The 55965-nt window shown below is 56.3% G+C and carries 54 protein-coding genes and 4 pseudogenes (2 of these 58 cut by a window edge); 25 read left to right on the forward strand and 33 right to left on the reverse strand.

The window, feature by feature from the left end; translation table 11 throughout:
- From ACOKCT_RS17120 to ACOKCT_RS17130, 3 genes are all read right to left on the reverse strand, one after another.
- Positions 1–912, reverse strand: partial view of an acyl-CoA dehydrogenase family protein gene (locus tag ACOKCT_RS17120; RefSeq protein WP_420193698.1) — the 5' portion only. The gene continues 216 nt to the left of window position 1, outside the view; 912 of the gene's 1128 nt are visible here — the first part of the coding sequence; its start codon is at positions 910–912; the stop codon falls past the left edge of the window.
- A gap of 102 nt (positions 913–1014) precedes the next feature.
- Positions 1015–2139, reverse strand: coding sequence for an amidase (locus tag ACOKCT_RS17125; RefSeq protein ID WP_156654691.1), 1125 nt, complete (start codon positions 2137–2139; stop codon positions 1015–1017).
- 335 nt (positions 2140–2474) lie between these two features.
- Positions 2475–2939, reverse strand: a complete 465-nt coding sequence (locus ACOKCT_RS17130) for a MarR family winged helix-turn-helix transcriptional regulator (RefSeq protein ID WP_103179987.1) — start codon at positions 2937–2939, stop codon at positions 2475–2477.
- 388 nt (positions 2940–3327) lie between these two features.
- Between ACOKCT_RS17130 and hpaX the strand changes: the two genes are divergently transcribed.
- The 3 genes and pseudogenes from hpaX to ACOKCT_RS17145 form a co-directional block, all read left to right on the forward strand.
- Entirely contained in the window at positions 3328–4695 is a 1368-nt protein-coding gene (hpaX, locus tag ACOKCT_RS17135; RefSeq protein WP_371816556.1) for a 4-hydroxyphenylacetate permease, read from the forward strand.
- 329 nt (positions 4696–5024) lie between these two features.
- Positions 5025–5825 carry a Zygote formation protein zyg1 gene (locus tag ACOKCT_RS17140; protein WP_420193699.1) on the forward strand — a complete coding sequence of 267 codons (801 nt, stop codon included), beginning with the start codon at positions 5025–5027 and terminating at the stop codon, positions 5823–5825.
- Between the two features lie 163 nt (positions 5826–5988).
- A pseudogene (locus ACOKCT_RS17145) lies at positions 5989–6090 on the forward strand (AraC family transcriptional regulator); the annotation flags it as partial.
- 22 nt (positions 6091–6112) lie between these two features.
- Here ACOKCT_RS17145 and ACOKCT_RS17150 read toward each other — a convergent pair.
- The 5 genes from ACOKCT_RS17150 to ACOKCT_RS17170 all read right to left on the reverse strand — a co-directional run bounded on the left by ACOKCT_RS17150 (position 6113) and on the right by ACOKCT_RS17170 (position 11470).
- Positions 6113–6862, reverse strand: coding sequence for a phage antirepressor KilAC domain-containing protein (locus tag ACOKCT_RS17150; RefSeq protein ID WP_103822326.1), 750 nt, complete (start codon positions 6860–6862; stop codon positions 6113–6115).
- 128 nt (positions 6863–6990) lie between these two features.
- Positions 6991–7827 (reverse strand): MBL fold metallo-hydrolase, encoded by an 837-nt coding sequence (locus ACOKCT_RS17155; protein WP_159339498.1) that lies wholly within the window; start codon positions 7825–7827, stop codon positions 6991–6993.
- A gap of 12 nt (positions 7828–7839) precedes the next feature.
- Positions 7840–8637 (reverse strand): OBAP family protein, encoded by a 798-nt coding sequence (locus ACOKCT_RS17160; RefSeq protein ID WP_420193700.1) that lies wholly within the window; start codon positions 8635–8637, stop codon positions 7840–7842.
- 89 nt (positions 8638–8726) lie between these two features.
- A complete protein-coding gene (locus ACOKCT_RS17165; protein ID WP_336997114.1) occupies positions 8727–10070 on the reverse strand; it encodes a carbohydrate porin in 1344 nt (447 codons plus the stop codon).
- Positions 10071–10111: 41 nt separating this feature from the next.
- On the reverse strand, positions 10112–11470 hold the full coding sequence (locus tag ACOKCT_RS17170; RefSeq protein ID WP_156654695.1) for a glycoside-pentoside-hexuronide (GPH):cation symporter: 1359 nt from the start codon (positions 11468–11470) through the stop codon (positions 10112–10114).
- A gap of 332 nt (positions 11471–11802) precedes the next feature.
- Between ACOKCT_RS17170 and ACOKCT_RS17175 the strand changes: the two genes are divergently transcribed.
- Positions 11803–13647: an alpha,alpha-trehalase gene (locus ACOKCT_RS17175; protein WP_214422117.1), complete on the forward strand. Its 1845-nt coding sequence runs from the start codon at positions 11803–11805 to the stop codon at positions 13645–13647.
- 94 nt (positions 13648–13741) lie between these two features.
- Here ACOKCT_RS17175 and ACOKCT_RS17180 read toward each other — a convergent pair whose 3' ends face one another.
- Entirely contained in the window at positions 13742–13996 is a 255-nt protein-coding gene (locus tag ACOKCT_RS17180; protein WP_103179996.1) for a GlsB/YeaQ/YmgE family stress response membrane protein, read from the reverse strand.
- Between the two features lie 207 nt (positions 13997–14203).
- On the opposite strand from ACOKCT_RS17180, the gene ycgR reads away from it, so the two are divergent.
- Positions 14204–14935: a flagellar brake protein YcgR gene (ycgR, locus tag ACOKCT_RS17185; protein ID WP_103179997.1), complete on the forward strand. Its 732-nt coding sequence runs from the start codon at positions 14204–14206 to the stop codon at positions 14933–14935.
- A gap of 36 nt (positions 14936–14971) precedes the next feature.
- Here ycgR and emtA read toward each other — a convergent pair whose 3' ends face one another.
- Complete coding sequence (gene emtA / locus ACOKCT_RS17190; RefSeq protein ID WP_420193701.1) at positions 14972–15583, reverse strand: membrane-bound lytic murein transglycosylase EmtA; 612 nt, start codon at positions 15581–15583, stop codon at positions 14972–14974.
- 113 nt (positions 15584–15696) lie between these two features.
- On the opposite strand from emtA, the gene ldcA reads away from it, so the two are divergent.
- Both ldcA and ACOKCT_RS17200 read left to right on the forward strand, forming a co-directional pair.
- A complete protein-coding gene (ldcA, locus tag ACOKCT_RS17195) occupies positions 15697–16611 on the forward strand; it encodes a muramoyltetrapeptide carboxypeptidase (RefSeq protein ID WP_159339502.1) in 915 nt (304 codons plus the stop codon).
- A 98-nt stretch (positions 16612–16709) separates the two neighbouring features.
- Positions 16710–18377: pseudogene (locus ACOKCT_RS17200) on the forward strand (potassium/proton antiporter); the annotation flags it as partial.
- Here ACOKCT_RS17200 and ACOKCT_RS17205 read toward each other — a convergent pair.
- The 3 genes and pseudogenes from ACOKCT_RS17205 to ACOKCT_RS17215 all read right to left on the reverse strand — a co-directional run.
- A pseudogene (locus ACOKCT_RS17205) lies at positions 18375–18431 on the reverse strand (hypothetical protein); the annotation flags it as partial. The pseudogenes ACOKCT_RS17200 and ACOKCT_RS17205 overlap by 3 nt on opposite strands.
- 93 nt (positions 18432–18524) lie before the next feature.
- Entirely contained in the window at positions 18525–19595 is a 1071-nt protein-coding gene (gene dadX, locus ACOKCT_RS17210) for a catabolic alanine racemase DadX (RefSeq protein ID WP_103180001.1), read from the reverse strand.
- 12 nt (positions 19596–19607) lie between these two features.
- Positions 19608–20906: a D-amino acid dehydrogenase gene (locus ACOKCT_RS17215; RefSeq protein ID WP_420193702.1), complete on the reverse strand. Its 1299-nt coding sequence runs from the start codon at positions 20904–20906 to the stop codon at positions 19608–19610.
- A 323-nt stretch (positions 20907–21229) separates the two neighbouring features.
- On the opposite strand from ACOKCT_RS17215, the gene ACOKCT_RS17220 reads away from it, so the two are divergent.
- The gene (locus tag ACOKCT_RS17220) at positions 21230–22762 is read left to right on the forward strand and encodes a SpoVR family protein (RefSeq protein ID WP_103180003.1); all 1533 of its coding nucleotides are present in this window, start codon (positions 21230–21232) and stop codon (positions 22760–22762) included.
- Between the two features lie 126 nt (positions 22763–22888).
- Here the strand turns inward: ACOKCT_RS17220 and fadR are convergent, their stop codons facing one another.
- The gene (gene fadR, locus ACOKCT_RS17225) at positions 22889–23608 is read right to left on the reverse strand and encodes a fatty acid metabolism transcriptional regulator FadR (RefSeq protein WP_103180004.1); all 720 of its coding nucleotides are present in this window, start codon (positions 23606–23608) and stop codon (positions 22889–22891) included.
- Positions 23609–23808: 200 nt separating this feature from the next.
- Between fadR and nhaB the strand changes: the two genes are divergently transcribed.
- Together nhaB and dsbB are read left to right on the forward strand one after the other, a co-directional pair.
- Positions 23809–25347: a sodium/proton antiporter NhaB gene (gene nhaB / locus ACOKCT_RS17230; protein WP_103180005.1), complete on the forward strand. Its 1539-nt coding sequence runs from the start codon at positions 23809–23811 to the stop codon at positions 25345–25347.
- Between the two features lie 141 nt (positions 25348–25488).
- On the forward strand, positions 25489–26019 hold the full coding sequence (dsbB, locus tag ACOKCT_RS17235; protein ID WP_103180006.1) for a disulfide bond formation protein DsbB: 531 nt from the start codon (positions 25489–25491) through the stop codon (positions 26017–26019).
- A gap of 101 nt (positions 26020–26120) precedes the next feature.
- Here dsbB and ACOKCT_RS17240 read toward each other — a convergent pair whose 3' ends face one another.
- From ACOKCT_RS17240 to ACOKCT_RS17250, 3 genes are all read right to left on the reverse strand, one after another.
- Positions 26121–26561 carry a YcgN family cysteine cluster protein gene (locus tag ACOKCT_RS17240; RefSeq protein ID WP_103180007.1) on the reverse strand — a complete coding sequence of 147 codons (441 nt, stop codon included), beginning with the start codon at positions 26559–26561 and terminating at the stop codon, positions 26121–26123.
- A gap of 93 nt (positions 26562–26654) precedes the next feature.
- Positions 26655–27314 carry a fumarylacetoacetate hydrolase family protein gene (locus ACOKCT_RS17245; RefSeq protein WP_420193703.1) on the reverse strand — a complete coding sequence of 220 codons (660 nt, stop codon included), beginning with the start codon at positions 27312–27314 and terminating at the stop codon, positions 26655–26657.
- A 46-nt stretch (positions 27315–27360) separates the two neighbouring features.
- Positions 27361–27636: a YcgL domain-containing protein gene (locus ACOKCT_RS17250; RefSeq protein WP_103180009.1), complete on the reverse strand. Its 276-nt coding sequence runs from the start codon at positions 27634–27636 to the stop codon at positions 27361–27363.
- A 126-nt stretch (positions 27637–27762) separates the two neighbouring features.
- On the opposite strand from ACOKCT_RS17250, the gene minC reads away from it, so the two are divergent.
- Genes minC through minE form a run of 3 tightly spaced genes read left to right on the forward strand, consistent with a single transcriptional unit; the run spans position 27763 to position 29564 of the window.
- Positions 27763–28455, forward strand: a complete 693-nt coding sequence (gene minC, locus ACOKCT_RS17255) for a septum site-determining protein MinC (RefSeq protein WP_103180010.1) — start codon at positions 27763–27765, stop codon at positions 28453–28455.
- A 23-nt stretch (positions 28456–28478) separates the two neighbouring features.
- On the forward strand, positions 28479–29291 hold the full coding sequence (gene minD, locus ACOKCT_RS17260; RefSeq protein ID WP_103180011.1) for a septum site-determining protein MinD: 813 nt from the start codon (positions 28479–28481) through the stop codon (positions 29289–29291).
- Between the two features lie 3 nt (positions 29292–29294).
- Positions 29295–29564, forward strand: a complete 270-nt coding sequence (gene minE / locus ACOKCT_RS17265; RefSeq protein ID WP_103180012.1) for a cell division topological specificity factor MinE — start codon at positions 29295–29297, stop codon at positions 29562–29564.
- 98 nt (positions 29565–29662) lie between these two features.
- Here minE and rnd read toward each other — a convergent pair whose 3' ends face one another.
- From rnd to ACOKCT_RS17290, 5 genes are all read right to left on the reverse strand, one after another.
- Positions 29663–30790 carry a ribonuclease D gene (rnd, locus tag ACOKCT_RS17270; protein ID WP_420193737.1) on the reverse strand — a complete coding sequence of 376 codons (1128 nt, stop codon included), beginning with the start codon at positions 30788–30790 and terminating at the stop codon, positions 29663–29665.
- Positions 30791–30864: 74 nt separating this feature from the next.
- Entirely contained in the window at positions 30865–32550 is a 1686-nt protein-coding gene (gene fadD, locus ACOKCT_RS17275; protein WP_139156349.1) for a long-chain-fatty-acid--CoA ligase FadD, read from the reverse strand.
- Between the two features lie 204 nt (positions 32551–32754).
- The gene (locus tag ACOKCT_RS17280; protein ID WP_156654701.1) at positions 32755–33342 is read right to left on the reverse strand and encodes a Slp family lipoprotein; all 588 of its coding nucleotides are present in this window, start codon (positions 33340–33342) and stop codon (positions 32755–32757) included.
- A gap of 37 nt (positions 33343–33379) precedes the next feature.
- Positions 33380–34075 (reverse strand): tRNA (adenosine(37)-N6)-threonylcarbamoyltransferase complex dimerization subunit type 1 TsaB, encoded by a 696-nt coding sequence (gene tsaB / locus ACOKCT_RS17285; RefSeq protein WP_156654702.1) that lies wholly within the window; start codon positions 34073–34075, stop codon positions 33380–33382.
- Positions 34076–34141: 66 nt separating this feature from the next.
- Positions 34142–36052, reverse strand: a complete 1911-nt coding sequence (locus ACOKCT_RS17290; protein ID WP_420193704.1) for an ATP-dependent DNA helicase — start codon at positions 36050–36052, stop codon at positions 34142–34144.
- Between the two features lie 126 nt (positions 36053–36178).
- On the opposite strand from ACOKCT_RS17290, the gene ACOKCT_RS17295 reads away from it, so the two are divergent.
- A complete protein-coding gene (locus ACOKCT_RS17295; protein ID WP_103180017.1) occupies positions 36179–36523 on the forward strand; it encodes a RidA family protein in 345 nt (114 codons plus the stop codon).
- A gap of 5 nt (positions 36524–36528) precedes the next feature.
- On the opposite strand, the gene ACOKCT_RS17300 is transcribed toward ACOKCT_RS17295, so the two are convergent.
- Positions 36529–36711: a YoaH family protein gene (locus ACOKCT_RS17300; protein ID WP_039030781.1), complete on the reverse strand. Its 183-nt coding sequence runs from the start codon at positions 36709–36711 to the stop codon at positions 36529–36531.
- Between the two features lie 61 nt (positions 36712–36772).
- Between ACOKCT_RS17300 and pabB the strand changes: the two genes are divergently transcribed.
- From pabB to ACOKCT_RS17320, 4 genes are all read left to right on the forward strand, one after another.
- A complete protein-coding gene (gene pabB / locus ACOKCT_RS17305) occupies positions 36773–38125 on the forward strand; it encodes an aminodeoxychorismate synthase component 1 (protein ID WP_159339504.1) in 1353 nt (450 codons plus the stop codon).
- Between the two features lie 3 nt (positions 38126–38128).
- Positions 38129–38707, forward strand: coding sequence for a CoA pyrophosphatase (locus tag ACOKCT_RS17310; protein WP_103822349.1), 579 nt, complete (start codon positions 38129–38131; stop codon positions 38705–38707).
- Between the two features lie 183 nt (positions 38708–38890).
- Positions 38891–40255, forward strand: coding sequence for an L-serine ammonia-lyase (gene sdaA, locus ACOKCT_RS17315; protein WP_103180021.1), 1365 nt, complete (start codon positions 38891–38893; stop codon positions 40253–40255).
- Positions 40256–40419: 164 nt separating this feature from the next.
- Positions 40420–42012, forward strand: a complete 1593-nt coding sequence (locus ACOKCT_RS17320; protein ID WP_159339506.1) for an EAL domain-containing protein — start codon at positions 40420–40422, stop codon at positions 42010–42012.
- Here the strand turns inward: ACOKCT_RS17320 and yoaE are convergent, their stop codons facing one another.
- Positions 42013–43572 (reverse strand): CNNM family cation transport protein YoaE, encoded by a 1560-nt coding sequence (yoaE, locus tag ACOKCT_RS17325; protein ID WP_103180023.1) that lies wholly within the window; start codon positions 43570–43572, stop codon positions 42013–42015.
- Positions 43560–43718, reverse strand: coding sequence for a protein YoaL (locus tag ACOKCT_RS17330; RefSeq protein ID WP_371413849.1), 159 nt, complete (start codon positions 43716–43718; stop codon positions 43560–43562). Before ACOKCT_RS17330 ends, yoaE begins: the two co-directional genes overlap by 13 nt.
- Positions 43719–44035: 317 nt before the next feature.
- Between ACOKCT_RS17330 and manX the strand changes: the two genes are divergently transcribed.
- From manX to mntP, 5 genes are all read left to right on the forward strand, one after another.
- The gene (gene manX, locus ACOKCT_RS17335) at positions 44036–45013 is read left to right on the forward strand and encodes a PTS mannose transporter subunit IIAB (protein WP_114314650.1); all 978 of its coding nucleotides are present in this window, start codon (positions 44036–44038) and stop codon (positions 45011–45013) included.
- Between the two features lie 58 nt (positions 45014–45071).
- On the forward strand, positions 45072–45869 hold the full coding sequence (locus tag ACOKCT_RS17340) for a PTS mannose/fructose/sorbose transporter subunit IIC (RefSeq protein WP_103180025.1): 798 nt from the start codon (positions 45072–45074) through the stop codon (positions 45867–45869).
- A gap of 12 nt (positions 45870–45881) precedes the next feature.
- Positions 45882–46733, forward strand: a complete 852-nt coding sequence (locus ACOKCT_RS17345) for a PTS mannose transporter subunit IID (protein WP_168192027.1) — start codon at positions 45882–45884, stop codon at positions 46731–46733.
- A 57-nt stretch (positions 46734–46790) separates the two neighbouring features.
- On the forward strand, positions 46791–47249 hold the full coding sequence (locus ACOKCT_RS17350; protein ID WP_103180027.1) for a DUF986 family protein: 459 nt from the start codon (positions 46791–46793) through the stop codon (positions 47247–47249).
- A 387-nt stretch (positions 47250–47636) separates the two neighbouring features.
- A complete protein-coding gene (gene mntP, locus ACOKCT_RS17355; RefSeq protein WP_139156373.1) occupies positions 47637–48200 on the forward strand; it encodes a manganese efflux pump MntP in 564 nt (187 codons plus the stop codon).
- Here mntP and rlmA read toward each other — a convergent pair.
- From rlmA to mgrB, 7 genes and pseudogenes are all read right to left on the reverse strand, one after another.
- Positions 48197–49012, reverse strand: a complete 816-nt coding sequence (rlmA, locus tag ACOKCT_RS17360; RefSeq protein WP_325940950.1) for a 23S rRNA (guanine(745)-N(1))-methyltransferase — start codon at positions 49010–49012, stop codon at positions 48197–48199. The genes mntP and rlmA overlap by 4 nt on opposite strands.
- A 63-nt stretch (positions 49013–49075) precedes the next feature.
- The gene (gene ftsI / locus ACOKCT_RS17365; protein WP_159339508.1) at positions 49076–50794 is read right to left on the reverse strand and encodes a peptidoglycan glycosyltransferase FtsI; all 1719 of its coding nucleotides are present in this window, start codon (positions 50792–50794) and stop codon (positions 49076–49078) included.
- A gap of 219 nt (positions 50795–51013) precedes the next feature.
- A complete protein-coding gene (gene cspE / locus ACOKCT_RS17370; protein WP_001062678.1) occupies positions 51014–51223 on the reverse strand; it encodes a transcription antiterminator/RNA stability regulator CspE in 210 nt (69 codons plus the stop codon).
- Positions 51224–51235: 12 nt separating this feature from the next.
- A pseudogene (locus tag ACOKCT_RS17375) lies at positions 51236–51380 on the reverse strand (DUF2627 domain-containing protein).
- A gap of 525 nt (positions 51381–51905) precedes the next feature.
- Complete coding sequence (locus ACOKCT_RS17380; protein ID WP_420193705.1) at positions 51906–52895, reverse strand: MBL fold metallo-hydrolase; 990 nt, start codon at positions 52893–52895, stop codon at positions 51906–51908.
- Between the two features lie 19 nt (positions 52896–52914).
- Positions 52915–53205, reverse strand: a complete 291-nt coding sequence (locus ACOKCT_RS17385) for a YebO family protein (protein ID WP_156654706.1) — start codon at positions 53203–53205, stop codon at positions 52915–52917.
- A gap of 73 nt (positions 53206–53278) precedes the next feature.
- Entirely contained in the window at positions 53279–53422 is a 144-nt protein-coding gene (gene mgrB / locus ACOKCT_RS17390; protein WP_103180034.1) for a PhoP/PhoQ regulator MgrB, read from the reverse strand.
- Positions 53423–53580: 158 nt separating this feature from the next.
- Between mgrB and ACOKCT_RS17395 the strand changes: the two genes are divergently transcribed.
- A complete protein-coding gene (locus ACOKCT_RS17395) occupies positions 53581–53820 on the forward strand; it encodes a YobH family protein (RefSeq protein ID WP_103180035.1) in 240 nt (79 codons plus the stop codon).
- A gap of 55 nt (positions 53821–53875) precedes the next feature.
- Here ACOKCT_RS17395 and kdgR read toward each other — a convergent pair whose 3' ends face one another.
- On the reverse strand, positions 53876–54667 hold the full coding sequence (gene kdgR, locus ACOKCT_RS17400; RefSeq protein ID WP_039030796.1) for a DNA-binding transcriptional regulator KdgR: 792 nt from the start codon (positions 54665–54667) through the stop codon (positions 53876–53878).
- 178 nt (positions 54668–54845) lie between these two features.
- Here kdgR and ACOKCT_RS17405 point away from each other — a divergent pair, with 178 nt between their 5' ends.
- A protein-coding gene (locus ACOKCT_RS17405) for an MFS transporter (protein WP_103180036.1) crosses the window boundary here: on the forward strand, positions 54846–55965 show its 5' portion. Its footprint extends 254 nt past the window's final position; 1120 of the gene's 1374 nt are visible here — the first part of the coding sequence; it begins with the start codon at positions 54846–54848; its stop codon lies off the right edge, out of view.

Genomic DNA, 55965 nt, shown 5'->3' on the forward strand with positions numbered 1-55965 from the left:
CAGGGCGTTGATCTGCGCGCAGGCAGGGTCATCCCCGGCGAGGATGCACTGCCACACCTCGTCGATGGCCTCATAGAACCAGGCCCGGGCGGAGCGCAGTTCCGCTTCGCAGCGGGCTATCTGCATCTGCGCCTGCGGCCGTTCCGCGAGGCGCGGCGCGCCGGTCACCGACTGCTGACGATGGGCAATGGCATAGATTTCATGGAGGGCCGCGCGGGCGACGCCGAGCGCCACCACCGAGAGCACCTGGGTGGCCAGGGAGAGCACCGGATAGCGATAGAGCGCCCCCTCCAGGTTAAGGGCGCCGCCGCGTACAAAGGTCCACTCCTGCGGCACAAACGCATCGTTAACCACCAGATCGTGGCTGCCGGTTCCGGCCAGGCCGACGGTGTTCCACACCGGGTCAATCTGCACGCTGTCGCGGGGTAGTACCGCCATGCGCGGCAGCGGTTCGCCGCTCTCCGGCAGGATGCCGACGCCAAAGACCGAGGCCCCCATGCTGCCGCTGGCAAAGCCCCAGCGGCCAGAGACGCGGTAGCCGCCATCCGCCAGCACCGCTTTCTGCGGCGGGAAAATACCGCCGGCGAAGACCACGTCCGGGCCGTCACGGTAGAGTTCTTTCAGGGTGTCCGGCGGCAGCGCCCCAAGGTAGAAGGGGCTCATGCCGAAGCTGGCGACCCAGCCTGCGGAGCCATCGGCGGTGGCAATCTGCTCGATCAGCTCACAGAACTGTGCCGGGGTACACTCCTCGCCGCCGTAGATTTTGGGGACTAACGCGCGGTAGACGCCCACCTGCTTAAAGCGGGCGATGATGTCGTCCGAGATATGACGCTGTTGCTCAAAATCGGCGCTGCGGGTGGCGACTTCATTCAGCAGTGGAACGAGTTCCTCACGAACATGAACGGCAGACATAGCTTCCTCCCAAAAGAGTGTGCGGCCCGCAGAGAGACGAGTGCTGCCGCAATGAGTGGTACTCACTGAGTTAGTGTTGAAACTGTCGGTAAAGCGGGATGGTTAGCGGCGTCGTCGCTCAGAGAGCCATTCAGCCGCCTGCACCAGCAGCCCCTCCTGCCCTTTGCCGGCAACGAGCTGTAGCGCCACCGGACGGCCATCAAGCGTACCCGCAGGCAGGGTCAGCGCCGGGTGGCCGCTGAGGTTGAACGGGCGCACCAGCCGGGTGAGATTGACGACGCTCAGCGGATCCTTCGCCTCTTCCAGCGTGGGCGGCAGTTCCGGCAGGGTTGCCAGGGCCAGCAACGGGGTTTTCGCCAGTTGGTCATCCACCTGGGCGGTAAATGTGCGGCGGATAGCCTCTGCGGCCTCAAGGGCATGGGCATCGATCCCGGCCCCGGCACGGATGCGGGTGCCGACGTCGGCAGAGACCCTGTCGTCACGCAGTAGCGTTTTAAAAGCCTGCCAGTTTTCATGGCTGATGAGGGTCAACCCGGCGCGATGGGCATCCCCCAGCAGCGGCAATTCAGCCTGACGCGGTTGCAGGTCGGCCTGGGCGAGGAAGTTCAACAGCAGGGAATCGATGCTGATGAGCGCCGACGGGATAAAGCCGATGGCGGGCATCCTGTGCAGCGGCGCGTCAACCGGCAGCCCCAGTCGGGTCAGTACGTCACGCAGGACGCCCGGCTCTCGGGCGAAGATCCCCACGCAGTCCAGCGAGCTTTGCGCGGGCATCACCCCTGCCCGGCTCACGGCGCCGTAAGTCGGTTTTAAGCCGAGGATCCCGCAGCAGGCGGCAGGCATGCGCACCGAGCCACCGGTATCGGTGCCGAGCGCAAAATCCACCTCACCAGCAGCCACCACTGCGGCAGAGCCGCTGGAGGAGCCGCCGGGGATCAGGTCAGGAAACAGCGGGTTAACCGGCGTGCCGGCCCAGGGGTTGATTCCGGTGACACCAAACGCCAGCTCGTGCAGGGTGGTTTTTCCGGTCAGGATGCACTTCTGCCCGAGAAGGGTTGCGACCACGTCGGCATGTTGTTCCGCCGCCGGGTTTGCGGCCAGTGCCGGGCAGCCTGCACGGGTGGGAAAGCCTGCGATGTCGAGGGTGTCTTTTACCGCGAAGCGGAGATCGCCCTCGCCGAGGGTACATCGGGTGACAAAACCATTGCTCTCAGTAACAGGTTGCATAATTTGCACCTTAACCAGAAAAAACGAATCACATTTGGGTGACGCACTCTTCGCTGCGGTTCGACCCACGTTTGTTCTGGTCAATCATGGAAGATTTAGATGAATATTCAAGTAATATTTCACGTTAATTTTACGAAAAAATAACACTGAAACATTTTTCTAACAATCCATGAAGAGAGGCTTAGGATGATGATAAATAACAATAAACGCGGCGCGGAAATGAAAAAAGAGCCGCTCTGGTCATCAGAGCGGCTCTTTTATAATATTATACTTTACAGTGACTTATCTTGAATTTTTAAGGCTGTCACAAATCCGCAATTCTCTGCGGGAACGCTTCAGAGCGCGTTGAGGTTGTCGAGTACCTTCGACAGTGAGAGGTTCATTTTTTCCCGCTGGGCCGCGGTCATGCCCTTAAAACCCTTCTCGAAAACCTTGCGGGTAAGGCGGTGTGCCTCGGCCACTTTTTCGCGTCCGGCATCGGTGAGCATCACTTCGGTCACTCTGGCATCCTGCACGCTGCTGGCGGTGGTCACCAGGCCATCGTCGCGCAGGCGACCAACGATTTTGGTGACGGTGGGCATTTTGGCCATCGCGAATTCGGCGATCTGCGAAATGCTGGCCTTACCGTACTGCTCGGTAATCATCAGCACCCGAAAGCGGGACACATCAAGCTGCACCTTTTTCAGTGTGATTTCCATCACTTGCGTATAACGTGCGTAGACGTTAACTATCCAGTAGAACGGGAACTCTTCGCGGTGAAAAGTGGGGCCGCTGTCTGACGATGTGTTCGTATGACTCATGAAATGACGTTCCAGAAGTAATGCATTGACCGCAATTATACCCGCTATTTATCCCCCGCTATAGCCCGATCGCACCCTGCCCCCTGCGGTTAACCACTCGCTGCGCCGCAAAAGCCGATCGATATCGCATTATGATTCAAAAACGCTACGAGATTAACAATTACGTATCATTTTTTAAACAGAACATTGACGTCCATGCTCGCGATTTCCTATACGTTAGCGCACGTGTTTGCATCGCGTGCACCGGGTAGCTCCCCTTACCCGCTAGTTATCGGCTTTTATTAAAATTTACCTGCTTATCAACACATTATAAAAACACCCCGCGTCAAACGGGGCTAACACTACCTCTAACCGTTATGTGGAGCATTTCATGAATGAGAGCCCATCGATGGAGCAAACACGCGCTAGCGTGCTGGCTCCGCCTGCGTCTGCTGACGACACGCTCGATCCGCGTCAACAGCGGGTGATCAAAAAGTTATTCCGGCGATTGATCACCTTTTTGTTCATTCTGTTCGTCTTTTCGTATCTGGATCGCATCAACATCGGCTTTGCCGGTCTGACGATGGGCAAAGATCTGGGCCTCACCAGCACCATGTTCGGACTGGCAACCACGCTGTTTTACGTGATGTATGTCATCTGCGGGATCCCCAGCAACGTGATGCTGAGCAGAGTGGGCGCGCGCCGCTGGATTGCGATTCTGATGGTGGTGTGGGGGATCGCCTCCACCGCCACGATGTTCGCTACCGGCCCTAACAGCCTGTACGTGCTGCGTATGCTGGTGGGGATTGCCGAAGCGGGCTTCCTGCCGGGGCTGTTACTCTATTTAACGTTCTGGTTCCCGGCGCACTACCGCGCCCGCGCTAACGCCCTGTTTATGATTGCCATGCCGGTGACCATGGCGCTGGGTTCGCTGGCCTCCGGCTATATTCTCAACCTAGATGGGGTGATGAACCTGAAGGGCTGGCAGTGGCTGTTCCTGCTCGAAGGCTTCCCGTCGGTCATTCTGGGCTTTGTGGTCTGGTTCTGGCTGGACGACAGCCCGGATAAAGCGCGCTGGCTGACCCAGGATGATAAAGCCTGCCTGAAGGAGATGCTGGAAGCGGATCGCCTGAACGCCGAGAGTAAGCAGCTGCGGGAGCAGGCCGCCCTGGCGCCGCAGCAGCGTAGCCTGATGCGCGAGCTGTTCACGCCCACTATCATGCTTTACACCCTCGCCTACTTCTGCCTGACCAACACCCTGAGCGCCCTGAGCGTCTGGACGCCGCTGATCCTGCGCAGCATCAGCGAGGAGAGCAGTAACGTGACTATCGGTATCCTGAGCGCCATTCCACAGGTCTGTACCATTGTGGCAATGGTCTGGTGGAGTAAACGTTCCGACAAGCGCAACGAGCGTAAAGTCCACACCCTGCTGCCGTACCTCTTTGCCGCCGCAGGCTGGATCCTCACCGCCACCAGCACCGATCCGATGCTGCAGTTCACTGGCATCGTGATGGCCTCGGCCGGGGCCTTTGCCGCCATGGTGATCTTCTGGACCACCCCGGATCGTTCCATCTCTCTGCGTGCCCGCGCCTTAGGTATTGCAGTGATCAACGCCACCGGGATGACCGGCGCCGCGCTGGGCCCACTGCTGATGGGGATGATGAAAGATCTCACCGGGAACTTTAACGCCGGTATTTTTATGGTGGCCGGTTTCCTGGTGCTGGGTGCGGTAGTGATTGCATTGATTCCGATGAAACAGGCGGAACCGCAGCGATAGCCCTTCCTCTAAAAAGCCCGGAACAGCAGCCCTGTTCCGGGCTTTTTCCTCTCTGTCTCCGGCCTTGCCTCGTCCCAGCCCGCGCGGAAAAGATCATTTTGCGTGATACATCGTTCTATTAATATAGATAAAAGATATTAACAATATAAAATTGATCACTTTTAATTATATAAACCCAGGAATGACGACATTCATCACATTTTCCTTATTTTATTCAGCGCATATTTAACAGCATAGGATTTTACTCAAAAAATATAATGCACATCATAGGTGGATATCATTTTCGCATATTTTATTTTTGTACTTAATAAGTGAAAGAGGGTTATTTTATGAATTTTGAACCAATTATCGATACCGAACTGGAGACATGGATTGACGCCGGAAAAGCGCCCCTGGATCACTATCTCTTTGTATCGCCGGAGCTGGAAGAAAAGCATCAGGGTCTGATGCTAATGGACAGTGCCAGCGATACTGAAAAATATGCAATGTTGCGAATCAATCAGACAGGAAATATTCTCTTCGTCTTAACTTCTTCTAAATTAACCATACGCACCAAAAAATTATTTGCCAGCGTGGCGGCGTTATTTGCAGCCATGTCCAGCGCGATGAATCAATCGGGTAGATCACTTTTTGACTATCAGGCATGGCGCTCACTGGTGGGCAAGTCTGGATTTTTTGTTGAAGTGCAGAAGAACAGGAACCTACTCACGATCAAAAACAGTGGGGTTAACGTTGATACACAAATCATACAGCAGCTTATCCCCGGCCTGAGCAGTGGCAGCGCAATGGCGATCGCCCACGGGGTATTGAGTGCGGTAAAGGGAGACTTTCAGGAAGCTGAGCGCGATGAAAACGCGAAACGGGGTCACCTTCTTTTTATCTGTGAAGAGCTTTTTGGGGCACCGAGCGTAACGGTTCGTCTGTTCTACGCCTCAAAAAAATCGCACCGTGCCCTCTCCCAGCCCGGGTACGATAAGTCGGTTAACGCCACGTTTGAGCAATTACAGGAAGCCCATACCTTCCTGTTTGTTTCACCTGATACGATTGCGGAATATGACACTATTTTTACAGCGCAACCCGCCAGATATAAAAATCTTATTGAACGTTTTAAAAAATTGGTTAAAGAATAATACTCCACCCTTTATACAAAATTAAGCCAGTCATTTTTTATATTATTGTACGCTTGCACAACGTCGGCGTGGCGATAATGAAGCTGAAGTGTGCCAGTAATATTAATCTGGCTAACCTAAAGCCTCTGTGGTTAGCCAGTTTACGTCTTCGTTATGCGTCGGCGGCTACCGTACGCTGGCGGCATTCAGCCCCGCGTTTAAGCGGGTTGTCGGTAAGTCGCCGGGGGCATTGCGTGAAGCCAGTCAGACCCCAGAGGAGATCTGACCGGTTCGCTTTACAGGAGAGATTAAAGCCAGCTCTGCTGGACAGGGGCGCCTTCGGTGCGCTCCGTGCGAGGCATTTCAATTGCCAGCGTTGACAGGTGTTTAGCCCACAGGTCAGCCACCCATTTCACGCCGCGGGCGGTAAAGCGTGCCTGAGACCAGGTGCGCTCGTTTTCGCCCACGCCGCTGTGCAGGGTAAAATAGCCCGCATCGATGTGGTGCTGCGGCGGAACCAGGTTACCGCCGACGCGCTGCATGATATTCCGCTCAAGCAGGAACTCCCGGAACTGGGGCTCTTTCGCTTTGAGGATCTTACAGAGCTGACGGAAGCCCAGCGACTCTTTGACCTGAACAAACTGATCAAAGAACGCCGCCTTTGGTGCCCAGAGGGCTAGCTGCTCCTCAGCACGCTGGCGTTTTTCATACTGCTCGGCCCAGGCGCGCGCCGCCGCCGCCGGGTTGGTGAAGTCCGGAATATTGACGTTTCTCTCCTGCTCCTGCCAGCGATCGAGCATGGCGGCAGTAAAGCCCGGGGAGATACGCGAAACCGTCAGCAGGGAGTCCCGTTTGTTCAGCAAAAACTCCTGCCGCATTTCACCTTCGCGCTCATACAGGCTGGCCGTTACCGGCTGCGAAAGACGCTGCGCCGTTTCCAGGCTTTTTACCATGCGCTTCACCTCGGTATGAGCAATACCGGTCAGCTTCGCGATTTCGCGACTGCTGATGGTGGCAAGCTGGCCACTGGACTGGAAAGTTTCAACAGGAATTACCATAGGTTTCACCCCTCACTCATACATTACTCGGGTAATTTGCTCTAATAGTATACAAATACCTGTTCAAATATCCAGTATAATTTTTAAACGATCTTCTGCCAGAGCAGGCCACGCCTAAGTTGCGGTAATTAGAGCTGTTTTGCCTGTGTCATCAGGCTCTCCAGTTCCCGTGCGTCATGGCTACAGAAAAAAGTGATGTCGTGGGCATGCGCGCAGGAGAGCTCCCGCAGCCGCTGCTGGTTGTGCCGCCGGGTACCGTTGTCCATCGCCATCATCCACTGGTAAAACCGCAGCCCCGGCGTGCAATGGCGCTGCGGCTGGCGCATCTCATCCCGATAGAACCAGGCGTCGCCACCGTGCAGCAACCACCCGGACGGCTGGCTGATGGCGATCCCTGCATGCCCCGGCGTGTGCCCGGCCAGCGGCACCAGCAAAATTTCCGGAGGCAAGCCGCGTAACGCCGTCACCGCGTCGAAGCCAAACCAGCGTTCGCCCTGCACCTGGTATCCCTCCCAGCCAGAGATACCGCTCCACTGCCCGGGACGATAGCGCTCCCGTTGCAGCCAGCTATGGCGCCGTTGCGCCGTGTCGATCTCCTGCTGCATTAAATGGATGCGCGCGTGAGGGAAATCGCTCAGCCCACCCGCGTGGTCGAAATCGAGGTGCGTAAGCACAATATGGCGGACATCCGCCACGCTAAAGCCCAGCGCCTCGACGCGGGCGCGCGCCGTAAGGGACTCCCGACGCTGGATATTGTTTAGCGCCCGGAAAAAGCCCGACAGCCGGGAGGGATCGCGTACATCCCCTTGCCCAAAACCGGTATCCACCAGCACCAGTCCGTCACGGTCGGTTTCGATAAGCAGGCAGTGGCAGACCAGGTGCGCATGTAGACCCTTGCTGAAACCGTCGAACAACGCGCCGCCCAGCGGGCACATACAACCACAGTTAAGATGATGAATCTTCATATCGCCTCCTCATCAGGGTAGGTGTTTCTGCTGACTCTGCTCGGACGTGCCGAAATGGGTAGTGTCCCCATGCCCGTGTTCGCCGCTGCCCTGCACGCGTTTAAGCTGAATGACCTCGCCGCGCTGCCAGGCATTGGCCCCTTCCGCTACCGGATGGGCCACGATGTCGGCACGCTGGGCTTTGATCTGCTGCGTATCGATCTCCAGACGACGATCGCGATCCGCCAGCAGCCGGGGATCGAGCTGTCCCTCGCCGGTAAAGCCCATCATCAGCGCAGGTATGCCGAGCGGCAGGGTCTTATCCCTGTCGGTGTGCCAGGTATGCCAGGTTTTGCCGTAGGTGTTGACGATTTTATTCATCAGCGCCTTGTCAGCGACCGCAGGCAGGCCAGGCGCCACCAGGCTGCCCGATTTCACTTCATACTGGTGGCTGTGCCAGAGCTTTTTCTCCTCCGGCGGCAGGCTGTTAAAGAGGCGTTCGCTGATGATGTACTCTACCCCCATCAGCCGGGCATCCTTTGTATTGCCGTCATAGATGACCGCCTGCATGACCTCTTCATTGAGTACCGTCACGTAGTGATGCGCCTCCATCTGCCCGTTTTTATCCCCGTTGTAAAAATGAAAACCGTCAAGATAGGCACTGATAGCCTCCACCGGCGGTCGGGACTGGATCACCTGGGCACCCGTCTCCAGGGTACTGAGGGTAGTGGAGGTGGTTTTACCGGGAACAGGCACCTGCGGCGGGGTATTATTCGCTCCGCAGCCGACAAGCAGCAGAATGGCTGGAAGGATCTGAGGTAATGATTTCATTGGCACTCCCTTTCATTTGAACTCGTTATGAAGGTAGTGCAGATGTGGCAAGCCAGCCAGACCGTGCCGGAGGTCTGGCTGGGAGACGATCAGAAGTAATATTTAAAACGGAGGCGGCCACCGTAGCGGGCGTCGGTGTCGCCGTTACCCTCTTTCGGGTGAGCATCGATCCACGAGGCATAGGCTCCGAGATAAACATTGAAGTTTTTCATTTTCATTACGTCAGGGAACAGATACGACGCGTGAAGCGTATGGATATCGTAATCGCCCGGATGGGTGATCCAGCAGTCGCCATCGCAGTCGTCATTCAGCCCGGCAGCGCTGAATCTGTCGATCTCGTTATGGGCGTAGATATAGCCCAGCTCAATGTTCTTCCACAGACCATTCACCCCGGCGGTGAAATCAGTTTCGTCGCTGGCATCCATGTACGCGGTGTTGAGGTTGACCACCACGCCGTTATCCGGGTCGGTTTTTTGCCCGTTCCAGTTCATCGTCAGGCCATAACCGGTGCGATCGGACTGATCGATCCAGTGGCCTTCTGCATCCCGATAACCGTAAGCGTTGTTCACCAGGTTGCTCTCCATAGCCAGCGCCGTGGTGAAGCGCCCCTCTGACCAGGCGATAACCGGGCGCACGTAGGCCACGTTTTTATCGTTATCCAGGTCCATGCCATGGTACTGCTTATCGACAAACAGCGAGCTGCCGTTTTCCAGCAGGGTGTTGACCTCAAAATACCAATTACCGAGGTTTTTACTCAGCAGGAAGTTACCGCCGCTGTCGCTGCGCCCGCGCCCCTCTTTCATCATGTAGATGTAGCCATAACCGTCACTGTAGAGATCGTTCGCCGTGTTGCCGGAGTATTCGATAAAGGTGTCCTGGTTGAGGGGAAACATGTCGTAGGCTTCGAAACGCCCGACTTTGATTTTCCAGTCGTTCTCCTGGCCGAAGAAGAAAACCGCGTCATCCAGATTCATCTTGCCGGTAAGATCCGCCAGCGGCTGCGCCGAGAAACCGGCAAACTGGCCGTTGTCCATTCGCCGATAGCCGTCAAACCCCAGCAGGAGACGGCCATTGATATCCCAGCGCTCGTTGTTTGATGGGGCCCAGTCCTTATTGGCGCTGGTGCGCATGGATGTCAGGCTGCCGCTGCGGCTGGCGGCGTCCATATTGAACTCCACATCGCCATAGAAGCGCAGATCGCCATAGCCTGACAGGGTTAACGTCGGCGCTGGCGACGTCGGGGGTTCAGCTGAGACCACATTCACCGCCGGAGTCTGTTGCGCCTGCGCTAAGCGCGCAATCTGGGCTTCGGCTTTTGCCAGACTGGCTTCCAGCCGGGCGATTTTCGCCTCCATGCTGTCCGTTTGGGTGGCCGCCAGCGTGGTCGCCGGAATAGAGGCGCTGATCAGCAGCGCAATATAATGAATACGCATAGATTCCATCCTGTGAGTTTATTGTTGATTCCACTGGTACATTAGGGCTTTGCAAATTTTCCGTTATTTAAATCCGTCACCACGGTATTCATTACCTGTTCATCGAGGCGGTAGAATTTAATTGCCAGCGCGGTCAACAGATAAAAGAGCGAGGGGATAAGGGTAAATAACCAGACAACCCCCTGCACCGCCTGAGGGGATTGCACCGCTGCGCTGGCTTGATATTCAAACCCGGCCAGAACCCAGCCCAGAATAGCGCCGCCGACAGCCACGCCTAATTTAATGACAAAAATATTGGCCGCGACATTCATGCCGGTAATTCGCCGCTGGGTTTTCCACTCGCCGTAATTATTGGCGTCGGTGATCATCGACCACTGCAGCGCGCCGTTTCCGCCCTGCACCGTCTGGATAAGAAAATGGGCCACCAGCGGAATTAGCCAGTATTGCACCGGCAACCAGAAGCAGACGATGCCCAGTCCGGCGTTGAGCAGGTTTATCCAGAATGAAAGTTTGATTTTGCAGAACCGGGAACCCAGCGGCTGCGCCAGCGCCGAGCCCAGCATTGAGGCGATCATTCCGCCCAGCATAAACAGCGAGATGATAGTGGAGCCCTGACGCAGCACGGTATTGACGTAATAGACCACCGCGCCGCCGCGGATCACCACCGCCACCAGCATCATAAAGTTGTAGATCGACAGAATGCGCCACTGCTCATTGCGAAACAGAATTTTGACGTCACGGACGACATTGAGGTTTTCTTCTTTGATGGGCTGAACGCGCTCTTTGGTGGTGGCGAAACAGATGATAAACATCAGGCAGCCAATCACCCCGAAAATGGCCATCGCCATCTGAATGCCGCTCGCGCGATCCTGAGGATAGAGATAATCCGCCAGCGGCAGAATGCAGGCGGTGCCCAGGGCGCCGCCCAATGGGGTGATGGCAAAACGCCAGGATTGCAAAGAGAGGTTTTCCCGCGGATCGGAAGTAAGTGCCGCGCCCAGCGAGCAGTAAGGAATATTGATGGCGGTATACATCAGGGTCATAAAGATATAGGCCGCCACGGCATAGACCACTTTACCGCTGTCAGAAAAGGATGGGATGGTATAGACCAGTACGCAGCTGACCGCGAACGGGGCGCAGATCGCCAGCAGCCACGGACGAAAGCGTCCCCAGCGTGAGGAGGTGGCATCTGCAATCGCCCCCATTATCGGGTCGGTGATGGCATCCAGCAGCCTGACCAGTAAAAACATTGTGCCCATCACTGCGGGCGGCAGCCCGTAGATATCTGTATAGAAATAGGCGAGGATCGCCACTGAGGAGTCAAAGACGATATGGCTGGCCGCATCGCCGAGGCTGTAGCCTATTTTTTCTTTTACCGTTAATTTTTCCGTTGCCGACATTTCAGGTCTCTCCCTGTATTTTTCAGTCCTTTCGTTGTAGCTGCCGACATAATTTCCATATCCCTTCCAGAGCAATCTATTATGTTTTCTCGCTAAGAAGTTATGATTTTCCCTTTATGTGATCTGCGTGATTAGTGGTTATTTATGCGATAAATAAATCGCGCCACTACTATATTTATGACGGTGATTCAGGGGGCTAAATACGCAACGGTAAATAGTCTGGTTTTGTGCAAAGTGTTACCTCCGACACGCGAAGTGACAAATATTCGTCTAAGGTTTTCAGGTGATTGATGGTAGCGGTCGCGCTGCCCAGAGAACCCAGGAGAACAACCATGATGAGACCTCAGCAGCAAACAGCATTGCGGCTGGCGATTGGCGGCATCCTGCTTGGGATAACTGCCTTTAGCTATGCGGAAGAACCGTCCGGCGCCCGGAAACAAGCCCCCGATATTCTGTTTGGCCCGCTGTTTAACGATGTGCAAACCGCCAAACTCTTCCCGGATCAAAAAACCTTCGCCGATGCGGTACCGAAAAACGATCCCCAGACGATCCTTGCCGACTACCACATGCAGCGGAAACAGTCCGGCTTTGACCTGCGCCACTTTGTAGAGGTGAACTTCACCCTGCCGACCGAGAAGGAAAAATATGTGCCGCCTGCCGGGCAGAGCCTGCGGGCGCACATTGATGGTCTGTGGCCGGTGCTGACGCGCACTACCTCCAGCGCCGGAAAGTGGGATTCCCTGCTGCCGCTGCCGAAGCCTTACGTAGTGCCGGGCGGACGTTTTCGCGAGATCTACTACTGGGACAGCTACTTCACCATGCTGGGGCTGGCCGAGAGCGGCCACTGGGACAAGGTCGCCAGTATGGTGGACAACTTCGCGTACGAACTGGACAGCTGGGGTCATATCCCTAACGGTAACCGCAGCTACTATCTGAGCCGCTCCCAGCCGCCCTTCTTTGCCCTGATGGTGGAGCTGCTGGCGACGCACGATAAAGAGGCGCTGAAAAAATACCGTCCACAGATGGAAAAAGAGTACGCCTACTGGATGGAGGGGGTAGATGCCCTTCAGCCGGGCCAGGCCAGCCAGCGGGTGGTGAAGCTCGACGATGGCGCCGTGCTTAACCGTTACTGGGACGATCGCGATACGCCGCGCCCGGAATCGTGGCTGGATGATATCAACACCGCGAAAAAATACCCCAGCCGTCCGGCAACCGAGATCTACCGGGATCTGCGCTCCGCCGCCGCCTCCGGCTGGGACTTCAGCTCACGCTGGATGGACGATCCGCAGCAGCTGGGAACGATCCGCACCACCAGTATCGTGCCGGTGGATCTGAACGCCCTGATGTTCAAGATGGAGAAACTGCTGGCGAAGGCCAGCCAGGAGGGCGGTGACAGCGCCGCAGCCAGCCGTTACGAGGGCCTGGCCTCCGATCGTCAGAAAGCGATGGAGCGCTATCTGTGGAACGAGAAAGAGGGCTGGTACGCCGATTACGATTTGAAAACCAAACAGGTCCGTAATCAGCTGACCGCCGCGGCGCTCTTCCCGCTCTACGTCAAGGCCGCCTCGCAGGAACGCGCGGACAAAACCGCCTCTGCTGCCGAAGCCCAGTTGCTGAAAGCGGGGGGCATTTCGACCACCACCGTTAACAGCGGCCAACAGTGGGATGCCCCTAACGGCTGGGCGCCGTTGCAGTGGGTCGCCACCGAAGGATTGCAGAATTACGGGCAGGATAAAGTGGCGATGGATGTGACGTGGCGCTTCCTCACCAACGTGCAGCACACCTACGATCGCGAGCAGAAGCTGGTAGAGAAATATGATGTTTCCACCACCGGCACTGGCGGCGGCGGCGGTGAATATCCGCTGCAGGATGGCTTCGGCTGGACTAACGGCGTGACGCTGAAAATGTTGGATCTGGTCTGTCCGCAGGCGAACCCGTGCGACAAAGTGCCCGCCACGCGACCCGCGGCCAATGAGGGTTCGGTAACTACCACCCCATCGACTACCGGCGCACAACCTGCGGCGAATGGCACATCCACCACCGGCGACCAGCCAGCGGCGACAAGCACCCCGTCGACAACTAACCCGTCAACGACCACCACAACGCCACCGGCTACCACCGACCAGCCAGCGGCTAACGATGAAACAGAAACGCAGAAAAGTGTCGGACAGCAGTAACCTCCAGGCCGGGTAAGGCGTATCCGCCACCCGGCATGCCGTCCAGGCTCTGCCCATAAAAAAACGGCTCTTAACAAGAGCCGTTTTATCGGTTTCAGGCGCGTCGTACCATCCTGTAGATAAGCAGTACCAGAATGGCACCCACCACAGCCACCAGAAAACTTTGCAGGTTAAATCCGGATACACTGCCACCGATGCCAAACATCGTCGCCAGCCAGCCGCCGACAACCGCACCGATGATCCCAAGGATACAGGTCACGATAAAGCCGCCGCCATCACGTCCCGGCATGATGAACTTTGCGATAACGCCAGCAATCAGACCAAATACAATCCAGGCGATGATACCCATAGTGTTGCCCTCTTGGAGAGTTAAGCTTGCGCAGGACACCCCCAGCGCAGGTAATAGTAAGTATAGGCAATCGCCGGAAAACCAGTTTTACTACACCGACTTAATTGCGGCTCAGGCGAAAAAAATAATTGCCGGTTTGTATTAAGTTCCGCGGCCCGCTGCCGATAACGCATCCACAGACTGTCATCTAACGAGGAGCCCCGGGGCGTGAGTAATTACAGTGAGCAGTTCCTGAAAACTAATCCGCTGGCTGTATTGGGTGTAGTACGCGATCTGCAAAAAAATGACGTTCCCGTACGTATCAGCTGGGGGAACAACCAGTTCATCAGCAAAATCCTGGATGCTACCCCGGAACGACTGATCATGGATTTGGGCAGTCAGGAGTTTGAAAACCGCTCGGTGTTACGTGCGGAGAATATCACCGTGGCCGCCGATACCCAGGGGGCCAAAGTCGAGTTCGACCTGCCGAAGGTGGAACAGGGTGACTACCAGGCGCTGCCTGCTTTTATCTCGCCGCTGCCGACCTCCGTATGGTGCATTCAGCGCCGGGAGTACTTCCGCATCAATGCCCCGCTGCATCCGGCCTACTTCTGCAAAGCCCGAATGCCTGATAAGAGCATCATTCGTTTCCGCCTGCACGATCTGTCGCTGGGCGGCATGGGCGCGCTGATGGATACCGCGAAACCCGAAGGCCTGGTCGAGGGAATGCGTTTTTCGCAGATCGAGCTGGATATGGGGGGCTGGGGCCGCTTCTTTTTCGATGCGCAGCTGATTACCGTCAGCGAACGTAAAGTGGTGGACAGCAAAAACGAGACCATCACCACGCCGCGTCTGAGTTTCCGGTTTCTTAACGTCGGGCCGGGTCCTGAGCGAGAACTGCAGAAAATCATCTACTCGCTGGAGCGTGAAGCGCGGGAACGTGCCAATAAAGTGCGTTAATCGCCACCGGGCAGCGCGTGGCTGCCCGGCAACAGATTACATAGCGTCCATCGCTTTCTGCACTTTCCAGATATAGCGTGGGGCCTGCGGGGCGGGATGGTTATTGACGACATGATCAAAGAACTCGTCTTTATCCATGTCATTGATTTCGGCGATCGCCTTTTTACGATCCGACGAGAAGGTACGCAACAGCGCGCCCGCGCCGTTCACGTAGGAGACCACCAGCGCATACTGCATCACTTCCGGGTCCTCAATACCGTTCAGGATCCCGTGCTCCAGAATGCTCAGGTAGGCGGTACCCATAGAGATATTGCGTTCCGGGTTCTTCAGCTCGCTGGTGGAGGGTTGCCCGCTCCAGCCCATGTGCCGGTAGACCTCACGCCCGGCGGTGGAGGCTTTCAGCTGCATCAGACCCACCGCGTTTGATTTACTCACCAGGTTCGGGTTCCCACCCGACTCCACCGCAATGATGGCGGTGATCAGCCGTGGGCTGACTCCCCACGCCTTACCGGCTTTTTCACTGATCGGCATCCACTGCATCGCCCGTTTAACCGGGACTTCCGGGTTCCATTCCGGCTTCTGGTAATCCTGCTTTGAACTACAGCCTGCAAGTAGCACAATCAAAAAAGCAAACCATCTTAATTTCACGTCATCTGTCCTTATGGTCATTCATCGCTGTTACCCTATCCTCCGCTTGATGAAGGACGCGCTCAGGCGGCATGATATATACATTCAGCTTTATAAGTCAGCAAGGAAATGCCATGTCTCAGTTTCATCTCATTGCACCATCAGGGTACTGCATTAATCAGGAGGCGGCGCAGCGGGGCGTGGCGCGATTACTGGACGAGGGTCACCAGGTACAAAATCAGACGATTATACCCCGCCGCCAGCAGCGATTTGCTGGTACCGAGGCGGAGCGGCTGAATGATATCAACGCCCTCGCCCGTCTGCCGGGCGCCGACCAGATAGTGCTGCCGGTGCGCGGTGGATACGGCGCCAGCCGCCTGCTGGAACAGATTGACTGGGAGGGCCTGGCGAAACGCCAGCAGCAGGATCCCTTGCTGATCTGCGGCCACAGTGATTTCACCGTGATCCAGCTCGGCCTGCTGGCGCTGCACAACGTCATCACCTTCAGCGGCCCGATGCTGGCGGGCAATTTTGGCGCCCCGGAGCTGAACGCCTTCACGGTAGACCATTTCTGGCGGGCGCTCAGCAACAGTACCTACTTCGTTGAGTGGCCGGGGGATGGCCCGTCGTGCGTGTGCGAAGGCCAGCTGTGGGGCGGCAATCTGGCGATGGTCGTGTCACTTATCGGCACCCGCTGGCTGCCCGCCATTGAGAACGGCATCCTGGTGCTGGAGGATATTAATGAGCATCCGTTCCGCGTAGAACGGATGCTGCTCCAGCTGCATCACGCGGGTATTCTCAACCGTCAGCAGGCGATTGTGCTCGGCAGCTTCAGCGGCGCGACCCCTAACGATTACGATGCCGGATACGATCTGGCAACCATGGTCGATTACCTGCGTTCCCGGATATCGGTGCCGGTTATCAGCGGACTCGACTTCGGCCACGAGCAACGGACCGTTACCCTGCCGCTCGGTGCGCAGGCAACGCTGGTTCACACCCCCGGCAACAGTCGTTTAACCCTGAGCGGGCATCCGGTGCTCCGGGCATAAAAAAAGCCCCTTAAGCGGCGGATTAACGCCCTGTAAGGGGCGTTAATATGATAGGGTTTTACTACTAGTCATCGCGTCAGGCAGGGAGTACGCACACATTGGATGCCGCAGCAATAATCAGTCTTTTTATCCTGGGTTCAGTTCTTGTAACCTGTAGTATTTTATTGAGTTCGTTTTCTTCGCGTCTCGGCATCCCCATTCTGGTTATTTTCCTCGCCATCGGCATGCTGGCGGGGGTTGATGGCATCGGGGGCATCCCCTTCGACAACTACCCGTTTGCGTACATGATCAGTAACCTCGCCCTGGCGGTGATCCTGCTGGATGGCGGGATGCGCACCCAGGCCAGTTCGTTTCGCGTGGCGCTGGGCCCGGCCCTGTCGCTGGCAACGGTCGGGGTGCTAATCACCTCCGGCCTCACCGGGATGATGGCGGCGTGGCTGTTCCACCTTGACCTGATGGAAGGGTTACTGATTGGCGCGATTGTCGGCTCTACCGATGCCGCGGCGGTCTTCTCCCTGCTGGGTGGCAAAGGGCTGAACGAACGTGTCGGCTCGACGCTGGAGATTGAATCCGGCAGTAACGATCCGATGGCGGTGTTTCTCACCATCACCCTGATTGAGATGATCCAGCAGCATGAAACCGGCCTGAGCTGGATGTTCGCCTGGCACATCATTCAACAGTTTGGTCTGGGTATCCTCTTTGGCCTTGGCGGCGGCTATCTGCTGCAACAGATGATCAACCGCATCTCGCTCCCGGGCGGGCTCTATCCGCTGCTGGCGCTGAGCGGCGGGATTTTGATTTTCGCCCTTACCACGGCGCTGGACGGCAGCGGCATTCTGGCGGTCTATCTCTGCGGTTTCCTGCTCGGCAACCGTCCAATCCGCAACCGCTTTGGCATTCTGCAAAACTTCGATGGCCTGGCCTGGCTGGCGCAGATTGGCATGTTCCTGGTGCTGGGGCTGCTGGTGACGCCGTCGGATCTGCTACCGATTGCCGTTCCGGCGCTGATGCTGTCACTGTGGATGATCTTCTTTGCCCGTCCGCTGTCGGTCTTCGCCGGACTGCTGCCTTTCAGAGGCTTTAACCTGCGCGAGCGGGTGTTTATCAGCTGGGTGGGACTGCGCGGTGCGGTGCCGATCATCCTCGCAGTGTTCCCGATGATGGCTGGGCTCGATAATTCCCGTCTCTTCTTCAACGTGGCGTTCTTCGTGGTGCTGGTGTCGCTGCTGTTCCAGGGCACGTCGCTGTCGTGGGCGGCGAAAAAAGCGAAGGTGGTGATCCCACCGGTGGGCTGGCCGGTCTCCCGCGTGGGGCTGGATCTTCACCCTGAAAACCCCTGGGAGCAGTTTGTGTACCAGCTCAGCGCCGATAAGTGGTGCGTGGGCGCCTCGCTGCGCGACCTCCATATGCCCGCCGAGACGCGCATTGCCGCCCTCTTCCGCGATAATGCCCTGCTGCATCCGACCGGCAGCACCCGGCTGCGCGAGGGAGATATTCTCTGTGTGATTGGTCGCGAGCATGACCTTCCTGCCCTTGGCAAGCTCTTCAGCCAGTCGCCGCCGGTGGCACTGGATCAGCGCTTCTTCGGGGACTTTATTCTGGAAGCCAGCGCCAAATTTGCCGACGTGGCGATGATTTACGGTCTGGATGTCGGGCTGGAGTATCGCGATAACCAGCAGACCCTGGGCGAGATCGTGCAGAAGCAGCTCGGTGCCGCGCCGGTCGTGGGTGACCAGGTGGAGTTTGCCGGGATGATCTGGACGGTGGCGGAGAAAGAGGATAACGCGGTGCTGAGGGTGGGCGTGCGCGTGGCGGAGGATGCCGAAGAGTAGGCCGGTTTGCCGGGTGGCGGCTACGCCTTACCCGGCCTACGGGTTTTGTAGGCCCGGCAAGCGTCGCGCCGCCGGGCGATGTTACACAACGACGATCGGTACTCGTGGCGCTAACGCCGTTAACAGCTCATACCCGACGGTGCCCGCGGCGGCGGCGACATCGTCCACTTTCACCTCGTTGCCCCACAGCTCAACCGGCGTACCGATCCCCGCATGCGGGCACGGCGTCAGGTCAATCGCCAGCATATCCATCGACACCGTGCCGACCGTGCCGGTGCGCACGCCGTCCACCCATACCGGGGTACCGGAAGGGGCAACGCGCGGATAGCCGTCGGCATAACCCCCGGCGACGATGCCGATCCGCTGTTCGCCCGACGCACGATAGCGGCTGCCGTAACCCACGGTATCCCCCGCTTTCAGGGTCTGGACGCCAATGATCTCACTGCGCAGGGTCATCACCGGCTTCAGGCCGCTGTTGGCGATATCCTGCCACTGACCCGACGGCGAGGCGCCGTAGAGGATGATCCCCGGACGCACCCAGTCAAAATGCGCCTCCGGATGCCAGAGCGTTGCCGCCGAGTTGGAAAGCGAACGCGGACAGGCCAGACCTTCTGCTGCCTGCTCGATGCGCTTCATCGGTTCGACAATGCCCTCCGTCTTTTCCGCATCGGCAAAATGGGCCATCAGGGTCATTTCGCCGACGTTCTTCAGCGCCCGCAGCTGTTGCCAGACGCTGTGCACGCGCTCCGGCTGGAAACCGAGCCGGTTCATACCGCTGTTCATTTTCAGGTAGATATCGAGCGGGGCATGCAGCTTCGCATTCTGTAGCGCCTTGACCTGCCAGTTGCTGTGCACGCTGGTAGTCAGGCGGTACTTATCAAACAGCGGCAGTTCATCGCTGTGGAAGAAACCTTCGAGCATCAGAATCGGCCCTTTCCAGCCGCGCTCGCGCAGCAGGATCGCCTCTTCAAGGTTGAGCAGCGCAAAACCATCCGTGGCGCTTAACGCGCTCCAGATGCGGTCCAGACCGTGGCCGTAAGCATTGGCTTTGACCACGGTCCAGACGCGTGAAGCGGGCGCAGCGCGACGGACAATTTGCAGATTATCCTTCAGGGCCTGCAGATCCATCTGAGCCAGAACAGGACGGGACATGACGACTCCTTGTTAGTTATGCGCGCCGTGTAAATGTTGTGGACGTGACGGCGTGAATCCCGGACGGTAGCGCGCAACGCTTAAATCATCAAACGGAATAGCGGGTGTGCGCCCGGAGATCAAATCACTGAGTAGCTGCCCTGAACCGCAGGCCATTGTCCAGCCCAGCGTACCGTGTCCGGTGTTTAGCCACAGGTTTTTAAACGGTGTCCGCCCGACCACCGGGGTACCGTCCGGGGTCATTGGACGCAGCCCGGTCCAGAAGGTCGCCTGTTCGATAAAGCCGCCGCGGGGGAAGAGATCGCCAACGACCATCTCCAGCGTTTCCCGACGCGGTTTCAGCAGCTCAGTGTTAAAGCCGACGATTTCCGCCATTCCTCCCACGCGGATCCGGTTGTCAAAACGGGTGATCGCGATTTTGTAGGTTTCATCAAGGATAGTTGAAACCGGGGCACCGCTCTCCTCTTTGACCGGAATAGTGAGCGAATAACCTTTCAGCGGGTAGACCGGAATGTCCACAATCCCTTTCAGCATGGCGGTAGAGTAAGAGCCAAAAGCCATCACGTAAGCGTCGGCCTTCACCACCTCGTCGCCACACAGCACGCCATAGATGTTATCCCCTTCGTAGAGAAGTTTATCGACACCGGTGTTGTAGCGGAATTTGACGCCGGCCTGCTCGGCCATCTGCGCCAGATTCTGGGTAAAGAGCTGGCAGTCGCCGGTCTCGTCATTGGGCAGACGCAGACCGCCGGTCAGCTTATGCGCGACCTCCGCCAGGGCCGGTTCCACCTGCGCCAGCTGGCTCGCTTCCAGCAGCTGATACGGGACGCCCGCATCCTTGAGTACAGCGATATCACGGGTGGCGTTTTCGTACTGCTGGGCGGTGCGGAACAGCTGCAGGGTGCCTCCCTGACGGCCTTCATACTGGATACCGGTGGCGGCACGCAGCGCTTTCAGGCAGTCGCGGCTGTACTCCGCCAGACGCACCATCCGTCCTTTGTTTTCCATGTAGTGCGAAGTGTCGCAGTTGCGCAGCATCTGCCACATCCACTTCAGCTGGAACTGAGTGCCGTCGAGACTGATCGCCAGCGGCGCATGGCGCTGGAACATCCACTTAATCGCCTTCAGCGGTACGCCCGGTGCCGCCCACGGCGCCGCGTAGCCCGGAGAGATTTGTCCGGCGTTCGCCGCGCTGGTCTCCAGTGCCGGACCCGGTTCCCGATCGATGACGGTTACATCATGCCCGGTCTGACTTAAATACCAGGCGCTGGTCACACCAACGACGCCACTTCCCAGTATGACAACACGCATAGCCACTCCATTTATAAGCAAAAGAACAATCTTCTGGTTACATATTGATAACCCAGATGAAAATATTATTCAACATAGGCATTTTTTATGGTGACTTACCTCACACCTTCCCCCTATGACGGGGCTGTGGCGTATTTGGCATCTCATGCTGCGCGGCATTTTTAACCAGCAGATTATGCTGTTACCCACCCCCTTTTCGTCATGCCCGCGACGGGAAATCGCAAAGAAAAAAATAGCGCACCAGCACGCTTTTGAATGGCGTGTTCTATGCTTGAAAAGAGGTTCTCCAGACAGAGAGAGCTACCAACAACGAGGGCGCGCTAATGGCTACTATTGATTCCATGAATAAGGACACCACTCGTCTGAGCGATGGACCCGACTGGACATTCGAGCTGCTGGACACCTATCTGGCGGAAATTGACCGGGTGGCAAAACTCTACCGTCTGGACGCCTATCCCCATCAAATCGAAGTGATCACCTCCGAACAGATGATGGACGCTTACTCCAGCGTCGGGATGCCCATTAACTATACCCACTGGTCGTTTGGTAAAAAATTCATTGAGACCGAACGGCTCTACAAGCACGGTCAGCAGGGGCTGGCCTATGAGATCGTCATTAACTCAAACCCCTGTATCGCCTACCTGATGGAAGAGAACACCATCACCATGCAGGCGCTGGTAATGGCGCACGCCTGCTACGGGCACAACTCGTTTTTCAAAAATAACTACCTGTTCCGCAGCTGGACCGACGCCAGCTCGATTGTCGATTACCTGATCTTCGCCCGAAACTACATTACCGAATGTGAAGAGCGCTACGGGGTGGAAGAGGTCGAGAAGCTGCTGGACTCCTGCCATGCGCTGATGAACTACGGCGTGGATCGCTACAAACGTCCGCAGAAGATCTCCTTGCAGGAGGAGAAAGCCCGGCAGAAAAGCCGTGAAGAGTATCTGCAAAGCCAGGTGAATACCCTGTGGCGTACCCTGCCGAAACGGGAAGAGGAGAAAGCGGTTCCCGAAGCACGCCGTTATCCCTCTGAGCCGCAGGAGAACCTGCTCTACTTTATGGAGAAGAACGCCCCGCTGCTGGAGCCGTGGCAGCGTGAGATCCTGCGCATCGTGCGCAAGGTGAGTCAGTACTTCTACCCGCAAAAGCAGACCCAGGTGATGAACGAGGGCTGGGCCACCTTCTGGCACTACACTATCCTCAATCACCTCTATGACGAAGGCAAAGTGACCGAACGCTTTATGCTGGAGTTCCTGCACAGCCACACCAACGTGGTGTTCCAGCCGCCTTACAACAGCCCGTGGTACAGCGGTATTAACCCCTATGCGCTGGGCTTTGCCATGTTCCAAGATATCAAGCGTATCTGCCAGAACCCGACGGACGAGGATAAATACTGGTTCCCGGATATCGCCGGTTCCGACTGGCTGGAGACGCTCCATTTTGCGATGCGCGACTTTAAAGATGAGAGCTTTATCAGCCAGTTCCTGTCGCCGAAGGTGATGCGTGATTTCCGCCTGTTTACGGTTCTGGATGACGATCACAACAACTATCTGGAAATTTCGGCTATCCACAATGAAGAGGGATACCGTGAGATCCGCTCCCGTCTCTCGGCCCAGTACAACTTAAGCAATCTGGAGCCGAATATTCAGGTCTGGAATGTGGATCTGCGCGGGGATCGCTCCCTGACGCTGCGCTATATCCCGCATAACCGCGCGCCGCTGGATAAAGGACGTAAAGAGGTGCTGAAGCACGTACATCGTCTGTGGGGCTTTGACATTCTGCTTGAACAGCAGAACGAAGATGGCAGCGTGGAGTTGCTGGAGCGCTGCCCACCTAAGGGTAATATCCTTTAGGCCGGTATCGCCTGTTTGCCGGGTGGCGTTCGCTTATCCGGCAAACATATATTGCGGATTTTGTAGGCCGGGTAAGGCTTAGCCGCCACCCGGCAAAAAAACCTCTCAGATGAGAGGTTTTTTATTTTATCGGCCGTGGATGGAGAGATCGCCCGGCAGGGTCTTCTGCATCCGGTGCCAGATCTCGCCGCTGTCGCGACCGTAGCGACGCACGATGTCATACACCTGATCGTGCTGGCCTTCGGCACAGAGTTCGCTCAGCTTGTGATAGAAGCCCAGCGCGAGGCTGCGGGCTTCCGGATTGGCGAAGTAGTGACGACCGATGCGGGTATAGAGCCCTTTCATGCCGTTGAGGATCAGGCCGTAAATTGGGTTGCCGGAGGCAAACGCCAGCCCGCGGAAGACGTTGTAATCCAGCAGCGCAAAGGCGTCGGCGTGATCTTCCACCGCCGTAGCGCGGGCGAGCACCTCCTGCGCCTTATCCGGATGCTGGCGAAACGCCGTGCGGATAAAGATGGTAGCGATGTTGGTGCGCACGGAGAGCAGATTGTCGATCAGCTGCGGCACGCTCTCGTGATCGAGGCGCGCAAGCGTTTCAAGGATATTCAGACCCGACGTTTCCCAGAAGTTATTCACTTTGGTCGGTTTGCCGTGTTGGATCGTCAGCCAGCCGTCGCGTGCCAGTCGCTGCAACACTTCACGTAAGGTGGTACGTGTGACGCCAATCAGTTCAGAGAGTTCGCGTTCTGCGGGAAGAATCGAGCCTGGGGGGAAACGGTTGTTCCAGATGCTTTCGATAATATACTCTTCCGCGAAACCCGCCGGGCTTTGCGCCTTTATTACCATAGTGAGTTTTCCATTCCACTGCTTTTTACAAAATTCACTCATCATACCAGAGGCAGACAGAGGCAGATAGCGCAGCGAGGCGAGAAAAAAGGGATCGCCGTTTTATTTTTATCATTTAAAAAAACGCGGCCTGCGCTCCTTCCCCGGCGCCATTTGCGTATACTTAGTGCGTAATTATGTGACGGGCAAGGAAATCTGTTGTGAAAATGTCGTATCGTCGCGCCCTTTGGCGCAATTTTTTAGGCCAGTCTCCCGACTGGTACAAACTGGCTCTGGTTATCTTCCTGGTAATTAACCCGCTTATCTTTATGGTGAGTCCTTTTGCCGCAGGCTGGTTGCTGGTGGCAGAGTTCATCTTTACCCTGGCCATGGCGCTGAAGTGTTACCCCCTGCTGCCGGGCGGCCTGCTGGCCTTCGAGGCGGTAGCAATAGGGATGACCAGTGCGGAACACGTGAGAGAAGAGCTGGCGTCCAACCTGGAAGTGCTCCTGCTGCTGATGTTTATGGTGGCCGGGATCTATTTTATGAAGCAGCTGCTGCTGTTCATTTTTACCCGCCTGCTGTTGAGCATCCCCTCAAAAAGACTGCTGTCGCTGGCCTTCTGTCTGGCGGCCGCTTTTTTATCGGCCTTCCTCGATGCATTGACCGTGGTGGCAGTGGTGATCAGCGTCGCCGTCGGCTTTTACGGGATTTATCACCGGGTGGCCTCTTCCCAGCCGGCATCGGGCATGCAGGATGACAGTCAGGTTGATGCCCACCAGCGCGACGTGCTGGAGCAGTTTCGCGCCTTTCTGCGCAGCCTGATGATGCATGCTGGCGTGGGGACTGCGCTGGGCGGCGTCATGACCATGGTCGGCGAGCCGCAGAACCTGATTATCGCCAAAGCCGCGGACTGGAATTTTATCGAGTTTTTCCTGCGCGTTGCTCCCGTCAGCGTGCCGGTGCTGGTGTGCGGCCTGCTCACCTGCTGGCTGGTGGAGAAGTTCAGGTGGTTTGGTTACGGCACCCTGCTGCCGAATCAGGTGCGCGACGTGCTGCAACGCTTCGACGAAGAGAGCCGCAGCCAGCGTACCCGTCAGCAGCGGCTGGCGCTGATTTCCCAGGGCATCATTGGCGTCTGGCTGATTATCGCCCTGGCGTTTCATCTGGCGGAGGTGGGACTGATTGGTCTGTCGGTCATTATCCTGGCGACCACCTTCTCCGGCGTGACGGATGAACATGCCATCGGTAAAGCCTTTACCGAAGCGCTGCCGTTTACTGCGCTGCTGGCGGTCTTTTTCGCGGTAGTGGCGGTGATCGTCGATCAGCACCTGTTTGGGCCGATCATTAACTTCGTGCTGCAGGCGGCGCCCGATGCCCAGCTGTCGCTGTTTTATCTGTTTAACGGCCTGCTGTCGGCCATCTCCGATAACGTCTTTGTCGGTTCGGTCTATATCAACGAAGCGAAAGCGGCGATGGAGAGTGGTATCATCGACCGGGAGCAGTTTGAACTGCTGGCGGTGGCGATCAATACCGGCACCAACCTGCCTTCCGTGGCCACGCCAAACGGTCAGGCGGCCTTCCTGTTCTTACTGACCTCCACCCTCGCCCCACTTATCCGCCTCTCTTATGGCCGGATGGTATGGATGGCGCTGCCTTATAGCCTGGTGTTAACCGCTGTGGGTTTGCTGTGCGTCAAAATTACCCTCATTCCTTTTACCCAATGGATGCTGCAGGCAGGTATACTGGCGACGCATTAAATGAGTCAGCCGGGCGGTCATTGCCCGGCTGCACTTGTGCATGATAAGTATTCGATTACGTTATATTTTACGCGCTGAAGCTGGCGCGTAGATTGATTTCGTTTACACTGCGCTTTCTATACCTGCTCCAGGGAAATGATTATGTTGAAATTTTTGAACCAGTGCTCGCGCGGTCGCGGGGCGTGGTTGTTGTTGGCCCTGACCGCCTTCGTGTTAGAAATGGTGGCATTGTGGTTCCAGCACGTAATGCTGCTGAAGCCATGCGTACTCTGTATCTATGAACGCTGCGCGCTGTTTGGCGTCATGGGCGCGGGTCTGGTGGGCGCCATCGCCCCAAAAAGCCCGCTGCGCTATGGTGCCATTGCCATCTGGCTTTACAGTGCCGGTAAAGGCCTGCAACTGGCCTGGGAGCACACCATGATCCAGCTGCACCCGTCGCCGTTCCAGACCTGTGACTTTGCCGCCAGCTTCCCGAGCTGGTTGCCGCTGGACAAGTGGCTGCCGCAGGTCTTTGTGGCTACCGGTGACTGCGCCGTGCGTCAGTGGGAATTCCTGACCCTGGAGATGCCGCAGTGGCTGGTGGGCATTTTTGCCGCCTACCTGATCGTGGCGCTGCTGGTGCTGATTGCCCAGCCGTTTAAAGCGAAAAAACGCGATCTGTTTGGTCGTTGATGCCCGGCGGCGCTTCGCTTGCACGGGCCTACGGGTAAGCGCAGCGTCACCCGGCAAAAAAGCCGCACATTAAAAAACCCGCCTTGGCGGGTTTTTTATTATCAGCGGTTGGGATGATTCAGAATATGGTCTTCCCAGTCGCGCACCTCGGACTCTTTCACCGCGATATGACGCACGGAGATCCGCTCGCCGTGCATCGCCGCTTTTGAGCCGGTCAGCAGCGGGTGCCACGCCGGCAGATCTTTCCCTTCCGCCAGCAGGCGGTAGGCGCAGGTCGGGGGCAGCCATTCGAAGGTCGGCAGGTTATCCCGGGTCAGCTTGATGCAGTCCGGCTCCAGCTCGAAACGCCGCTCGTAGTTGCGGCACTGGCAGGTTTTGATATTCAGCTGATTACAGGCGACATTGGTGAAATAGATTTCGTCCGAGTCTTCATCCATCAGCTTATGCAGGCAGCACTGCCCGCAACCATCGCAAAGCGATTCCCACTCGGCGTCGGTCATGTTGTCGAGAGTTTTGCTTTGCCAGAAAGGGATTTCGCTCATAAGGATGTCCACACGTCAAAATAAAGCGCACCTTATAACCAGTCTGGCACCTCGATGCAAGTTTTGCCGCCCGAAAAGCGCGGCAAGCGAGGATTACAGTACGCGTGTTTTCAGTGACAGGCCGTTGACAGATAGGTCCACCTCATCGCCACTGTGCAGCGGCCCCACCCCTTCCGGGGTGCCGGTGAGGATCACATCGCCCGGTTTCAGGGTGAAGTAACGGCTCATATAGGCAATCAGCGGCACAATCTTATGGATCATGTCAGAGGTAGAGCCCTGCTGACGCACTTCGCCGTTAATTTTCAGGCTCAGGGTCGTATTCTGCGGATCGTCCTGGAACTCCGCCGCCGGTACAAACCCGGAGATGGGGCAGGAATTATCAAAACCTTTGGCTTTCTCCCACGGCTGGCCCGCTTTTTTCATTTTGCCCTGCACCTCGCGCAGGGTGAGATCCAGCGCCACACCATAACCGGCAATCGCCTTCTGCACATGATCTTCAGAGGCCTGGCGCAGCGTGGCGCCAATCAGCACCGCCAGCTCCACTTCGTGGTGCACCGACCCCAGCCCCTGCGGGATCACCAGCGGCTGGCGGATATCGCAGAGTGCGGTTTCGGGTTTAATAAACAGCACCGGCTCGTCCGGAACTGCACTGCCCATTTCCTGAATATGCTTTGCGTAATTACTGCCCACACAGACGACTTTACTGACCGGATAATCCAGCAAGGCGCCTTGCCAGTTATGATGCTGATACATAATGAGCCCCTAAAGGTTAATGTAACGCTGACAGATTAATCTCAAACTATTTTTTCCCCAGCGCCTCAAGATGCTGTTTGAGTAAATTCTCTTGCGGCGGAGGGAGTTGTAAATAATAGCCCTGTTCGGCTAACGCGCTTTTTACTTTTTCCAGATCGGCGTTCTTCAGCTGCTTACGCCCGTCAAGCGGCATGAGCATCACCAGTTGCGGCTTACCGAAGCTCTTCATCAGCGCCTCAGGCACACGGGAAAAATCGTCCTTTTTTTCGACATAAAGATAGGTCTGGTCGCGCTGGGTACTTCTGTAGATCACACAAAACATATATTTACTCAGAATTAACGGGGAGGGTGACTTGCCTCAATATAATTGTGACTATAACATGCCTGATACTCTTCGGAATATCACGACGCACACGCCGTGGTAAAAAGCAAATTGAGTAAGGCCAGGATGTCAAACACGCCAATCGAGCTTAAAGGCAGTAGCTTCACCTTATCAGTGGTTCATTTGCATGAAGCAAAACCCGAGGTTATTCGTCAGGCGTTAGAAGACAAAATCGCCCAGGCGCCCGCATTTCTGAAACATGCGCCCGTCGTCATTAACGTCAGCGATCTTGAAGCGCCGATTAACTGGCAGCAGCTGCAACAGGCGGTCTTAGCTACTGGGCTGCGGATTGTCGGCATCAGCGGCTGTAAAGATCCTGAACTGAAAGCCGAAATCGACGAGGCGGGTCTTCCGCTGCTCACCGAAGGTAAAGATAAAGCCCCGCGCGCAGAGCCCCCTGCCCCGCCTGAACTTCCTGTTACACCCGCCACAAAAACGCGTTTGATCGACCTGCCGGTACGTTCCGGGCAGCGTATTTATGCGCCAAATTGTGACCTTATTGTAACAAACCACGTCAGCGCAGGAGCGGAGCTTATTGCCGATGGCAATATTCATATCTATGGCTCAATGCGAGGCCGGGCGCTGGCAGGCGCCAGTGGCGATCGCGATGCGCAAATTTTTTGTACCCACCTGGAGGCGGAGCTGGTCTCCATCGCAGGTGTTTACTGGCTGAGCGATAACATCCCGGCCGAATTTTCTGGCAAAGCAGCGCGTTTGCGTCTGGCAGACAACGCTTTGACCGTTCAACCGTTGAATTGATCCCTTTTTAACAAGGAATTTCTATGGCACGCATTATTGTTGTTACTTCGGGTAAAGGAGGCGTTGGCAAGACCACCTCCAGCGCGGCCATCGCTACTGGTTTGGCCCAGAAGGGAAAGAAAACTGTCGTTATCGACTTTGATATCGGCCTGCGTAACCTTGACCTGATTATGGGTTGTGAACGCCGCGTGGTTTACGACTTTGTAAACGTGATTCAGGGTGATGCCACGCTGAATCAGGCAATGATTAAAGATAAGCGTACCGATAATCTCTATATTCTTCCCGCTTCCCAGACGCGCGACAAAGACGCGCTGACCCGTGAAGGCGTGGAAAAAGTGCTCGATGAGCTGAACAAGATGGACTTCGATTTCGTGATCTGCGATTCACCTGCGGGCATCGAAACCGGTGCGCTGATGGCGCTCTACTTCGCCGATGAAGCGATCATCACCACCAACCCGGAAGTCTCATCCGTGCGCGACTCGGACCGTATTTTAGGTATCCTTGCCTCAAAATCCCGTCGAGCGGAAAATGGTCAGGAACCGATCAAAGAGCACCTGCTGCTGACCCGCTATAATCCGGGTCGTGTCAGCAAAGGTGATATGCTGAGTATGGAAGACGTGCTGGAGATCCTGCGCATCAAACTGGTTGGCGTTATCCCGGAAGATCAATCCGTGCTGCGCGCCTCTAACCAGGGTGAACCGGTTATCCTCGACGCCAACGCAGACGCGGGTAAAGCGTATGCGGACACTGTGGATCGTCTGCTCGGAGAAGAACGTCCTTTCCGCTTCATTGAAGAAGAGAAGAAAGGTTTCCTCAAACGCCTGTTCGGAGGATAAGTTATGGCATTACTGGACTTTTTTCTCTCGCGGAAAAAAAACACCGCCAACATCGCTAAAGAACGACTTCAGATCATCGTGGCGGAACGCCGCCGCAGCGACGCTGAACCGCACTACCTGCCGCAGCTGCGCAAAGACATCCTGGAAGTGATCTGCAAATACGTGCAGATCGACCCGGAAATGGTCACCGTGCAGCTGGAGCAAAAAGACGGAGATATCTCGATTCTGGAGCTCAACGTCACCCTGCCGGAAGCGGAAGAGTCGCGTTCATAAACGTGCGTATTGCCGGGCGGCACGTCGTTTGCCCGGCCTACGGTTTGTCGTTTTGTAGCCCCGGCAAGCGCAGCGCCGCCGGGGGTTACAGATCGCGCTTACTGCGGATACGCTTCCAGTAACGCATTCAGGCGATCGGCCATCAATTCCCCGCGCCATCCGGCAATCAGTTCCGGCGTGCCGTTTTGCGGTTTCAGCTTCCAGTGCGCGTTCAGCAGCTGGTTGATCTGACGGCGTGAGGCCAGCAGCTCGGCGCTGACTTTGCTCTCTGACGCCACCTCCTGCACCAGGGCCTTGATCGCCTTAAATGCTTTGCGATACCCTGGCATATCCATCAGATTCAGCAGCGGCTCCGGCAGCGCCTCATCCGGCAGTTGCTGAGCTTTCGCCACCAGCGCCAGCAGCGTTTTCCCGTGGAAACGGATCTCCGAACCCGAAAGCCCGATACTGTCCAGCTCGCCCATGCTGCCCGGCATGTACCGCGCCACGGCCCAGAGATGCTCCTCACGCACCACAAAATTCACCGCCAGGTCACGCTCACGCGCCTTACGCAGACGCCAGTCGGCCAGCAGTTGCAGACAGGCCAGCTGACGAGTGCGCAGCTGCCAGGCGTTGGTGATGTCGCGCCACGCCTCTTTCGGGTCGGCGATCTCCTGACGACGCTGCTGCGTCATCTGGCACTCATTCAGCGCCGCAGCCAGCCAGCCGGAGGCTTCGGCCTCTTTCATCAATTGACTGGCGATGGGCAGCAGGTAGAACACATCCGCCGCCGCGTAGTCGAGCTGACGTTCGGTCAGCGGACGCGCCAGCCAGTCGGTGCGGGATTCGCTCTTGTCGATGACAAGGCCGGTATACTCTTCCACCATGGCAGCAAAGCCCCATGATAGTGGACGACCCGCAAACGCGGCGAGGATCTGGGTATCAATCAGCGGCTGCGGCATGATGCCGAAGGTGTTGAGGAAAACTTCCAGATCTTCACTGCCGGCATGCAGATATTTGGTGATGGCGGTGTCCAGCAGCAACTCACGCATCGGCGTCCAGTCGGTGATCCCCAGCGGATCGATAAGCGATACCCGTTTGCCGTCATACAGTTGGATGAGACCCAGCTGCGGGTAGTAAGTGCGGGTACGAACAAACTCGGTGTCCAGCGCGATGGCGGATGCATCGCGGGTGAGATCGCACAGCGAAGCCAGTTCGTCGTTGGTGGTGATCATCTGGTAATTCAAATCATTTTCTCTATGGTTTGCGCCCATAAAAAAACGCTGGCCAGGCCAGCGTTTCTGGGTGACTAACACGAAGCTCAGCCTTTATTGTCTACTTTGGCGCGCGCTTCGTCACGTAATTCTCGTCGTAATATCTTCCCGACGTTCGATTTTGGCAGTTCGTCGCGAAACTCCACCAGCTTCGGCACTTTGTAGCCGGTAAGATGGCGACGGCAGAAGGTGATCAGCGCGTCTTCGCTCAGGGCAGGATCTTTTTTCACCACAAAGATTTTTACCGTTTCGCCGCTGCTGCCTGCCGGTACCCCTACTGCGGCCACTTCCAGTACGCCGTTGTGCTGCATCACCACCTCTTCGATCTCGTTGGGATAGACGTTGAACCCGGAGACCAGGATCATATCTTTCTTACGATCGACGATGCGCAGGAAACCTTCGTCATCCATCACCGCGATGTCGCCGGTGTGCAGCCAGCCATCCTTGATAATTTCGTCGGTAGCGTCCGGGCGTTGCCAGTAACCCAGCATCACCTGCGGCCCTCTTACGCACAGCTCGCCAGGCTCGCCATGCGGCACTTCGTTATCGTCGTCATCCACCAGTTTAGCTTCGGTGGAGGGCACCGGCAGGCCAATGCTGCCGCTGTGATAGTCGATATCGTGCGGGTTTACGCTCACCAGCGGGGCGCACTCGGTCAGGCCATAGCCTTCAAGCAGGTACTGCCCGGTGAGCTTGACCCAGCGCTCGGCCACCGCCTGCTGCACCGGCATCCCGCCGCCCGCTGACAGATGCAGGGTGGAGAAATCGAGCTGCTGGAACTCTTTATTATTGAGCAGCGCGTTAAACAGGGTGTTTACCCCGGTCATGGCGGTAAACGGATATTTCGCCAGCTCTTTCACCAGTCCCGGAATATCACGCGGGTTGGTGATGAGCACGTTCTGCCCGCCGAGTTCGATAAACAGCAGACAGTTCATGGTCAGGGCAAAAATGTGATACAGCGGCAGCGCAGTAATGACCAGCTCTTTGCCGCGATGCAGCAGCGGCCCGTAGGTGGCATTGACCTGTTCGAGGTTCGCCAGCATGTTGCGGTGGGTAAGCATCGCCCCTTTCGCCACGCCGGTTGTGCCGCCGGTATATTGCAGGAAGGCCAGATCCTGCGAGACGATCTCAGGCTTAACGTACTGCATCCGGTAGCCGGTGTGCAGCGCCTGGCGAAAAGAGATGGCATCCGGCAGGTGATATTTCGGCACCAGACGTTTGACATATTTGACGACGAAGTTAACCAGCGTCCCTTTGGCGGTGGAGAGCTGGTCGCCCATCCGCGTCAGGATGACGTGTTTGACCTGGGTCTTATCAACCACTTTTTCCAGCGTGTGGGCGAAGTTGGAGACAATCACAATCGCCGCGGCACCGCTGTCATTCAACTGATGTTCCAGCTCACGCGGAGTATAGAGCGGGTTGACGTTAACCACGATCATCCCGGCGCGCAGAATGCCGAACAGCGCCACCGGATACTGCAGCAGGTTGGGCATCATCAGCGCCACGCGATCGCCCTTCTGCAGGCCTAAGCCCTGTTGCAGATAGGCGGCAAAGGCCCGGCTGCGCTCTTCCAGTTTACGGAAGGTCATCACCTCGCCCATGTTCACAAACGCAGGCTGATCGGCGTAACGCGTTACGGAGTTTTCAAACAGTTCAACCAGGGATTGATAACGGTCAGGATTTATCTCTGCGGGAACATCCGCAGGATATCGGTTAAGCCAAACCTTCTTCACTACATCACCTCTGAAATGCGTGTTCGTCGTCATCACAACCCCGGTTAATAAACAAGTCGTTAACATAATATTAACTCAGCGTACCAGTTTATTTATTGTCCGGATTTAAGGTTGCGAAGCGCGTCACTATTTATTTTTCTTATTACCGTGGAAAAAACAAAACAGCGGACGGGCCGCTGTTTCTTAATTAAGAATAACAGTGACTTACTCTGTTACTATCGTTCGGACCTGAGCCGGACCGGGACCATAGCCTGGCCATCCGCCGTAGCCGTAACCATAGCCATAACGCCATGGATGCGGTCCCCAGTACCAGGGGTCGGGTGGCGGCATCATCACCTGCTGCTGCACCCGCCAGCGTTTATAGCCGTTGGCCTGCATGGTCATGAATTTATAAGGCGTGTTGCCGACTTTACCCTGCTCTGCGCCGGTGATCGGTCCCACTACGGTGATCAGTTGCCCCCGGAAATCCACCGGGTCGAGGAAGCCGTTAACATCGGCATAGATACGGCCTCGTGAGGCTTCACCCAGCACCGGACGCGCGCCGCTGTCGAGGGGAACGGTGGCAATCTCCAGACGGGTTTTCCCCTGCTGGTTGAGCACCTCCACGACTTTACCGCCGAAACGCGCTTCCTGACCCACGTAGAGTTCCGGGGCGTTCATCACCCGGACCAGATCCTGCTGCGGCGTGGGGCTGCTGCCCTGGATGGCATCAGGCACGGAGATACATCCCGTTAACGCCAGGGCCAGCGCCCCGACGGTCAGCAGACGAACGACATATTTTTGAACCGCCATGATGCGACTCCTTTTTCTCAGGCTCTTATACTGAGATTCACTCCCGGCCCGGAAGTTTCTTCCACGCTACGGTGTTTCGCAAATAAACCGGCTCGGCTTTCTCCACCGCCACGGTTTGCCCTGCCTCCAGCATCTGACAAGCGATGGGCAGCATATCTTCTGCGGCAGGTAACAGGACAGTGCCGTCCACCAGGGTCAGACCGCTCTCCTTTGCCATGTCAGGCCAGGCTGGCCAGCCGGTCCCGACGGTCGCCCACTCACCGGAAAGCTGCTTCATGCGCTCACCTGCCGCTTCCGGCGTGAGCACCGCTTCGCTCTCTTCCCCGTGCCAGACGCCTTGCTCGTCACGGGTGTACTCCGCCCAGTAGACTTCGCCCATTCGGGCATCAATAGCCGCCAGCACGCGGGTCGCACCGGTACGGCGCCACGCCCCCTGCGCCATGGTCGCCAGGGTCGAGATGCCAATCATCGGCAGTTCAGCGCCCAACGCCAGCCCCTGGGCAATGCCGATACCGATGCGAACGCCGGTAAAGCTGCCCGGACCACGGCCATAGGCCAGCGCATCGAGGTCGGTAAGAGAGGTATTGCCCTCGGTGAGGATCATCTTCACCAGAGGCAGGATACGTTGGGTGTGTTCCCGGGGGCACTCTTCGAAATGAGCAAAGGGAGTACCGTCATTCCACAGGGCAACGGAGCAGGCCTCCGTGGCGGTATCGATAGCCAGAATTCGCATGTATTGTCGCGCTCTCGCAGTGGTCAGTCACAAAAAGGGGCGCATTTTAGCACACCCACCAGCAAATTACTGCGTCTGCGACGCGGCAAGGAAACGCACGGCGCGATCGATATCCCGGGTACGTGGCGCCGGCGGCAGGCTGGCGATAAAGGTGGCACCGTAAGGTCGCATGACCAGGCGGTTATCGCAGATCACCAGCACTCCGCGATCCTCCACGTCACGGATCAGGCGCCCCACTCCCTGCTTAAGGGTAATGACCGCATCCGGAAGCTGCACCTCATCAAACGGATCGCCTCCCCGCAGGCGGCAATCTTCCATCCGTGCTTTCAGCAACGGATCGTCCGGCGAGGTAAAGGGCAGTTTGTCGATGATCACCAGCGACAGGGTATCGCCGCGCACGTCGACCCCTTCCCAGAAGCTACTCGTGGCCACCAGCAGGGCATTGCCGTGGCTGACAAACTGCTGCAGCAGCTGGCCTTTGCTGGTTTCACCCTGCAACAGTACCGGCAGCGTCATGGTGGCGCGGAACTGCTCCGCCAGATCGCGCATCATGGCGTGGGAGGTGCAGAGCATAAAGCAGCGGCCGTTGTTGGCCTCAATCATCGGCTTGAGCATCGCCGCCAGATGGCGGGCGGCGCCGGGCTGATTAGGCAGCGGCAGGTTGCGCGGCACGCAGAGCAGCGCCTGGGTGGCGTAATCAAACGGGCTCGGCAGCAGCAGGGATTTGGCCTCTGCGATGCCGAGACGTTCGGTAAAATGGTGCAGATCGTCGTTAACCGACAGCGTGGCGGAGGTAAAGATCCAGCTACCCGGCTTCTGCGCCATCACATCCTGGAACTTATCGGCCACGGTGAGCGGCGTCAGCGCGAGGGTGAAATGGCGCGAGTTGCATTCGTACCAGTAGCTGTAGCCGGGCTGGTTAAATTCTTTCAGCCGTTTCAGGCGCGCGCGGTAGAGCGTGGCGCGTTCAAAGGCGGCATCCAGCAGCGCCGAACGGCCGAGGGAGAGCTTCGCCACGTCATAACAGAGCTCCAGGGCGTCATCCAGCAGCAGCAGCGCGCGCTGAATATGCTGATCGGCCAGCAGTTCGCGCAGGTTGCCACGAAAACCCGGATCGCCAAGCTGCATGCGAAAATCCTGCGTACTCTGCGCCAGACGGTCGGCGCACTTCTGTAGCTGCTGGGTATCTTTCAGTTCGGTGCGGTAGGCGATGGTAAAATCTTTCGCCAGATCCAGCAGCTGGCGGCTGGAGAGCGACTGGCCGAAATACTGGCTGGCGATATCGGGGAGCTGATGGGCTTCGTCGAAGATCAGCACCTCGGCTTCGGGGATCAGCTCGCCAAAACCGCTCTCTTTCACCACCATGTCCGCAAGGAAGAGGTGGTGGTTCACCACCACCACGTCGGCCTCCATCGCCGTTTTACGCGCTTTGACCACAAAACAGTCTTTATAGAGCGGACAGTCGCTGCCCAGACAGTTGTCGTTGGTGCTGGTGACCAGTGGCCAGGCAGGAGAGTCTTCGGCGACGCTGGCGCAGGTACTGATATCGCCATCCTGGGTCTGGTTGGCCCAGCTGCGCAGGATGATCACATCGCTGAGGGTCTGTACCGGCAGATCGCCGCCCGCCAGCGCCTGCTGTTCGAGCCGCTCAATACAGAGATAGTTGGAGCGCCCTTTCAGCAGGGCCAGACGGCCTTTGTATTTCAGGGCTTTGGCGACGGTGGGCAGATCGCGGCTGTAGAGCTGATCCTGCAACGCTTTCGAACCGGTGGAGATGATCACCTTTTTCTTCGTGCGCAGCGCTGGCGCCAGATAGGCGTACGTTTTACCGGTGCCGGTCCCCGCCTCTACCACCAGTGGCTGGGCGCTGTCGATCGCCTCGGCTACCGCGTGCGCCATCTGGCGCTGCGGTTCGCGCGGCCTGAAGCCGGGAATTGCCTTTGCTAACTGTCCGTCTGCTGCGAAATCGTCTGCCACTCTGCCCCCTGTATTTTTGCACAGGGATTATGTCAGGCCGATCGTCCTGGCGCCAGTCGAGAGTGACGCAGGCAAAACAATATGGCAGTCTTGCCCGCAGAAAGTCACCATAACGAGGAAACGTGTATGACAATTGTGCGCATTGATGCCGAAGCCCGCTGGTCAGATGTAGTGATCCACAACCAGACCCTCTACTACACCGGCGTACCGGAAAACCTGGATGCCGACGCCTATGAGCAGACCGCCAATACCCTGGCGCAGATTGACGCAGTGCTGGAAAAACAGGGCAGCGACAAATCCCGCATTCTGGATGCGACCATTTTCCTTGCCAGTAAAGAGGATTTTGCGGCGATGAACAAAGCCTGGGACGAGTGGGTGGTGGCGGGTCACGCGCCTGTCCGCTGCACGGTACAGGCGACGCTGATGAAGCCGCAGTATAAGGTTGAGATTAAGATTATCGCTGCGGTGTAAGGGCGTTACTCCTCTTCATCATCCTCAAAACGCGCCACGATCCGCTCGCCGGTATGGGTGGCGCGAAGCTCTTCTGCCACCTGAGAAATTGCCTGCCCGCTGCTCATCCCCTGGGACATCAGCTCCTGTATGCGCTCGACGGCCTTTTGCTGCTGCTCGTGGCTCAGTGAAGGTAAACCTGCAAACATTGTCAACTCCTGCTAAATTATTGGCGCTAATTATTTCACGCTGCCCGGTTGTTTACCACCCATGAACTCGCTATCCCCCACTGTTATGACATTACCGTGGCGTCCTGACGCCGCAGAATTCTGGTTTGCTCCGCTCAGCCATCTGCCGTGGGCCATGCTGCTGCACTCGGGCCATGCGGATCACACCTACAGTCGCTTTGACATTCTGGTCGCTGACCCGCGCAGCACACTGGTGACGCACGGAGCGGATACGCTGATCGACGGGGTTCATTCTGACGCCTGCCCGCTGAGTTTGTTGCAGCAGGCCCTTGATGAGATGGGCCTGCCCTGCATGCCTGACCCGGACCTCCCCTTCCAGGGCGGCGCGCTGGGGCTGTTCGGCTATGACCTTGGCCGCCGCTTCGAAAAGCTACCGGAACGGGCCTTGCGTGATATCACCCTGGCGGATATGGCGGTGGGCCTGTATGACTGGGCGATAATCGTCGATCACCACAAAGAGCGGGTGTCGCTGGTCTGTCATGGCGATGTACAGGCGCGGCTGGCCTGGCTTGAAGCACAGCGCCCCCCTGAGAACGTACCTGCATTCCGGTTGACCTCCGGCTGGCAGGCCAATATGACCGCGGCGGAGTACAACGACAAATTTGAGCGCGTGCAGGCCTTCCTGCACAGCGGCGACTGCTATCAGGTGAATCTGGCCCAGCGTTTCCAGGCCCGCTACGAGGGCGACGAATGGCAGGCGTTTACCCGGCTGAACGCCAACAACCGCGCCCCCTTCAGCGCCTTTTTGCGTCTTGAAGAGGGGGCGATCCTGAGCCTCTCCCCGGAGCGTTTTATCCACCTTGCGGAAGGCACCATCCAGACCCGTCCCATTAAAGGCACCCTGCCGCGGCTGGCGGATGCCGAGGCGGATCGCCAGCAGGCTGAGAAGCTCGCCGCCTCGCCGAAAGACAGAGCCGAGAATCTGATGATTGTCGATCTGATGCGCAATGATATTGGCCGGGTGGCGGAGCCGGGAAGCGTGCGGGTGCCGGAGCTGTTCGTGGTGGAGCCCTTCCCCGCCGTGCATCATCTGGTGAGCACCATCACCGCCCGCCTGCCGCAAGCGCAGACCGCGTGCGATCTGCTGCGCGCCGCGTTTCCCGGCGGGTCGATCACCGGCGCGCCAAAAGTGCGGGCGATGGAGATCATCGACGAACTGGAGCCGCATCGCCGGAACGCATGGTGCGGCAGCATCGGCTATATCAGCCTCTGCGGCGGCATGGATACCAGCATCACCATTCGCACCCTGACGGCGGTGGAGGGGCAGCTCTACTGTTCCGCAGGCGGTGGCATTGTGGCTGACAGCCAGGCCGGGGCGGAATATCAGGAAACGTTTGATAAAGTAAATCGTATTCTGCAACAACTGGAGTGCTAACTGGTGAATACTCACGACCTGACCCTCGACCATTTTTTATCGCGTTTTCAGCTGTTGCGCCCGCAGGTGAACAGCACGTCGCTGAACCAGCGTCAGGCGGCAGTATTGATCCCGGTGGTGCGCCGGGAGCAGCCGGGCCTGCTGTTGACCCGGCGCTCGGCGAAGCTGCGTAAACATGCCGGTCAGGTGGCCTTTCCCGGCGGCGCGGTGGACAGCACCGACGCCTCATTAATTGCCGCCGCCCTGCGTGAAGCCGAGGAAGAGGTGGCGATCCCGCCGCACAAGGTCGAAGTGATTGGCGTCCTGCCGCCGGTGGACAGCGTTACTGGCTTTCAGGTCACGCCGGTGGTGGGGATTATTCCGCCGGATCTGCACTATCACGCCAGCGAGGACGAAGTGGAGTCGGTCTTTGAAATGCCGCTGGCGGAAGCCCTGCGTCTGGGCCGTTATCATCCGCTCGATATTCATCGCCGTGGCCACGATCATCGGGTGTGGCTCTCCTGGTATGAGCATTATTTTGTCTGGGGCATGACGGCGGGAATAATTCGTGAGCTGGCGCTGCAGATCGGCCTGAAACCTTGACTATACTTTACATTCGCCTCTTTTTTGCGCCTTTGCGATCGGCCTCCCGCTATTAGTTTATCAGGCGTTAATCATTAGTTTAATTCATGTGAATAGTTAAGCTGACGACAGGGTTCCCTCTTACACTATGCGAAGTTATTACATCGTTACTGGAAACCCGGTAACCCTGTCAGGAGTGTTAAAGTGATTAGTATATTCGACATGTTCAAAGTGGGGATTGGTCCCTCTTCTTCCCACACTGTCGGGCCGATGAAGGCCGGTAAACAGTTCGTCGATGACCTGGTCGAAAAAGGATTACTGGATAGCGTTACCCGCGTGGCTGTAGACGTTTACGGTTCACTGTCGCTTACGGGTAAAGGCCACCACACCGATATCGCCATTATTATGGGTCTGGCCGGGAATATGCCGGACACCGTAGATATTGACGCCATTCCGGCGTTTATTCGCGACGTGGAAACGCGCGGTCGTCTGCTGCTGGCGAATGGCCGGCATGAAGTCGATTTCCCGCAGGACGACGGCATGCGTTTTCGCAGCGACAACCTCTCCCTGCATGAAAACGGGATGCAGATCCACGCCTTTAGCGGCGAGAAAGTGGTCTACAGCAAGACCTACTACTCCATCGGCGGCGGCTTCATCGTCGATGAAGAGCATTTCGGCCAGGACGTCACGGGCGACGTAAAGGTGCCTTACCCGTTCAAATCGGCGACAGAAATGCTGAATTACTGTAAGGAGACTGGCCTGTCCCTCTCCGGCATGGTGATGCAGAACGAGCTGGCGCTGCACAGCAAGAAAGAGATTGAAGACTATTTCGCCAACGTCTGGCAGACCATGCGCGCCTGTATCGATCGCGGTATGAATACGGAAGGGGTACTGCCTGGCCCACTGCGCGTGCCGCGTCGTGCCTCCGCCCTGCGCCGGATGCTGGTCACGACGGATAAGTACTCCAACGATCCGATGAACGTGGTGGACTGGGTCAACATGTTTGCCCTCGCGGTGAACGAAGAGAACGCTGCCGGTGGCCGCGTGGTGACCGCGCCGACCAACGGTGCCTGCGGGATCGTTCCGGCAGTGCTGGCCTACTACGATCACTTTATCGAATCGGTAAGCCCGGATATCTATATTCGCTACTTCCTCGCCGCAGGCGCGGTGGGTGCGCTGTATAAGATGAATGCCTCCATTTCCGGCGCTGAGGTTGGCTGTCAGGGTGAAGTGGGCGTGGCCTGTTCCATGGCGGCAGCCGGTCTGGCTGAGCTGCTGGGCGCCAGCCCGGAGCAGGTATGCGTGGCCGCCGAGATCGGCATGGAACATAACCTCGGTCTGACCTGTGACCCGGTTGCCGGTCAGGTGCAGGTGCCATGTATTGAGCGTAACGCGATTGCCTCCGTAAAAGCGATCAACGCCTCCCGTATGGCGATGCGCCGTACCAGCGAACCGCGCGTCTCGCTGGATAAGGTGATCGAAACCATGTACGAAACCGGTAAAGATATGAACGCCAAATACCGCGAAACGTCCCGCGGCGGTCTGGCCATTAAGGTGCAGTGCGACTAAGACGCTGAAAGCGCTTCTGCGACTTTCGTCTTTCATGCTTTAAACGCCCATCTGATAGGGATGGGCGAATTTCATCCCCTTTCCTCGTTACCTGAAATAATGCCGACTACACTAGCCAGGTTGCCACGGGCATCTGCGCCAGTGGCTCTTCAGGTGACCGTGGCATGCAAACAACGCACAGGATAATTAAAAATTATCACCGCAAACGGGTAATCGTTTGCCTCCTGCTGTCCCTTTCCACTCTCGTTTGCACGCTAATTATCGGCTTTATTTCACAGCGCAATTTAAATCAGCAGACCACCGTGGCCTTTGTCTCCCATGCTGTCGATACGCTGGATAAGATCCTGCAGCCGCTGGAGACGGGACGCGAGGTGGTACAACCGCTTATCGGCCTGCCCTGCGTGGAGGTCAACTTTTTACTGCGCAAGCACGCCGCCTCCCTGCAAACCGTGCGCTCAATCGGCCTGATTAAAGACGGCATTCTCTATTGCTCAAGCATGTTCGGTGACCGCGATATCCCCATCAGCCAGTTTCAGCCCCTGCTGCCCGCCGCGCAGCCCTTACTGCTCCTGACCACAGACCAGCCGCTGATGAAAGGCAGCCCGGTGCTGATCCAATGGTATCCGGCGCCCGGCCAGAGTGAGGATGGCATCATGGAGATTGTGAATATCGATCTTATCGCCCGGATGCTGCTGGAGCCCCAGCTGCCGCTCATCAGCGACGTTAACCTCAGCGTCGGCGGTAAGTACCTGAACCATGAGCGCCAGCTTTCGGACAGGCTGGTGACAGACGCTGGCGACAACGTTTACCAGCAGGCTTCCCTCAACTTTCCTTTCATCATCACCGTCAACGGCCCGGGGCTGACCGCGCTGGCGCTGAAAAATCTGCCGTCGCAGCTGCCGCTGGCGGTGATATTCAGCATGCTGGTGGGGTATATCGCCTGGCTTGCCACCGCCAGTCGCATGAGCTTTACCCGGGAGATCAACTTTGGCCTGGCCTCCGGTGAGTTTGAGCTCTTTTGCCAGCCGCTGATCGATGCCAAAAAACAGGATTGCGTCGGCGTGGAAATTCTTCTGCGCTGGAATAATCCGCGGCAGGGGTGGATCGCCCCGGATATTTTTATTCCACTGGCGGAGGAGCATAACCTGATTGTCCCCCTCACCCGCTACGTGCTTATCGAAACCGTCCGCCATCTGGCGATGTTTCCTACCGCGCCGGGCTTTCATATTGGGATCAACGTCGCGGCCAGCCATTTCCGTGACGGCACTCTGCTTCATGACCTGAACCGCGTCTGGTTCAGCGCCGAGCCCGCGCAGCAGCTAGTCATTGAATTAACCGAGCGCGATTCCCTGCTGGAGATGGACTACACCATGGTAGAGGCGTTACATCAGAAAGGGGTGAAGCTGGCGATTGACGATTTTGGTACCGGGAGCAGTTCGCTTTCGTGGCTGGAGAAACTCAATCCGGAAGTGCTGAAAATTGATAAATCTTTTACCGCCGCCATCGGCACGGATGCCGTCAACTCAACGGTGACAGACATTATTATCGCCCTGGCCCAGCGTCTGAATATTGAACTGGTGGCTGAAGGGGTGGAAAACAGCGACCAGGCGAGCCATCTGCGCCTGCACGGGGTGGATATCCTTCAGGGATTTTTGTACGCGCGGCCGATGCCACTGCGGGATTTCCCGCAGTGGCTGGCGGAGAGTTCACCTCCGCCAGCCTCTCATAACGGCGATATGATGCCGTCGGCTCCGTAATTACTCTTCTTCGTCGTGGGCGGACTGTTCTTTAACAATGCGCACCAGATCAACGCGGTAATCGTTGGCGGTCACGATGGTTATCTTCAGCGGCGGCAGCTCAAGCACATCACCGGCTCGCGGAATTTGACCGTTCACGGCAATCACCAGACCGGCCACCGTCGCGATATCTTCATCGTGGTTGGTCAGGTGTTCCAGCCCCAGCGTATGTTGCAGGGCATGCAGATCCGTGGTGCCTTTGACCAGCCAGCCATCATTATCGTTAACGATCTCCGGCGTTTCGTCGGCATCCGGGAACTCACCGGCAATCGCTTCAAGAACATCCAGCGGCGTAACCAGACCCTGTACCACGCCAAACTCGTTGGTCACGATAACAAAGCTACCCCGGGCACGGCGCAGTACGCCAAGCAGGTTGATCGGGTCGAGCGTTTCCGGCACCACGATAGCAGGCGATGCGGCGGCAATGGCCTCAACGTCCACGCCCTCTTCCAGTGCCACCAGCATCTCTTTGGCACGAACCACGCCGATGATCTCATCCAGCTCGCCGCGACACACCGGGAACAGGCTGTGCGGAGAGGAGAGCAGCTGCTGGCGGATTTCCGTCACGCTCAGTCTGGCATCGACCCAGCTGATTTCACCGCGCGGGGTCATGATGCCGCGCAGGGAACGCGAGGCCAGGGACAGCACGCCGTTAATCATATAGCGCTCTTCTTCAACAAAGGCGCCTTCCGGAACCGGCACCGGGACATGGTTATCGCTGTCCTGCTGTGCTTTGGCTTCGCGGCGGCCACCCATCAGACGCAAAATCGCATCAGCGGTCCGGGCACGCAGCGGCTGGTTCGACTGCTGGCGAATAAAGTTGCGACGGGCAATCTGGTTAAACAGCTCTATAATGATGGAGAAACCAATTGCGGCGTACAGATAGCCTTTCGGAATATGGAAGCCGAAACCTTCTGCCACCAGGCTCAAACCGATCATCAGCAGGAAGCTCAGACAGAGCACCACCACGGTCGGATGCTGGTTAACGAATCGCGTCAACGGCTTCGAGGCGAGTAGCATCACCGCCATCGCGATGATCACGGCCGCCATCATCACCGGCAGATGATTCACCATACCGACAGCGGTAATGACCGCGTCGAGGGAGAAGACCGCGTCCAGTACCACGATTTGCAGTACCACTACCCAGAAGCTGGCATAGCCTTTACCGTGTCCGTCGTCGTGCTGGCGGTTTTCCAGCCGTTCATGGAGCTCGGTTGTGGCTTTGAAGAGCAGGAATATCCCCCCCAGCAGCATGATCAGGTCGCGCCCTGAGAAGGTGAAGTTGAAGGCAGTGAACAGCGGTTGCGTAAGCGTAACCATCCATGAGATCACCGACAGCAGCGCAAGACGCATAATCAGCGCCAGCGACAGACCGATTAAACGTGCTTTATCACGTTGTTTAGGTGGAAGTTTATCCGCAAGGATCGCGATAAACACGAGGTTATCGATACCGAGAACGATCTCAAGTACCACCAGCGTGAGCAATCCTACCCAGATTTGCGGGTCCATTAAGAATTCCATGACAAGCTCCTGCTAAAGGAATGGCAAAACGGCGCCGCGAAAAGGTCGGGCGAAGCGGTAAAGAACGTAAACAGTGAGTGGCGCGAATCGCCGATAAGGCTGGCCAGAGCTGGCCGGGTGTGTGACTGGCGTCGGTGACGGTCCATACAGTGGGCTACTGCCCCATACTCCTGACAATTAAACGGATGGTAAACATATCAGAGACCTGAGCTCTTTGGCAAAGATTTACTTTCCTTTGCAAACAGATGTTTCCGTGCTTTTTTTGATCACAGAAATATCTCATTGGCTTAGGCTAAATTACGGATCTTCATCACATAAATTATTTTTTCGATGTCTAAAATAAATCGCGTAAGTCTTAGTTAATTGAACTCTAACCCTTATCTGAATCGATTCGTTCTTTCGAAGATGATCTCTAATGCTCCTCTCACCCGGGGGCATTAACGATAATAAAAGGAGGTAGCAAGTGACTATTGCTATTGTTATAGGCACACATGGTTGGGCTGCAGAGCAGTTACTTAAAACCGCAGAAATGCTTTTAGGCGAACAGGAAAACGTCGGTTGGATCGATTTCGTTCCCGGTGAAAATGCTGAGACGCTGATAGAAAAATATACCGCTCAACTGGCAAATCTGGATACCAGTAGCGGCGTGCTGTTCCTTGTTGATACCTGGGGCGGCAGTCCGTTTAACGCGGCAAGCCGCATTGTGGTTGATAAAGAGCAGCATGAGGTTGTTGCCGGGGTTAACATCCCCATGTTGGTCGAAACGCTGATGGCCCGCGATGACAACCCAAGCTTTGACGAGCTGGTTGCCCTGGCTGTCGAAACCGGTCGTGAAGGCGTGAAAGCGCTGAAAGCGAAACCTACAGAAAACGTCGCTCCGGCGGCGGCCCCTGCCCCGGCTGCTGCCCCGAAAGCCGCCGCCCCGCTTAAGCCGATGGGCCCGAACGATTACATGCAGATTGGCCTGGCGCGTATCGACGACCGTCTGATTCACGGCCAGGTGGCTACCCGCTGGACCAAAGAGACCAACGTCCAGCGCATCATTGTGGTCAGCGATGAAGTCGCCGCTGATACGGTTCGTAAAACTCTCCTTACCCAGGTGGCCCCGCCGGGCGTAACCGCGCACGTGGTGGATGTCGCCAAGATGATCCGCGTTTACAACAACCCGAAATATGCGGGTGAGCGTGTGATGCTGCTGTTTACCAACCCAACAGATGTCGAACGTATTGTTGAGGAAGGGGTAAAAATCACCTCCGTGAACATCGGTGGTATGGCTTACCGTCAGGGCAAAACGCAGGTGAACAATGCGGTGTCGGTGGACGAAAAAGATATCGAAGCGTTCAGGAAACTTAACGATCGCGGGATCGAGCTTGAAGTCCGTAAAGTCTCTACCGACCCGAAACTGAAAATGATGGATCTGATCAGCAAAGTGGCGAAATAAGCCGGCGCTGGTTGACAAATTTCACACTTAAGTCTGTTAAAGCTATAGGAGAAGTACAATGGAGATTACCACTCTTCAGATTGTGCTGGTGTTCATCGTCGCGTGTATAGCGGGTATGGAATCCGTACTAGATGAATTTCAGTTTCACCGTCCGCTGGTCGCCTGTACGTTAATCGGCGCCGTTCTCGGCGATATGAAAACCGGTATCATCATCGGTGGTACCCTGGAAATGATCGCCCTGGGCTGGATGAACATCGGTGCGGCCGTTGCGCCGGATGCGGCTCTCGCCTCCATCATCTCTACCGTGCTGGTCATCGCCGGCCATCAAAATATCGGTGCCGGTATCGCGCTGGCTATCCCACTGGCTGCAGCAGGCCAGGTTCTGACCATCATCGTGCGTACTATCACCGTTGCATTCCAGCATGCGGCAGATAAGGCGGCGGAGAATGGCAACCTGACGGCGCTGTCGTGGATCCATGTCTCGTCCCTGTTCCTGCAGGCCATGCGTATCGCTATCCCGGCGGTTATCGTGGCAATCTCCGTCGGTACCAGCGAAGTCCAGGGTATGCTGAACGCCATTCCTGAAGTGGTCACCAGCGGTCTGAACATTGCAGGCGGCATGATCGTGGTCGTCGGTTATGCGATGGTCATCAACATGATGCGCGCAGGCTACCTGATGCCGTTCTTCTATCTCGGCTTCGTTACCGCGGCCTTCACCAACTTCAACCTGGTGGCACTGGGTGTGATTGGTGCGGTAATGGCTATCCTCTACATCCAGCTCAGCCCGAAATATAACCGCGTAGCCGGTAGTGCACAGGTTGCTGGTAATAACGATCTCGATAACGAACTGGACTAGCAGGTGAGCGAAATGGTTGATATGACTAAAACTACCCCTCAGAAAAAACTGACTTCGGGTGATATTCGTGGCGTGTTTATCCGTTCAAACCTGTTCCAGGGTTCATGGAACTTCGAACGTATGCAGGCGCTGGGCTTCTGCTTCTCTATGGTACCGGCAATCAAACGTCTGTATCCCGAGAACAACGAAGCGCGTCGTCAGGCGATTAAACGTCACCTGGAATTCTTCAACACCCATCCTTACGTTGCAGCGCCGGTTCTGGGCGTAACGCTGGCGATGGAAGAGCAGCGTGCTAACGGCGCAGAGATTGACGATGGTGCCATCAACGGTATCAAAGTGGGTCTGATGGGGCCGCTGGCGGGCGTAGGTGACCCGATCTTCTGGGGTACCGTGCGTCCGGTCTTCGCCGCGCTCGGTGCGGGTATCGCCATGAGCGGCAGCCTGCTGGGTCCTCTGCTCTTCTTTATCCTGTTTAACGTGGTACGTCTGGCAACCCGCTACTACGGCGTGGCCTATGGCTACCGTAAGGGCGTGGATATCGTCCAGGATATGGGCGGCGGCTTCCTGCAGAAACTGACTGAGGGGGCGTCAATCCTCGGCCTGTTTGTCATGGGGGCGCTGGTTAACAAGTGGACGCACGTTAACATCCCGCTGGTGGTGTCAACCATCACCGGTCAGGATGGTCAGACCCGTGTGACCACCGTGCAAACCATTCTTGACCAGCTGATGCCGGGCCTGGTACCGCTGCTGCTGACCTTCGCCTGTATGTGGCTGCTGCGTAAAAAGGTCAATGCGCTGTGGATCATCGTCGGCTTCTTCGTTATCGGTATCGTCGGTTACGCTATCGGTCTGCTGGGTCTGTAATTTTTTTGTGAATACACCGGGGGCATGAACGCCCCCGTTTTTTTATCCGGAGGATGAATGACGGTCACGGACATCGTACTGGTTGTCTTTATTGTTGCCCTTCTGGCGTATGCCCTCTACGACGAATTGATCATGCCCCGCCGCAACGGCGCGACGTTGCTCTCAATCCCCCTTCTGCGCCGCGGTCGCGTTGATGCCATCATCTTTACCGGTCTGCTGCTGATCCTTATCTATAACAACGTGATGAGCCAGGGGGCATTACTGACCACATGGTTATTATCTGCCCTGGCATTAATGGGGTTTTACCTGTTCTGGATCCGGGCGCCGAAAATAATCTTCAAATCCACTGGATTCTTTTTCGCCAATGTCTGGATAGAATATAACCGCATTAAAGAGATGAATTTATCAGAAGACGGCGTGCTGGTGATGCAATTAGAGCAGCGACGTTTGCTTATCCGGGTAAGAAATATTGACGATCTGGAGAAGATATACAAATTATTGGTTAAGACTCAATAAGATACAAAAATAGCACTGGCTATATTTCGCTATGTTTTTCACAGTGTTATATAGCCAAAGCTATATTATTACGCGACATTTACGGGCTATTATTAACGTTATCTTCACATCAATTTCTAAATGAAAATCGTTATCAAAAACTAATCTGAATAATACTCCCCTGTAGTTGTTTTATATTCTCAAAATATGTTAAGGTTGCGCCCGTCGTTGGGGAGTAGCCGATTTCCGGTTTAACGGAAATGTACGTGTCAACATACTCGTTGCAAAACGTGGCACGTACGGATTTTTCTGCACAGCAGAAGGATCAGGCGAGACCATAGACGCATCGACTGCTGTTTACTGGGGGCAGTGATGTGTCATATGGATATCCCCGGTCTGGACGCGCTGATGAACCTCTCTGCAACACTTCTCCTGGCCTTTGGCATGTCGATGGATGCATTCGCCGCTTCCATGGGCAAAGGCGCCACGCTGCATAAACCTAAGTTCTCTGAAGCCCTGCGTACCGGTCTTATCTTTGGTGCTATCGAAACTCTAACCCCGCTGATTGGCTGGGGGCTGGGGATGCTCGCCAGCCAGTTCGTGCTGGAGTGGAACCACTGGATCGCCTTTATACTTCTGACCTTCCTCGGCGGACGTATGGTTATCGAAGGCATTCGGAATGATGTCGAGGACGATGAGCCGATTCAGCGTCACGGCTTCTGGCTGCTGGTGACAACCGCTATAGCTACCAGTCTGGATGCGATGGCGGTCGGCGTCGGCCTGGCTTTCCTGCAGGTCAACATCATTGCCACCGCGCTGGCGATTGGCTGCGCGACCTTTATTATGTCTACCCTGGGCATGATGATTGGCCGTTTTATTGGCCCGCTGTTAGGGAAACGCGCCGAGATCCTCGGCGGTATCGTCTTGATTGGCATTGGCGCACAAATTATGTGGAGCCACTTCGCCGGTTAACTGACTCGCTGCCAACAGTGGATACTAAAATCGGTCTGGCAGCTGAAATGCGTCTGTTTTGCCAGCGCCTCCCACACCTCCGGCTTTGCCCGCCATGCAAAAGGGGTCATCTGCAAAAGCGCTACCGCCTCTTTTCCAGTCAGTGACATGTTATAGGCCAGCGACAGCGCCTCTTTCAGGGCAAAACCCTCCAGCTGCTCCGAATGCGGCGCATGCAGCAGAACTTCATTGTAAATCAGCCCTTTCAGCTCCATCAGGTGACGCGGTCCTGGCGTCACGGTGATCACCCAGCCGCCCTCTTTTACCACCCGCGCCAGCTCCTCGCCTTTGCAGGGGGCGTAGATGCGGACTACCGCATCCATACTGTTCTCTTCAAAAGGCAGACGATGGCTGGAGGCCACACAGAACGTCACCTCTGAATAGCGTTTGGCCGCCGCGCGGATGGCAGATTTTGAGACATCCAGACCAAAGGTGGCCGCGCCCTTTTCTTGCGCGGTTTGGGCAAAGGCCGATGTGTAATAGCCTTCGCCACAGCCAATATCAAGCAGCGAGGTCGCGCCATCCGGCAGCAAGGCCGCCAGCTTACCGGCTACCGCGTCACGCAGGGGCTGATAGTGTCCGGCATCGAGAAAGGCCCTGCGCGCCTGCATCATCTCTGCACTGTCGCCCGGATCGCGCGATCGCTTGTGCTGGACCGGCAGCAGATTGACATAGCCCTCTTTCGCCATATCGAACCGATGCCCCTGTGGGCAGGCGTAACTTTTATCCGTATGGGCGAGCGGCGCGTGGCAAAGAGGACAGCAGAATGTCATGGGAACTCCGGGCAATCATAAAGGGCGAAAGTGTACCGCTAATCGCCCTGCTATAAAACGGCCTTAACGCATTACGATGAGGTGGCTGGAATCGGCCGGGAGTCCATCCGGCTTGATGTTTTCGATGCGCAGCACGTCGCCCATAATCTGGCTGAAAACCGGTGCCGAAACCGCCCCGCCGTAATAGGCGCCGTTTTGCGGATCGTTAATCACCACCGCCAGGGCAAATACAGGGCGGCTGGCGGGCGCGACGCCGGCAGTATAGGCCACATATTTGTCGACATAATTACCGCCATCGTCGATTTTCTTCGCGGTGCCGGTTTTCACCGCCACCCGGTAGTCGCGCACCGCGGCTTTGATGCCGCCCCCACCCGGCAGCGCCACGCTTTCCATCATATGTTCCACCTCCTTCACAATCGACGCGGGCATCACCTGGGTACCGATAACCGGCGGATCGATGCGGGTGATAGAGAGTGGACGCTCCAGGCCATAGCTGCCGATGGTGGCGTAGACGTGGGCGAGCTGCAACGGCGTGACCATCAGGCCGTAGCCGAAGGCAAAGGTGGCGCGATCGAGCTGGCTCCAGAATTTACGCTCCGGCAGCAGGCCGCTGCTCTCCCCCGTCAATCCGAGACCGGTGGAACGACCAAAACCAAACCCGTGGTAGGTATCCAGCAGCCGCTGGATCGGCATCGCCAGCGACAGGCGCGACACACCCGTGTCGCTCGATTTTTGCAGAATGCCGGTCAGCGTCAGCTCCGGGTAGTAACCGACGTCGCGGATACGGTGTCCGGCCAGGGTATAAGGATGGGTGTCGATCACGCTGTCTGGCTGCACCAGCCCCTGCTGCAGGGCTGTCATTAGCACCAGCGGCTTAACGGTAGAGCCGGGTTCAAAGGTGTCGCTGATGGCACGATTACGAAAATCGTTCAGCGTGGCACCCTCGCGGTTATTGGGATTGAAATCCGGGTAGTTGGCCATCGCCAGGATCTCCCCAGTCTGGATGTTGATCAGCACCGCTGCCCCCGACTCCGCTTTATTCCAGGCGACAGCATTGTCCAGCGCATCTTCCGTAATCGTCTGCAGCCGTTCATCAATGCTTAACTGGATGTTGTGCGCCGGAACGGGCGGTACTTCGGTAATATTTTCGATCACGCGTCCGTAGCGATCCTCACGCACGCGGCGCAGACCGGGTTTGCCGGTGAGCTGGGCATTAAAACTTTTCTCGATCCCTTCGATGCCCTGACCGTCGATATTGGTAAAGCCGATCAGGTTAGCTGCCACGTGTCCGGCCGGGTAAAAACGGCGCGACTCATCACGCAGGCTGATACCAGGCAGCCGGAGTTTAGCGATCCACTGGGCCTGAGCCGGATCCACCTGGCGGGCCAGATAGATAAAACGGCCATATGGATTGCTGTTGATGCGCGCCGCAAGCGTGGGGAGCGACAGATGCAGCGCACTGGCTAATGCCTGCCAACGCGTGTCAAAACCCACTCCCCCTTTTGCCAGCACCGTTTTCGGATCCGCCCACACGGCCCGCACCGGCACACTCACGGCCAGCGGTCTCCCCTCCCTGTCCATAATCATCCCTCTGGGGGCATTGATGGCGACCTCGCGCAGGGAGCGCATATCCTCCTGCTTAACCAGCGGATCGGGTTTAACGATCTGCAACCAGGCGACACGACCAAGAAGAAAGAGAAGGCTGCCTAAAATCACCAGACAGAGGAGAGCAAAACGTAACGGGGTGAAGTTTGCTGCGGGATTGACGGGTTTCTTTTTCACCAGGGCTCCAGGGCTGAGTAACAACGCCCTGATTTAACGGCAAATTTGAGCCGCGAGGGTGAAAACAATGCTAATACTCTCGCAGCTTTGAAACAAACTGCTAACAGCGACGCATGTGGTAACACTTTGAAAAATATCCATTAAAAAGCCCCGCACAGGCGAGGCTTTATATCTCTGCAACTGAAACGTCGTGACGCTTCAGATCAGGCAGGGGTTCGATCAGATAGCGGTTACGTTAACAGCAGCCGGACCTTTCTGGCCGTCCTGAATTTCGAACTCAACGTTCTGGCCTTCAGCCAGAGTTTTGAAGCCGTTACCCTGGATTGCAGAGAAATGTACGAATACATCTTTGCTGCCGTCAGCAGGAGTAATGAAACCAAAACCTTTAGACTCGTTGAACCACTTAACTTGACCTTTGATCTTTGCCATTTGCAAAATTCCTTAGAATGTTTTCTTAGCCCGTGGGCATTAACTGAGATAAAACTGAGACATTACTGCATGAGGCACTAATATAAGGTTCGGCAGAGAAGCGGTATTCAACGACAACGTGTTTACTCAGGACTTCTTTACTGAAAATGCCACACATAAACAGAACTGTACCTCGTTTGACCCAAACCGTGTTATCACATACAACTTAAATAATGGCAAGCCATTTTTAAAGGTGTCTCGATCAGCCGCACAAATTCCGAGACTGACTTGCCACAATCTGCACAGTAATGCACGTTCAGTGTATACCAGACCAAAATGTTGCCTGCCCAGTCGCTGTCAGGATAAGCGCTGTTATCAAAGACTTTTTTACATTAGCTCAATAACTTCATATCGTCCAGCAAGCGCGCCAGAATTTCTGTGGTCGCTATTTCATTTAGAACTTTTCGTGAAAAGTTATGCTGAATTGATCGTAACGACAAGGGATTGTTTCAGGAAAAAAACATTGTATATCGGTTCGCTTGTTTAAGTTATATACACCTAAACCGGTAATCCGCTATGCACCAAAATAATGATATTTTTATGAACCTGCCTCAAAAAAAGGCAATCAAAACGTTTCGATTAAAATAAAATATGATAACCGTCGATTTAATAAAAAATATTCGCTAATTGAACAAGTATTCGTTTACAAGGATAAATATTGACCAATGCGCAGCGGATGAAAGTTATCGCTGCGCGGGGATAACTCTGCCAGTGCCTGCGCGAGCTCTCTGACAGGCTCATCCAGTGATTCATCCGCCAGTTCAAAGACACCCCAGTGGATCGGGATCGCCAGCGGCATGCCCAGCTGTTGCCAGAGCTTCACCGCCGCCTGCGGATCCATATGATGAATCGACATGAACCAACGTGGTGCATAGGCTCCGACAGGTATAGCGGCGGCATCCACTTTTCCCAGTCGCTCCGGAATGGTTAACAGTTCCGGGGTATAACCGGTATCGCCGCTAAACCAGAAGCGCTGCTGCTCGCTCTCAAAGACCCAGCCACACCATAACGAGCGATCGCGATCCCAGAGGCTACGCATGCTCCAGTGCTGTGCCGGCACGGCGGTAAACACCAGCCCTTCGAAAACATAGCTTTGCCACCAGTCCAGTTCAATAACCTGTTTCGCCCCGCGGCGGCGGCACCACGCCCCAAGACCTAAAGGCACAAAAAAGGTCAGCTGCGGAAAACGATGCACAAGCTGGCGCACCGTGGCCGAGTCCAGGTGATCGAAATGGTTATGGGAAATAACAACGGCATCAAGGACTGGAAGCGCCGCGACACTCATCACCGGAGGCGTTTTTCGTATCGGTCCGGCAAACAGCACCGGCGAGGCGCGCCGGGAAAAGACCGGATCGGTAAGGATATATTTTCCGTTCAGGCGTAGCAGCAGGCTGGCGTGGCCCAGCCACCAGATACCATCTTCTTCCAGGGTGTTGAGCGTAACGGGTTGCCACCACTGGCGGATAAAGGCGTCATAGCCTTCTGAAGGGGGTTTTGGCAACCCGGCGGCTTTTCGCGCCTTGCGCCAGCGTTCAACATCGCCGGGTTGACGAACAGGGGCATCCGGATTGCGGAAACCCTGCGGGGTATGGTGTGCAAGGGAGGGATTATACCAGGGATTACGCCAGGCCATACATACCTCCCCTGACCGATTAGCGTTCGGCTACCAGACGAATAAAGTCATCGTCCTGGCTCTTAGCCGTCTCTTCTGGCGCTTTTGGTACCTCTTTCTCTTCCGGCTCATTGGCTTCGCACAGGCGACGCAGCAGGACATTCTGTCGTTTCTGCAGGTCGACTAACTTCTCCAGCAGTTCGATCTGCTCGTTGGTACGGGAGCTCGCGCGATTGACAAAAAACCACAGCACCAGACCCGCAACCAGCAGTACGATCGAGATCGCCAGAGATGCCACGCTGAACATCCCGGAATTTACTAACTCACCCATTTCACTCCCCCATAAAAGCGCCTATTTTACCACTCGCGTTAAGGAAGGAAATCACTTGCGATAAAAATGACAACTACCAGGGGATAAACTTATTGATAGAACAAATACCGCTAAAGAACTGTACATCCTGGTCGCACATCACATTGATGGTCTGCGTCCAAAGTAAAACACAGGCCACTAACACTAAGACCAGAATAACCCAGCGTATTTTCTTCACTCCACTCTCCGTACCGTAACTGCCTGATGCCAGGTTATCATGCGCAACTTAAACCATGCCTAACTGTAACGCGAAGGCGATGCTTTCGGAATCATAGACTTGTTAAAGTAAGTGTATCGATTACGCTAAGCGGCAGTTATTCAAAAAATGAGGTAATGATGCGCTTTTTTATTCGCACATTGATTGTTATAGCACTGGTCTGGACGGGTATACTGCTCGCAGGCTACGGTGTCTTGATCGGCAGTAAAGAGAATGCGGGCGGGCTCGGGATCCAGTGCCAGTATCTCACCGCGCGCGGCGTCAGCACGGCGCAGTATATTCATTCAGACAGCGGTATTATCGGCCTCTCTCGCTGCCCGCTCCTGCGAAAGAGCGAGACAGTGATCGATAACGGCTGATCCCTTGCATAAAAAAACGCCGCCATAAGGCCGCGTTTTTTTATCGCGCTTTCAATCAGAACGGATAGTCGTTGTAACCCATCTGTTCAGAAATCTTACGCGCCGCTGTGTGCAGCATTTCAACATACTCGTGCAGATGCTCTTCAGAGAAACGCAGCGTCGGGAAGGAGATACTCAGGCCGGCAATGACCACACCGAAACGGTCAAATACCGGAACGCCGATGCAGCGCAAGCCTTCTTCCTGCTCCTGGTTATCTTCGCCATAACCTTGTTCACGGACTTTATCCAGCACCTGCAACAGCTCTTCGGTGGTGGTAATGGTGCGCTCAGTGCTGCGTTTGTACTCCACGTTCTCGAGGATCTGCTTCACTTCATCACGGTCGCGCCATGCCAGCAGAACTTTACCGATAGCGGTACTGTAGAGCGGGTTGCGGCGGCCAATGCGTGAGTACATACGCAGGTTATACATGGAATCAATTTTATGGATATAGACGATACTGTCTTCATCCAGCGCCCCCAGGTGCACCGTCTCTTTCGTCAGACGGGAGAGTTCGCGCATCTGAATATCCGCGCTGCGGATCAGATCGACGTTCTGCAGCGCACGAGCGCCCAGTTCAAATAACTTCAGGGTCAGGGAGTACTTTTCGGACTCGCCCTCCTGAGCAACATAACCCAGTGATTTCATGGTCTGTAAAAAGCGATAAACGGTGCTTTTTGACATCATTACACGCTGGGACAGCTCAGTAATACCGATTTCGCGCTCTTCACCAAGCGCCTGCAGGATGCCGAACACCTTTAACACGGATGAAACAGAATCTGGCTGTTTATCCAAATCCGCGATTGCCATTAATCACCTCAACGCAAGTGTTTTATAAAATTCAGAACCGGTTTTTATTATAAATTCGCTCCGGCTTTGCTGCAATCAATCCTGGCTTACCTGGTTACAAATCTGCGACACACAACAGAAATAACAGTGATAATATCCTTACCCTGTTAATAATAACCTCCAATGCTAATTAATTTTCATGACGACTCTCCCCAAAGACGGCCTGCCGCTGCCGCAACGTTATGGTGCCATTGCAACCATTATTATCGGTATTTCAATGGCTGTACTGGATGGCGCTATCGCCAATGTCGCCCTGCCAACCATTGCCAGCGACCTGAATGCCTCCCCGGCCAGCTCAATCTGGATTGTTAACGCCTACCAGATAGCCATTGTTATCTCGCTGCTCTCGTTCTCGTTTCTCGGGGATATGTTTGGCTACCGCCGGGTTTATCAGTGCGGGCTGGCGGTATTTACGCTGACCTCCCTTTTCTGCGCCCTTTCAGATACGCTGCACATGCTGACGCTGGCGCGTATCATGCAGGGGTTCGGCGGTGCGGCGCTGATGAGTGTGAATACCGCGTTGATCCGTCTTATCTATCCTCAGCGACATCTGGGCCGGGGGATGGGGATCAACTCCTTTATTGTTGCCGTGTCGTCTGCGGCGGGCCCAACTATCGCCGCAGCGATCCTCTCGGTCGCGTCCTGGCAGTGGCTATTTTTAATTAACGTTCCACTTGGGATCGTGGCGTTGCTGTTCGCCCTGCGTTTTTTACCGGCCAATGGCGCGAAAAGCAGCATGCCAAAATTCGATCTTCCGAGCGCGGTGATGAACGCCCTCACCTTTGGCCTGCTGATCACCGCCCTGAGCGGCTTCGCTCAGGGACAGTCGCTGATGCTGATTGCGGGCGAGGTCGTGGCGCTGCTGGTGGTAGGCTTCTTCTTCGTGCGTCGCCAGCTGGCACTGCCGGTGCCGTTACTGCCGGTAGATCTGCTGCGTATTCCGCTCTTCTCCCTCTCTATCTGCACCTCTATCTGCTCCTTCTGCGCACAGATGCTGGCGATGGTTTCTCTGCCCTTCTTCCTGCAAAGCGTGATTGGCCGCTCGGAAGTGGAAACGGGCCTGCTGTTAACGCCCTGGCCTCTGGCGACCATGGTAATGGCTCCGCTGGCGGGCCATCTGATTGAGCGGGTACATGCGGGGTTACTGGGCGCGCTGGGACTGGTGGTGATGGCGACAGGTCTTTTCGCTCTCGCCCTGCTGCCTGCGGCACCTCACGATCTGGATATTATCTGGCGGATGGTGCTGTGCGGGGCGGGCT

Origin of the sequence: Leclercia sp. M-A074-M (genome assembly GCF_965195605.1) — a bacterium.
GTDB lineage: Bacteria > Pseudomonadota > Gammaproteobacteria > Enterobacterales > Enterobacteriaceae > Enterobacter.

Excerpts from the sequence above, each read along its gene's own strand:
- ACOKCT_RS17125 (WP_156654691.1), bottom strand. The coding sequence starts at position 2,139 with ATGCAACCTGTTACTGAGAGCAATGGTTTTGTCACCCGATGTACCCTC.
- ACOKCT_RS17130 (WP_103179987.1), bottom strand. The coding sequence starts at position 2,939 with ATGAGTCATACGAACACATCGTCAGACAGCGGCCCCACTTTTCACCGC.
- hpaX (WP_371816556.1), top strand. The coding sequence starts at position 3,328 with ATGGAGCAAACACGCGCTAGCGTGCTGGCTCCGCCTGCGTCTGCTGAC.
- ACOKCT_RS17140 (WP_420193699.1), top strand. The coding sequence starts at position 5,025 with ATGAATTTTGAACCAATTATCGATACCGAACTGGAGACATGGATTGAC.
- ACOKCT_RS17150 (WP_103822326.1), bottom strand. The coding sequence starts at position 6,862 with ATGGTAATTCCTGTTGAAACTTTCCAGTCCAGTGGCCAGCTTGCCACC.
- ACOKCT_RS17155 (WP_159339498.1), bottom strand. The coding sequence starts at position 7,827 with ATGAAGATTCATCATCTTAACTGTGGTTGTATGTGCCCGCTGGGCGGC.
- ACOKCT_RS17160 (WP_420193700.1), bottom strand. The coding sequence starts at position 8,637 with ATGAAATCATTACCTCAGATCCTTCCAGCCATTCTGCTGCTTGTCGGC.
- ACOKCT_RS17165 (WP_336997114.1), bottom strand. The coding sequence starts at position 10,070 with ATGCGTATTCATTATATTGCGCTGCTGATCAGCGCCTCTATTCCGGCG.
- ACOKCT_RS17170 (WP_156654695.1), bottom strand. The coding sequence starts at position 11,470 with ATGTCGGCAACGGAAAAATTAACGGTAAAAGAAAAAATAGGCTACAGC.
- ACOKCT_RS17175 (WP_214422117.1), top strand. The coding sequence starts at position 11,803 with ATGATGAGACCTCAGCAGCAAACAGCATTGCGGCTGGCGATTGGCGGC.
- ACOKCT_RS17180 (WP_103179996.1), bottom strand. The coding sequence starts at position 13,996 with ATGGGTATCATCGCCTGGATTGTATTTGGTCTGATTGCTGGCGTTATC.
- ldcA (WP_159339502.1), top strand. The coding sequence starts at position 15,697 with ATGTCTCAGTTTCATCTCATTGCACCATCAGGGTACTGCATTAATCAG.
- dadX (WP_103180001.1), bottom strand. The coding sequence starts at position 19,595 with ATGTCCCGTCCTGTTCTGGCTCAGATGGATCTGCAGGCCCTGAAGGAT.
- ACOKCT_RS17215 (WP_420193702.1), bottom strand. The coding sequence starts at position 20,906 with ATGCGTGTTGTCATACTGGGAAGTGGCGTCGTTGGTGTGACCAGCGCC.
- ACOKCT_RS17220 (WP_103180003.1), top strand. The coding sequence starts at position 21,230 with ATGGCTACTATTGATTCCATGAATAAGGACACCACTCGTCTGAGCGAT.
- fadR (WP_103180004.1), bottom strand. The coding sequence starts at position 23,608 with ATGGTAATAAAGGCGCAAAGCCCGGCGGGTTTCGCGGAAGAGTATATT.
- dsbB (WP_103180006.1), top strand. The coding sequence starts at position 25,489 with ATGTTGAAATTTTTGAACCAGTGCTCGCGCGGTCGCGGGGCGTGGTTG.
- ACOKCT_RS17240 (WP_103180007.1), bottom strand. The coding sequence starts at position 26,561 with ATGAGCGAAATCCCTTTCTGGCAAAGCAAAACTCTCGACAACATGACC.
- ACOKCT_RS17245 (WP_420193703.1), bottom strand. The coding sequence starts at position 27,314 with ATGTATCAGCATCATAACTGGCAAGGCGCCTTGCTGGATTATCCGGTC.
- ACOKCT_RS17250 (WP_103180009.1), bottom strand. The coding sequence starts at position 27,636 with ATGTTTTGTGTGATCTACAGAAGTACCCAGCGCGACCAGACCTATCTT.
- minC (WP_103180010.1), top strand. The coding sequence starts at position 27,763 with ATGTCAAACACGCCAATCGAGCTTAAAGGCAGTAGCTTCACCTTATCA.
- minD (WP_103180011.1), top strand. The coding sequence starts at position 28,479 with ATGGCACGCATTATTGTTGTTACTTCGGGTAAAGGAGGCGTTGGCAAG.
- minE (WP_103180012.1), top strand. The coding sequence starts at position 29,295 with ATGGCATTACTGGACTTTTTTCTCTCGCGGAAAAAAAACACCGCCAAC.
- ACOKCT_RS17280 (WP_156654701.1), bottom strand. The coding sequence starts at position 33,342 with ATGGCGGTTCAAAAATATGTCGTTCGTCTGCTGACCGTCGGGGCGCTG.
- tsaB (WP_156654702.1), bottom strand. The coding sequence starts at position 34,075 with ATGCGAATTCTGGCTATCGATACCGCCACGGAGGCCTGCTCCGTTGCC.
- ACOKCT_RS17295 (WP_103180017.1), top strand. The coding sequence starts at position 36,179 with ATGACAATTGTGCGCATTGATGCCGAAGCCCGCTGGTCAGATGTAGTG.
- ACOKCT_RS17300 (WP_039030781.1), bottom strand. The coding sequence starts at position 36,711 with ATGTTTGCAGGTTTACCTTCACTGAGCCACGAGCAGCAGCAAAAGGCC.
- pabB (WP_159339504.1), top strand. The coding sequence starts at position 36,773 with ATGAACTCGCTATCCCCCACTGTTATGACATTACCGTGGCGTCCTGAC.
- ACOKCT_RS17320 (WP_159339506.1), top strand. The coding sequence starts at position 40,420 with ATGCAAACAACGCACAGGATAATTAAAAATTATCACCGCAAACGGGTA.
- yoaE (WP_103180023.1), bottom strand. The coding sequence starts at position 43,572 with ATGGAATTCTTAATGGACCCGCAAATCTGGGTAGGATTGCTCACGCTG.
- ACOKCT_RS17330 (WP_371413849.1), bottom strand. The coding sequence starts at position 43,718 with ATGGACCGTCACCGACGCCAGTCACACACCCGGCCAGCTCTGGCCAGC.
- ACOKCT_RS17340 (WP_103180025.1), top strand. The coding sequence starts at position 45,072 with ATGGAGATTACCACTCTTCAGATTGTGCTGGTGTTCATCGTCGCGTGT.
- ACOKCT_RS17345 (WP_168192027.1), top strand. The coding sequence starts at position 45,882 with ATGGTTGATATGACTAAAACTACCCCTCAGAAAAAACTGACTTCGGGT.
- ACOKCT_RS17350 (WP_103180027.1), top strand. The coding sequence starts at position 46,791 with ATGACGGTCACGGACATCGTACTGGTTGTCTTTATTGTTGCCCTTCTG.
- mntP (WP_139156373.1), top strand. The coding sequence starts at position 47,637 with ATGAACCTCTCTGCAACACTTCTCCTGGCCTTTGGCATGTCGATGGAT.
- rlmA (WP_325940950.1), bottom strand. The coding sequence starts at position 49,012 with ATGACATTCTGCTGTCCTCTTTGCCACGCGCCGCTCGCCCATACGGAT.
- cspE (WP_001062678.1), bottom strand. The coding sequence starts at position 51,223 with ATGGCAAAGATCAAAGGTCAAGTTAAGTGGTTCAACGAGTCTAAAGGT.
- ACOKCT_RS17380 (WP_420193705.1), bottom strand. The coding sequence starts at position 52,895 with ATGGCCTGGCGTAATCCCTGGTATAATCCCTCCCTTGCACACCATACC.
- ACOKCT_RS17385 (WP_156654706.1), bottom strand. The coding sequence starts at position 53,205 with ATGGGTGAGTTAGTAAATTCCGGGATGTTCAGCGTGGCATCTCTGGCG.
- ACOKCT_RS17395 (WP_103180035.1), top strand. The coding sequence starts at position 53,581 with ATGCGCTTTTTTATTCGCACATTGATTGTTATAGCACTGGTCTGGACG.
- kdgR (WP_039030796.1), bottom strand. The coding sequence starts at position 54,667 with ATGGCAATCGCGGATTTGGATAAACAGCCAGATTCTGTTTCATCCGTG.